A 57671-nucleotide genomic window follows, 5' to 3' on the forward strand; every position below is an offset into this window, starting at 1 on the left:
AAAATATTATTATTAATATACTATGGAACAAAATAAAGGTTTAAAAGACGCAATTACAATGAAAGCCAATACATTAACATTTTTAAAATCTTTAAGTGCTGATGTAAATGACCAGATGTTATATAAAAACTTCATTTCAAACTTTACAATTGTTAGTATCGACCAAAATAATCATGTCAAAATACAAACTTGATTACAAAAACCAAGCCTTGAAATTGTTGTTAAAATGCTTGATGCCAATATTTTAAAAGCACTTGAAGAAACATTCGAAAAGCGTTGTAGTTATGAATTTATACATGTGGTAAATCCAAAATTAAAAACCACAAAATCTTCTTCAACTAAAACAAACTCAAAAGTTATACAACAAGAAGTTAAACTTGGTGTTGATATAAATAAAGAATTAACTTTTGATAACTATGTAGAAAGCAATTTTAATAAGGATGCAATTAAATTAGCAAATTATTTAATTAAAGGTGGAATAGAATACAATCCAATATTTATTTATGCTAAAAGCGGGTTAGGGAAAACACACTTGCTACATGCTATTGGTAACAAATTACAAGAACAAGGCAAAAGTGTAAAATACATAAATCCGAGTATATATGCAAGAGATATTTCTTTTTATTTACAAGAAAATGACCAAGCAAAATTAAAGAGAATAAAAGATGAGTTTGATAATGCAGACTATTTAATGTTTGATGATTTTCAAAGTTATGGGGTTGGCAATAAAAAAGCAACAATTCAAACTATTTATAATATTTTAGATTTTAGATTAAATAATGATAAAATCACTATATTTTGTTCAGATAAGCCTATAAATAACTTAAATGCAATGTTTGATGAGCGTTTAGTTTCAAGACTTTTTATGGGACTTCAACTTGAAATTAAACAACCACAACAAGAAGATTTATTAAGAGTTCTTGATTATATGCTTGACATAAATCAAATGCAACCAGAGGCATGAGAAAAAGAAGCAAAGAATTTTATAACAAGAAATTACTCGACTTCAATAAGAACACTTATTGGTGCTATTACTAGATTAAAATTCTATCGTGCTGAAATGAGTAGAACTAACTCAAAATATACTGTTGCTGTTGTAAATTCAATACTAAAAGACATGCAACAAACAAAAGAAAATATTACACCTGATTCCATTATCGAATATGTCGCAAAATATTACAAAATACCAAAAAAAGAAATCCTTGGTAAAGGAAGACAAAAAGATGTTGTTTTAGCAAGACATATTGCTATTTATGTAATAAGAAACCAACTCGAAATTCCACTTGAACAGATTGGCCAAATTTTTGGTAATAGAGACCATTCGACAATAATTAATGCTATTAAAAAAATTGAAACAGAAAGCGATATGCCTGATAAAACAATAAAAAGAACTATATCAATGATTAGTGATGATATCTACAAATTAAAATAGTTATTCACTGCTTATTAACATTTAAAAAAATAAAAAAGTTAAAAAATATAATAAAAAAAGTTAAAAATTTGCTTTTTTATAAGTTTTCCACAAAATAACAAAACATATTATTAATATATTTAAAAGGAGTTTTTATGAAATTTCACATTAAAAAACAGTTGTTAGATGAAACACTAGAAATAGTAACAAAATATTCTGATCCTATAAATTCACTTTATGGTTTTAGGTGTATATTAATTAAAGTAGAAAATGAAAAAATTACGTTTTCAGCTTCAAATGGTGTTATAAATATTATTAAATCATTAGATGTAGATGATGTTAATATAAAAATAGAAGAAACAGGAATGTTTTTAATACAAGCAAATATTTTTAAGAATGTTATTAAAAAATTAAGTGGGATGATAACTCTTAACCAAGAATTTTCTACAAGATTAGAAATATCACAAAGAAATTCAAATTATAAATTAACAACAAATCCTATAAGTTCATTTCCTGAAATAGAAGAAAATATAAATTTGAAAAAAATTGAAATAGACACTAACGAATTTAGAAAAGCTATAAAATCAACGATATTTGCAGTTAGCCAAGATTCTTCGCTTGTTTATAAATGTATTAATTTTAAATTTAAAGATAATAAATTAAATTTGACAGCAACAGATGCAGCAAGACTTTCTTATTATTCAATGAATTTAAATAATTATCAATACTCAAATGAAGAATTTTCAGTTAATAGTAAAGATGTAAAAGATTTAATACCAGCAGATGCACCTAAAAAAATTACTTTTTTCTTTAATAGAATAAAAATGGGAATTGAATATAAAAATACAGTAATTACTTCAAGAATTGTTGATTTACCTTACCCTGATATTGAAAGTTTATTTACTTCAATGGATATTGAAAATAAATTGTTTATTAAAAAAGAAGAAATTAATGATTTAATAAATAAAGTTTGGCTTGGTACCTCAGATAAACAAAACAGACTTGAATTTACAATAAATAAAAGTGAAATATCTGTATTAAATAAATTAGATGAAATTAGTATATCAGTTGCAAAAACACAAAACTTTAAATTTGAAGGAAAAGCATTCGAATTTGATATTAATTATCATTTTTTAAAAGATGCTCTAAGTGTTTTTGAAGGAGATGTTTTAATTTTATTTGATAAAAATATACAAAAAATTCTTATTGCTTCTGATTCAAATAAAGAATCAAAACAATTAGTTACCCCAATGAGAAGATAATATGAATAATGAAATTTTTTTAAAAGATGAATATATAACAATAGGCCAATTATTAAAAAAAATAGGTTTAATAGATACAGGGGGACAAGCAAAAGCATACTTAATATCTACAAAAATATTAATAAATGATAAAAAACCAAAAGGAAGAAGTGCAAAAGTAAAAATTGGCGACATTGTATGAGTTAATAATAAAGTGTTTGTTATTAAGAAATTAGAGAATCAATATGAAAAATAAATTTGTTCATTTAATACCTTTTGATTTAGGGATTGTGTTTGAAGATGATATTTTATTTGATAAAAAATATCACAAAAATTAAAAAGTGTTTTTGTAGAAAAGATAAGTAATGAATATAAAGAAAAAACAAATTTAATATTAGAAAAAGAAAATATTATTGTTAAAGAAATATATAAAGACAAAATTTTTCTAGCAATTAATAAAAACGGTGTTGGTTGCTTTATAGTTAATGATTTTGAAAAAGAATTTTTAACACAAGAACAAAGAACAAAAGTAGAAAATTTGGATTCTTTTGTTTTTTGACAAAAGAAAACATCTCAATATAATTTTTTAAAAAACCAAAATTTTAAAAGCGAATTAAAAGATGCAATTATTCAAGCAAGAAACAAAATTTTAAAAATTGTTTCAGAAATAAAAGGATTTAAAGAAAGAAAAGTCAAAAGAGAAACCAATTCAACAAATTATAAACATAATGGTTTTTCTTATGTTATGACATTGGTTCTTTCTGATAAATCAATTCAGCATTTTGATGGCAATATTGATTCAAGTTTGGAAAAGTGAATAAAAATCGAAGATTTTGAAGGAATAAAAGGTTCTAAAAGCGATATTATTTGTTCATGATCAGTTGTTTCAATTACCAATTCATATAATTTTGAATCTCTGGTTGAAGAAATGAATAATAACGAAAATTTAAAATCGCTGATAGAATGTGAATTATGAATACAAAATAGATGATTTTTAATTGATGCAACACTAGAAAATGTAAAAAATAAACTTAATAAAATTAAACAAAATTTTTATAATGAAACACTTCTAAAAATAATTGATACTGAATTGCAAACTGATTTTTCTGCAAATATGGGAACTTTTAAAAACAAAATAATTGTTGCGTTAAAGAAAACAAGCGGTATTTTGAATCATTCAAAATCTATTATTGAAAAAAGCAAAAAAAGATTTTCAATTTTTCTTAAAACAATAACAACTTTTCTTAGTGTTGGTTTTTCAATATTAAAAATTATTGAGGTTTGAAGACAAAACAAAAACACTGTCGTAGATATTGCAACACTTATACTTATTTTAGGAGTTACTGTTATTGTTATTTTCTATATTGTTTTTGAAGCAATAAAGAATAGGAGAAAATAATGAAAAATAAAATTCTTTTAATTATTGATGTACAAAAAGGTTTTTGTCGATACAACAACACACAAAAAAATCACAAAAAATTGTAAAATTATCAAACAACAATTATTTTGATATAAAGGTTGCTTCACAATTTATTAATAATGAAAATTCCCCGTATGAAGAAATTTTAAAATGAACAAAATTAAGAAATAAAGATGAAATTGATTTGGTGTCAGGTTTAAAATTTGATGCTATTATCAGAAAAAATACCTACACATTTTGAACTTCTGAATTAAAGGAAAAATTAAAGAAATTAAATAATGGTGAATTACCAAAAGAAATTTATCTTTGTGGTATTGACACAGATTGTTGCGTTTTAAAAACAGCAGTTGATATTTTTGAAAATAACATTAGACCGATTGTCATCAAAGACTTTTGTGCTTCAAATGGTGGAATAAAACAACACAATGCGGGATTAAAAGTTTTAGAAAGACTTATAGGTAAAAATAACATAATTAATTTTGCAGACATATTAAGGAGCGAAAACTAAAAAGTGGCAAGGCCACTTTTAATTTTGGGATTTAATATTGTCCTAAATATCATTCGAAAGTTTTATATTCGTCATCATCACCGGATAATGTTGGATAATTATAAGATGAAAATGCAACCTTAGTTGTTTTTCGACCAATAATTCTAAATTTTGTTGATAAAGTTTTCTTATTTTCATTTTTTGTTATTTTAAGATGCCAACTTAATTTTTGATAATTTGAGAATTTTTCGCCTACAACATGGTTTTCAATTAATTCATTAAATTTCTCTAGTGTGTCAGCTTTATTATCTTGTGATAAGAAATCAAAAGCAAATGTATAATTCAATTCTTCTTGTAAGTCCATTGTGTTTGAACCAAACTTCTTAAGTCCTTGTCCAATAAAACAAAGGAATTTACCACCGGTAATACCAGGGGCTTGATACGATTTCATACTTGTTAGTGTTTTTTTATCAAGTTGATTGAATAAAATTTTATTTTTTGCAAGATAAACAATTAATTTCATTTTGCTATCAAGTGTCATATTTTCTGAACCCGCTTTTAGATTTTTATTAAAACCATCTAAATCAATTTCTTTTGTTTTAGTTGTTGAATCAAGTGAAGCAGTTAATTCTATTTTCAATTTGCCTGTTGCAATATCAGGTGTTAATTTTGAAACATTAACATTAATAGTCGAATTATGTTTTTGTAGTGCTTCAAATCCACTAAGCATTATTTCTTTTTCTGTAATATATGAAGATAAGAAGTATTTTTTGTCAAGTTCAATATTTTGTTTCTTCAACATAACTTTTGTTGCAGAGAAAATTGAATCAAATGTTATGGTTTCTTTTTTAAATCCATCAATAGTTTGAACTATGTTTAAAATTTCGCTTCCTTTTGTAAATTTTATGTTAAATGTAACTGTACCATTGTAGTTGTCAAAACTTTGTATAGATTTTTCTACTGTAATACCTTTGGTTGAAAAATCAAAGTCAGTATGTGTCGTTTTGTCCTTTATTTTTAATTGTTCAGCATCCTTAAATTCTTTTGCCTCTTTACTCTTGAATGTATCATCAACAGAAAATTCCATATTTTGGATTTCTTGTGCGAGGTCACTTAATTTAAAACCTGTAATTTGGATTGTGACCGGTTCACTAATTAGATCTCTAATCTTTTTATTTCTTAATTGAACTGAAAAGGTAATTTTATCTGTGCCTTTCAGCATATCTTTAATAACAACTTCATATTCAGGTCCAAAATTAGGTTTTGTAATACCATCCATTGTTGCACTTGAAGTTACTATATTATTTTTATTTGTGTAATCAAACTCATCTTTTTTAGAAATTAACAACTCTTTTAGTTCTGCTTGAGTTTTAATTTTTGCCAATTTAATCTTTGTTTCTTCATAATGGTATATAGGTTTACCAGCGATTATATAACCTAACGTAAAACTTAAAAAATAATTATCTTGATCTTTTGTAAAAATAATCTTATTTTTTGATGAAGCTTCTTTTGTTGAAAAAGTTTGAGCTGTAATTTTATGGTTAAATAGTGTTAAACCTTGTTTTTCTTTTTTAATTGTTCCTAGTGCCGTTCCAAAGTTAGGCTTTGATGAAAAGACTAATTCACTGTTATTTTCAAGTGAGTTTAAAATATTAATTACTTCAAGATTTTCAATAACTTTTGTATCATTAAGAACTTTTAGAGATTGAACGATAGTTTTGTGTGTTTTTTGAACATTAAGAGAAAATGTTTTACTATATGTTTTATTTTGAAACTCGAATTCAACTTTAATATTTCTTTTACCTACTTGAACTTCATCAAGATTATTTGGTTCACTATTAACAAATTTATATTTTATATTTGTGAACAGTGAACTATTTTTTAAACCAGTAAGTTTAACTTTGTTTATATCAATATCATAAGCGTTAATCTTATCAATATCACCCTCATAAGTTAATTTAGCATTTGCTAATTCATCGTCGAGATTAACATCATTTGTAGTTTTATAAACAACTTCTGTACTTGCTTCTTTATTAAGTTTATTATTATAAATGTTTTTGTGTTCAATACGGTATTTGAGTTTTAGTTTGTTTGTATTTGTTATTTCTTCAACAGACACAAAAACAACTTTAATAAAGTAAGGTAGTGAAACAACTTTAATGGTATTATATTCACCCATAGCATTATCTAATAAATCTGTTTTGAATTCTTCTTTGGTAAATTCGCCATTTTGAATAATGCTTATTTTTTGTAAAATATTTTCTAATTCATTATCACTTATTCTAAAGTTTTCAAGTGTAAATTTTTTAGTTGAACTCAATTCATTTGTATATTTATTTTTGAGTTTTATACTAAATTTATATTCGTTAATTGTCCTGCTGATTTCTTCGAATTCAACTGTTTCATAGATTTTTTTGTCAAAATTGCTAAAAGCAACTAACGAGCTATTAACATCTTTTGAATATAACTCATGTTGTTTCTTTACACTTGCACTTAGTTTATTTAATTCTTCGTCAATATTAGAAAATTTTTTAGTTTTTACATTTACTGTCTTGTGTTCTGATTTGTTTGTATCCTTAGATTTATCAACAACAAAAAATGTAACATCGACACTAATATGATCACTATTTTCAACAATTGAAACAAGTTTAAATTCAACTTTTGGATCTAAGTTTGCAATTTGTAATCCTTCAATTTTTTGTTCTACAACCTCAAATGCATATAGATTAGGTTTTGCTGATATCTTTACAATATCTCTTAAATTATTAAACTGTTCATTTGGAGATATAAGTATTACATCTGACAAGTTATTTTGATTGTTCACATCTTTAACCTGATAAGAAATAGTAATTTTATTTTGTGCAGCAATTGAAATATCATTAAAAACCAATTGAACTCTTGAATCTAGATTGGTTATATTAAAAGCATTCTCTTTTTGTGAAAGTATTTGTTCCTTTGTTAGGTTGGCTTTTAATTCGAATTTTATTTGCTTTGCTAATGTATTAAGTTCATCTTTGCTTAATTCATGCTTTTGTGGTTTTACTTCTGTACCACATGAAGAAGCGACAACAGGTAGGCTTGTTAGTCCGCCAATAAATGGAGCAAAAATTAATGCCTTTTTTCTATTCTTTTTCATTTATCTCTTCCTTTTTATATCTTTTAGATATAACTAAATTATATTAAATCTAATGATTTGATATTAAGATTCTTTTTTAGTAACAAAAAGCAAAAAGTGGCAAACGCCACTTTTATATTAGTATGAACCAAGTTCTCAAGTAAATACTTCGCTTGTTTCTTCTGTTGTTGGAGTATATGTTTTCAATTCATCTTCTGTTTTTTTTGTATTTCTACTTATGATAATAAATTTAACATTTATTTTCTTTTCTTGTGAGTTTCCTAAAGCGGTAAGGTGTCATGTTCTAGGTGAGAAAGCTGAAAATGTTGAACCCACTACATAAGTTTTGACTAACGAGTCAAATTTTTCTGTTTCATCTGTTTCTGCATCATTTTTAATAAAATCAAAAATATAGCTATATTTGAAATCATCTTCAAATGTAAATGGACTAGGACTATATTTTTTTAAACCATATTGAATGTAACTTTTTGGTATTGAACTAGTTAAAGGTCTAATGCTTTTTATGATTTTAATCATAGAGTCTTCTAATTTTGCAAAAAGAAGATTATTTTTTGCTAGATAAACAAGAAGTTTCATTTTGGCAGCAAATTCCATATTTTGAGTACTTGTTTTTAGACTCTTGCTAAAACCATTGATTGTATATTCTTTCGTTTCAGTTTTTGAATCTAAAGTAAATGTCACAGTAATCTTAATAGTTCCATTTGATACATCGCTAGTTAGAGATGTAACTTCTGCTTTAATTGTTGAATTATATTTTTGGAATTTTTCAAAACCGGAAATTGAAATTTCGCTTTTTGTTATGTATGATGCTAAGAAGTAAGAAGCATCCAATTTAACATTATTTTTTACTAATTCAACTTTTGTGTTTTCTTTAATTTTTTCTAATGTAATTTCTTCGACTTTAAAACCTGAAACAATGTGACCAATATTGACAATTTCATCATTTTTTGTAAATTTTAAATTAAATGTAACAGTACCAGCATAATTATCAAAACTTGTTATTGTTTTTTCAACTGTTATACCTTTTGAAGTTAAGTTAATTTCTGAATTTGTGGTTTTGTCCTTAATCTTCAAGTTTGATACATCTGTAAAGTCTTTTGCTTCACTAGATTTAAATGAATCTTCAATTGTGAAGTTCATTTTTTCTATTTCGCCCATAAGCTGACTAGCTTTAAAACCAGTAATTTCAATTTTAATCGCATTACTAATTAAGTTATTAATCTTTTTACTTTTTAGTTGAGCATTAAATGTTAATTTGTCATTGCCTCTTGTTAATTCAGTGATAACAACTTCATAACCATCTCCAAAGTCAGGTTTGATTATTCCATCAACTGTTGCATCTGTAACATATGTTGTTGCTTTGTTTTTGTAATCAAATTCAGCTTTCTTTTGTTCAAGCAATGTTTTTAAGTCTTCTTTTTTTACTAATTTAGGTAATGTTACTGTTGTTGTTTCATAATGATATGTTGCAACATTGCTAAGAACATATCCTAACGTAAATGTTAAATAATAATTGTTTGTATCTTTTTTAAAAATAACCTTATTTTTAGATAATAAATCCTTTTTTGAAAAGGCTAATGCAATTAGTTTGTGATTAAATAATACTTTGCCACTTGTTGTTTTTATAGTACCAAATTGTTTTCTAAAACCTTTTGCATCATAAATAAGTTCTGTATTATCTGTAAGTTTTTCTAGCTCATCGATAACATCTGCATTTTCAAAAATGCTTATACTATTAAGATTTTTTAGAGATGAATTTATATTTTTGTGTGATTTTTGAACTTTTAGTTCTAAAACTCTTGTGTGTTGTTTTCCTTTAAAATTAAATGTAACTTCTATTTTTCTAGTTCCGTTTTGAACTTCATCACGGTCATCAGGTTTTGTTTTGACAAAACTTAAATTAATGTTGCTTAATTCATTCTCATTCTTTAGACCTGTTAATTTAATTTTATTTATTTCAACATCATATGCATTTACTTTTTCAATACCGCCTTCATATGTGAGTGTAGCATTTTCAAAAATTCCTTCAATATCAATAGTGCCTTGGCTCACATATGTAACTTTTATCGTTTTCGTTTTAGTTGAATGATTATTTGGAATATTTTTCTTAGAAATTTTGTATTCAACCACCAATTTATTTGGTTCTTGTGAATCTCTTGTTGAAATAAAGTCTACTTTTGTATTATCTGAAAGACCACTAATTGTTACTGTTTTATATATACCATTTGGGTTATTCAATAAATCTGATTCAAATTCTTCTTTAGTGTGTGAGCTGTTTTGTTGAATTGAAACACTTTCCAAAATTTGATTTAGTTCTTCAGTAGATAATGCTAATTCATTAAATGTGAATTCTTTCTTTTCACTCTTTTCTTTTGTATATTTGTTTTGTAGTTTAAATTCAAATTTATAGTTATCTTTTTCCTTTGTTTTTTCTTCAAAATCAACTATTTCAAAGACTTTGTTGTCAAAATTACTAAAAGTGATTTTATCCTTACTCATTTCACTTCAAGGTGTATTACTAATGTCTGTAACATTTGCACTTACATTTGTTAATTCTTCAACAATGCTTGGAAATTCTTTAGCTTTTATTTTTATTGTTCTAGGTTCCGATTCATTTGTAGTTTTTGACTTGTCAACAATAGAAAATGTAACATTAACACTAATATAATCACTATTTTCAACAACTGAAATAAGTTTAAATTCAACTTTTGGATCAATATTTTTAATTTCTAAACCATCGGTTTTTTTCTCTACAAGCTCAAATGCATATAAATTAGGTTTTGCTTTTATTTCTATTACATCTCTTAAATGGTTTAATTGATTAAATGTTGTAAGGTCTATTAATTTCAATTCATCATTTATTATCACATCTGATAAGTTATTTTGATTAGTTTTGTCCTTAACTTGATAAGAAATAATAATTTTATTTTGTGCATCAATTGAAATATCTTTAAAAACCAATTGAACTCTTGAATCTAGGTTAGTTATATTAAAAGCATTTTCTTTTTGTGAAAGTATTTGTTCCTTTGTTAGGTCGGCTATTAATTCGAATTTAATTTGTTTGGCCAATGTATTAAGTTCATCTTTGCTTAATTCATGCTTTTGCGGTTTTACTTCTGTACCACACGAAGAAGCAATAAGCGGTAAATTTACTATTGCACCTGCTAATGGCAATAAAGCTAATGCCTTCTTTCTATTCTTTTTCATTTATCTCTTCCTTTTATATCTTTTAGATATAACTAAATTATATAAAAATGCAAAATAAAAATAAACCCAATGGTTTATTTGTGATATCTAGTTTTTGTATTTGTTTTTTCCAACTTGAACTTCAACATTTGTTTCAATTTCAATTTTTCTTGTCTTAATATTGCTTGCATTTAAGATGTGTCTTGCTATTTCTGCATCTTCTGTATCGTGATATTTGTCATCTTCATAAACAACTTCGCTAATACCTGACTGTGCAATTGTCTTAGCACAACTTGAACAAGGGTAAAGTGAAGTAAAAATTGTACAACCATCAAGATTATTATTTGTATTTAATATTGCATTCATTTCAGCATGAACAACATAAGCATATTTTGTTTCTTTTGGGCTTTCACCTTCGCGGTCTCATGGAAATTCATCATCAATACCTTTTGGCATTCCATTATAACCAAGTGCAATAATTCTTTTGTGTTCATTTACAATGCAAGCGCCAACTTTTGTTGAAGGATCTTTAGATCTCAATGCAGACACTTTAGCTAATGCCATAAAGTATCCATCTCAATATAACGATTTATTTTTCATGTGTTTAATTATACTTTTAATGGCGAAAAAATAAAATTTAGTGGCAAAAGTGAAAAAAATTAAAAATTTTTAAAACATATCAAAAAACCAAAACAACTATAAAACAGTTGTTTTGGTAAAAAATTTACAATTAACAGGATTGTTGATGCATTAAGAAAGATAAAAGCAGTACTTATCGATAGTTTAAACACGAGAGAAGAAACTTTTTTAAGAGTTAGAAATCCAGAATATTACACAAATTTAAGTAAAACATTAGGATATCAAAATATCCCTAAACGGGGTAAAGTTGATGAATTAGGTCCATTTTACTAGAATCAAAATAATATACTTACCATAAAAACCTATTTTATAGGCATTTATAAAAAATCAAATTTCAAACTGTCAAAATCAAGAGCACATTCATCAGTTTTTTGAATCAAAACAGGATTTGATAGAAATGAATTTCTCGCCTTTTTTTCGAAATTTGTTGATTTATCTAATTTTCAAATTTGGTTTCTTAATTTTTTAATTTCTTCATTGCTTAATTCTTTTTTTAAAAATATCATTGGTATAAATTAGCAACCTTTTCAGTAAAATATTTTTTCAATGAATGAATAATTATTTTGGAATACTAATTGCAAATTATGGGAAATTGATACTATATTTGTTTGCATCTGTTAAATATACTAACCTAATATAGCGAATGATTAAATCTTACTTGAGTATTGCGTTTGCTTATATTATCAACAAAAAAATCAAAAGATAAAAAAATTAATTTAGTATCAATTTTTATAAAAAGTAAACCTTTGTCAATAACTTAAATAAAAAAAATAGTAAACCGCTGTTTACTATAGTAAATCTTTAATTTGTTCCATTTTATTTAGGAAGAGTTCTTTGGTTTCCTTAGGGCATTCAACAGCAACATTAGCAAAAGCTTCTGGTCCTGTATGAATAGCAACAACTGGAGCTAGTCAACCAACAAAAGGTTCTTGCTTATACTGAATTCTAAATTCTTCAATATATTTTTCTTGTTCTTCTTGTGAAGCACCGGTGTGAACATAAGCAGAAATTAGTTCATTGTCTTTATTTTCAAGTTTAAAATCTTTTGCCTTAGAAGCAATATTTTTGATTGTACTTTTAGCAAAAACACGCCCCACGCCCTCTTTTTTTAATTCTCCCCTATCAACAGAAATCAATGGCACAATTTTAAATAGTTTTGCAATTGCAGCAGCTGCAGGGTGTAATCTACCACCTTTTACTAAATAATCATTGTATTTAGGTATAAGTGTAATTGATTTATGAAAACTACCGTCTTCAATAAACTTAATATATTCTTCAAATTTTGATGGATCTTTAGCCATTTGTTGTTCAAATCAAATTAAATCCAAAACAATAAGTTGAACAATTTCAATTGATTTAATGGCTCTTAATTTTGGAAATTCTTCTTCCATTGTTTTAGAAGTCTGATATGTACTTGACAAATGATGTGAAATAGGATAAAAAATTATTTTGTCATATTCCTTAGATAATTTTTCAAAAAGTTCACTTGTTTTAGCTAAATTAATAACTGATGTTTTAACTTTAGCTTTTTTTGTATAGTAATTAAACAAATTAGATGTGTTGATATCAACACCATCTTCAAATTCTTTATCATCCACGTTTATGTGAAGTGGAGTATAAAATCATCCAAGAGCTTCGGCTTGTTTTTTAGTCAAAGCACAAGATGAGTCAACAACTATTGCATATTTCATGCTTTCTATTATATAATAAAATAACTTTACATAGGGCAAAATTTGAAAGAAGAAGGACCTAAAAAAGAAAACACCCATAAAAATAGGTGTTTTGGTAAATTCGAGTTTTAGAATATTGAAATTCTAAAACTAGCAAACTTTTTACTTATTTTACTTTTGCTATTGCTTCTTTTATAGTAGAAACCTCTTTAGACAAATTATTTTTGGCTGTTTCCATACTTTCTTTTGTTGCATCACTATTATTTAATTCAGTTGTAGCATTAGCGATTGCTTTTTCTAATTTTTCAGTTGGAATATTGCTGTGTTTACTTTTTACTGTTTCTTTTAGTGAATTAGCTTCTATTATCATGGCGGTAAGTTCTTGTTTAAGTTTACCAAGTTCTTTATTTTTTATTTCGATAAGTTTCTTAAATTTTACTGATAATAAATAGTATGTGTTTTCATAAAAAACATCAAGAGTTTTATTTTTGTCAGCATTTTTGAATATTTCATAAATTTGATTTTTGACATCGGTATAGGAACCACCGATCAACGGCTTCATTCTTTCTTCTACTATTGCCTTAATTGATTCATACTTAGTATGTATTTTTTGGCTAATTTGTGTAATTTGTTGCTCAAACAATGTAGTTTTTTCACTAATTTGTTTATTTATTGTGTTAGTATCTTTTATTAAATTATCAGTATCTTTGATAATTGTTTCAATAGCAGATTTATCAACATTTAAATCTAAATTGTCATCAACAGGCTTTTCAGATAAAAGTTTAAAAAATTTAAGAATATTTTTTTTGGATTCTTCATATTTTGCAATTGAATTTTTTCCTTCATTCTTTAATTTTTCATAAGTATTTTCTAAATTATTTATTGCTTCTTTAATTTCTGTTTCAAATTGTGTCAATTCATTTAAGGAAGCATTTTGCTTATTTAAAAATGTTTCAATTTTTAAAACAATTTGGTCGGCTGTTTTGTTTAATTCTTCGTAATCTTTTTCAGCATATTTTGTCTTATTTGTTTTTAAAGTTTTTAACAATTCTTTTATTTTATTATTAACATTATCAATTTTTTGTTTTTCTGTTTGTGGTTCATTTTTTGATTTTTTATCACATTGAGCTGCAATAAAAGGAAGTGTTCCAGAAATTGCTAATGGAATTAATAGTTTGTTTAATTTCATTAATTTTTTAGACATTTTTATCTCTTTCTATTTTATTCTAATAAATAAAGTATATATTATTTTAATTGATGAGAAGACAAAAAAAGAAGAGTAAGAACGACAACACGTTTTTTCTCTTCAAGCTTTTATTTTTTAATTTTAATGTGGCAATAACCGTTTGGATTTTTCTTTAAGTAATCTTGATGATAGTCTTCAGCAAGAGTGAAATTTTGAAGTTTTAAATTTTCAGTAACAATTTTCTTATTATAGTTTTTAGCTAATTCAGTTAATGTGTTGGCAATAATTTCATGTTCACTATCATCTATGTAATAAACACCATTACGGTATTGCGTGCCATAATCCTCGCCTTGATGATTATAAGCGGTTGGATCTACAACTGAGAACATTTGTTTAATAAGTTCTACAATAGACGTTTCATTTTCATCATATATAACTTTTACTGTTTCAACTGCCCCTGTTTCACCTGTGCACACTTGCTTGTAGTTTGGATTTTCAATTCTTGAGTTAGCATAACCAACAAAAGTTTTTTGAACACCCTTTAGACTATCAAAGAAGGCTTGTGTTCCTCAAAAACAACCGCCTGCAAAATATATTTCCTTCATATTTTCTCCTTTTCCTATTTGTTTAATATTTTATTAATAATTAAAAATAATGAACAGAAAAATCAAAAATCCTAAATTGTGGTAACACAAATTTAACTAATTTGAATTTTACTAATATGGCTGTTTTATAACTGTATTAGTAAAAAATTCTACTAAAAAGTGTCAAACTAAACAGAAGCCAAAAAAGTTTTAAATCAAGCATTCTGGTTAATTAGTAAATTCAAGCCAAAGAAACAAACCAGTTATTGCTTGTTTTCACAAGTTTCATATGTTCATTGCAACTTTCGGTGTTTAAAATTAAAAAAATGAACAATATGCCTATAAAATAGAAGTATTTGTAAAATTTTGTCAGTAATTTTAATAACATTTTTCGATTTTGTGTAGGGCCCAATCCAATATTCATTACAACACCGAGATTGCAAAAATTAATTGGCCCTAATTCCAAATAAACAGTATCATAAGTTTTCTAATCAAAGATTACGGTTTAGATATGGAATTTTAGAATTTCTTTGTTTATTTAACTTAATGAACCATCATAAAAAAGCATTTTAGTTTTTTTGTTTCTTAAGTGACAAAAGAAATTAAGAGGTATGGTTTAGTTTGATTTTGTATTCACTTAATTTTTGTTCAACCTCTTCCAATAAAGCATTAATTATATATAGGTAGTCATCAAAAGTTTCCATGAATTTTTTGAGTTGTTCATATTTCATTTTATTTCTACCTTGAACATTAAATTCAATTTGTTTATATTCTTCATTACTATGTGCTTTTCCAATAGTTTCAAATTCATTAAGTAATCTATTTATTTCCTCTTTTGTAAATTTCTTTTGTGCATTATAGAGGTCGGCATCAACTTTTTTAGTTATTCTTAATAATTCATCTCTTGATGAAATGTTATAACCCTTAATAGTTGCTTCGTCTTTGAAATTATTATATTCATCTGACGTATTATACATTTTCATCAGTTCTTCTTTGTTGGCTACATTTTCAATTCTTTTTTCAAACTTCTTGATGGCATCAAAAGTTTTCTTTCATTCATCAAGGTATTCATCATAATCATCTTTTAATTGCTTAAATTCTGCTTCAATCATAAGATGTAAATCTTCAAATTTTTCCTTAGATTCTTCTAATTTATTAATTAAGGCATCAACAGTTAAAGTGCCAAAGTTCTCGCTTTCATATTCAGTTTTCTTGCTAGAAAACTGATTTTTCAATTCTTTTGCTTTATTTTCAAAAAACTTTTTGTTTTCTTTTTCTTTTAATATTTTTTCACATTCGTCAATTGATTTAGTTATAGACTGAACAAAGTCGCTAATTTTCTTTTCTTTTGTTTTTGTTAGTTCTAAAGATGACTTAAGTTTGTCTAATGCTTTCTTATAGTCATCTTCTGTTTTATTGGCTTGACCTTGAATTCCTTTTATTTCATCAATTACTTTTTTAAGTGTATCTTTTAATGATTTATAAAACTTATCTTCTTTGATTTTTGAATATTCGGCTTCAACATGTTCTATTGCTTTACCTAATTCTTCTTTGGCAATTACGACCTTTATACTTGAAATTTCTTTATGAATATCACTCTTGGCGGTTGCTATACTTTCTTCTGTTGCATTAACATTGTTTATTTCAGTTTTAGCTTTATTAATCGCTGTCTCTAGGTTTGTAGTTGAGACATTAGGAAATTTAGTATTTACCTGTTTTTTTAATAAAGTGGCTTCTGTTACCAAATTGATTAGTTCAATTTTTGTTGGATCGAAATGTTTCTTTTCCTCTTCAAGTAATTCTTTGAATTTTACAGATAATGAATAATAAATATTTTCATAAAAAGAAGGCAGTGATGCATTCTTACTTTCATTATTGAATATTTCTTCAATTTGCTTCTTAATATCAGTGTAAGCATTATCAACCAAAAGGCCCATTTTGTTTTGAACTTTCATCTTAAACTCGTTATATTCAGCATGTACTTTTTCGTTAATTTGTGCAATTTGTTGTTCTAATAATGAGACTTTTTCACTGATTTGTTGGTTTAAAAAGTTATTATCCTTTATTAATTTATCAGCATCATTAGTAATAGATTCGACTTTTGTTTTGTCGGTACTAAAATCCAAGATACCTTCAATTGGTTTGCTGGTTAAAAGATTAAAAAATGAAATTAGTAAATTCTTAGTCTTTTCATATTTAGCAATTATTTCTTCTCTTTCATTTTTTAGTTTGTTGTAAATGTTTTCTAATCTAGCAATTTCTTGTTTTACTTCTTTTTCCAATTGTGCTAATTCGTTCAAATTAACATTCTGCTTATTTAATGTGGCATTAATTTTTGAAACAATTTGTTCAACATTTTTGCTTAATTCTTCATAAGTTTTACTAACATATTTAGTTTTGTTAGTTTGAAGAATTTTTAATAATTCCTTTATTTTAGTTTTTGCACTTTCAATTTTTTGTGCCTTGGTCTGTGGTTCATTTTTTGATTTTTTATCACATTGAGCAGCAACAAAAGGAAGTGCTCCTGAAACCACTAATGTAGGTATTAATAATTTGTTAAATTTTCTTAATTTCATAGACATTTTTACCCCTTCTTATAATAAAGTATATATTATTTTAAAAATACTTGTATATTGACTAATTTTATAAAATACAAAAACAAAATCTTGATATGAAAAAAGAGAAAAAAATATTAAAATTGTCATCAAGTAAAAGGGCTATTATAACACATCCACAAAAAGTACAAAAAACCAAAACACCTATAAAAAAGGTGTTTTGGTAAATTTGAATTTTTGAATTGTCAAAGCAGATTATATAGTTTTATTAAGTTTTTCTTTATATTCTCTCAACTTTTGTTCAACCTCTTTTAATAAAGCTTCTAAGATGTAAAGATCTTCATCAAAATTTTTCATCAATTCTTTTAGTTCACTATAGTTCATATTGTTTCTACTTTGAACTTTAAAAATTATTTTCATGTAATCTTCATCATTGTGTTTTTTACCTTCAGTTTCAAACTCAATTAGTAATCTAGATATTTCTTCTTTTGTAAATTTCTTTTTAGCGTTATAAAAATCATTGTTAACTTTTGTGCTTATTCTTTGTAATTCTTCTTTAGAAGAAATGTTATATCCTCTAATATTTGCCTCATTTTTGAATTGATTATATTCATTTGAATTGTTATACATTTGCATTAATTCATCCTTGTTAGCAATGTTTGAAATTCTTTCTTCAAACTTTTTAATTGAATTATTAATTTTTTCTCACTCATCAAGATACTCATCATATTCATCTTTTATTTGTTTAAGTTCAGAATCAATTGATAGATAAAGATTTTCAATTGAATCTTGATAGTCTTCCAGTTTGTTGATTACGGCATCAAAAGGCATATTATTAAATGTTTCGTTTTCATATTCGGTTTTTTTGTTAGATAATTGATTTTTTAATTCTGCTACCTTATTTTCAAAAAGTTTCTTGTTTTCTTTTTCGCTCAGCGATTTTTGGCTTTCGTTTAACGATTTAGTTATAGACTGAACAAAGCCAGCAATTTTCTTCTCATTTGTTTTTGTCGCTTCAAAACTTGATTTAAGTTTGGTTAATGCTTGCTTATATTCTGCTTCACTCTTATTTGTTTGGCTTTGAATTGCTTTTGCTTTTTCAATTACCTCTTTAAGTGAACTTTTTAATGATTTATAAAACTTTTCATCACTAATCTTAGAATATTCAGATTCAACATTCTTAATTTCATTACCTAGTTCTTCTTTTGCAATAGCGACTTTTACAATAGAGATCTCCTTGAGAAGATTATTTTTAACAGTTTCTATACTTTCTTTTGATGCTTCATTGTTATTCAATTCTACTGTAGCATTACTAATAGCAGTTTCAAGGTTTGTTGTTGATATATTAGCAAATTTATTATTTACCATTTCCTTTAATGTTACAGCTTGTAATATTAATGTGCCAAGTTCAGTTTTTAATTGTTTGAATTGGTTCTTTTTTATTTCAAGAAGTTCCTTAAATTTTACTGATAATAAATAATAAGTATTTTCATAGAAAGAAACAAGCATATTATTGTTTTCAGCATTTTTTAATATTTCTGTAATTTGATTCTTAATAGTAGTATAAGAACTATCAGTTAGCTGTTTCAATTTATCTTCAACTATTGTTTTGATCAAATTATAACTAGTTCGAAGTTTATTGTTAATTTGCAATATTTGTTGCTCTAACAAAGTATTCTTTTCACTAATTTGCCGGTTTAATGTGTTAAGGTCTTTTATCAATTTATCAGTGTCGTTGATAATTGACTCCACTGCAGATTTTTCAACACTTCAATCTAGATTATCTTCAACAGGCTTCTCAGTTAAAAGTTTAAAAAATGAAATTAGCAAATTTCTTGATTCATGAAATTTTGTAATTAAACCATCTCTCTCACTTTTAAGTTTATTAAAAGTATTTTCTAATTCTGCAATTTCTTGTTTAGTTTTTGTTTCGAATTGTGTTAGTTCATCCAAGGTAACATTTTGTTTATTTAATGTGGCATTAATTTTTGAAACAATTTGTTCAACATTTTTACTTAATTTTTCATAAGTTTTACCGACATATTTAGTTTTGTTAGTTTGAAGAATTTTTAATAATTCTTTTATTTTAGTTTTTGCACTTTCAATTTTTTGTGCCTCGGTTTGTGGTTCATTTTTTGATTTTTTATTACATTGAGCAGCAACAAAAGGAAGTGCACCAGAAATCACTAATGTAGGCATTAATAATTTGTTAAATTTTCTTAATTTTTTAGACATTTTTTGATCCTCTTCTTCATATAATTAAAGTATATATTATTTTATAAATACTAGAATATTGACTAATTTTAACGAGTTATGATGTCGAGCCTAAACAAAGGGTCAAATTTAGAAATCAATATTATAAAATAAACATAAAAGGCTGTTTTATAGTGATTTAGGTTAATTGATATAAATTAAGATGTAGAACGGTTTAGTTAAGTGTATATTTTCCTTTTGTAAAACTTAAACATATGAAATTTTGCAAACTTATGTATAATAATTTATATTTATTGTGCCAATTTCGCTTAGTGGTAAAGCAGCTGACTCGTAATCAGTAGCCACGAGTTCGATTCTCGTAATTGGCACCATATGAAAATAAAGGTTTTGGCTATTTTAAAAACCAAAACCTTTTTCAATTTTTAATAAGTATTTGTCTAAAAAGACTATAAAACAGACGAAAAATAAATAGATATTAATTATTTGTTAAAGTAACTTTGAGCATCAAAATTAGTTGAATCGTTCTCAGTGATTGATAAATATCTATTTGAGTTGACAAATGTATGTTTACCAAAATTATCAGTCACAACAAATTCTCAATAGTAGCAACCCGGCTCAATGTTGGCAGGTTTTATTTGGTGGCTTATTGAAGAATTATTTGCAGTGTTAAAACTTTGTTCATTAATTAATGTTTTTTGATTTTTATAGATTCTATACAACTTTGCTTTTACTGATTTTATTGATGATGTATCTCCTGAAAAACTTGTAATTGTTTGTAAATTAATAGGTTGATTAAAATTACTGCTCGTTAAATTGACATTAACATTATATCAGCCTTGGTTTGTGTCATTAATAATTGAGTCATTTCAATGTCATTTAGAATCAACATTTATCTGTGCAATATTTGAAAATAGATGTTTGTTTTTAGCAAGAGCAAAGTAGCCTTTGATTCAAACATAACCGCTTTTTTGAAGTAGTTCTCTTCTTAAGAAAAGATCATTTGCAGTTACATTTTTAAGCACAATTTTACTTTCGTCATTTAAGTTATTTGGTTTAGTTTCGCTAAAATACACATCATAATTCATATGCATATTATTATCTTTTTCTTTTAAGTGAATATAGTTACCAACTTTATAATTTAGTTTTAAACCAAAATCCCCTAAATGCTGCTTGTTGATATTAATGCTACTTGGCAGGTCAATTTGTTTATAAATTTCGACTTTGTCATATTTTGTATAAGCAATTTCAAGTAGTTTATTGTAAGCTTGGTCAATTTTGTCAGCATATGAAGTGTAAAGGTTAGTATCAAACAAATTAAAGCCTGATTCTAATGTTTTAGCTTCTATTTCTTTTCTTAAATTGTTAAATTCATCACGAGCGTTTAGTGGTAAATAAATATCTCAATCTTTTGAATCTGAATACATAAATGAACCAAAAAGCATTCTTGTTAGTTGTAGCTTATTAAGTAATGTTTCATTGTTTTTGGCTTCTTCAATGTTAGTTAGTTGAGTGTCGTTAATGATCACCTTAGTGATATCGGAGTTTGTTTTAAGCGGGTTGTCTGAACCACGTGCATCATCTAATGATTGATTGTACCTGTAGAAGACAACATTTTTATCACTTACATAAAAATCAATTGTTGAAACAGATGGGTTTAATGGTTCAAGTTCACTAGTTATATCTTTTGTGATCACATTTTGAGAACTATTTTTACTTAAATCATAAACTTTTAAATAATGCTTTTTTGTTGAGTTATCACCAAAGTAATGATAAAGGAAATTATTTTCTTGGAAAGTTAAAGAATAAAGATAATTATCTTTTAATTCAATAATTTTAGCAACTTCATCATTAGAATCAATGATGTTATCACCATCTTTAACTAGTTTAATTTTTTTATCATAAAGTGAGAATTTAAATAAGCCTGTTTTTCTCTTGTTATTTTGCTTAAAACTTGAAATTGTGTATCAACTATCCTTGTGATAGAAAAATCTTGTTAGTCCACCGCTTGAAGATTTCTCTACAAGTTCAATTCCATTATCGGTTAACATCTTATTGCTTCTATCTTCAAGAGTTGAAAAAATACTATCTTTGTAGAATGAATTATCTCCCCCATATTCAGGATCGCTTAATTTAAATCATGGCAACATATGATTAAGAACAAAATTTGAGGCTCTTATAGTGTCAGGATAAATATTATGGTCCATTAATAAACTGTTTGTACCTCATCTTGGCATTCTTGTATATTCATATTTACCTGATGCCAAACTACCACTTACTGCTTCTTCCACTTCGGTAGGATCACTAAAATATCATTTTGGCTTATCAGGATGCTTCTTAGTTCTTAAATTAACAGCTAAAATTTGATGAACACCATTATGAATTGGATAAGGGAAAGCTTGTACGCCAGCAAAGTTTAATAATAGTGCTGTTAAAGATCCATAATGATGACAAACACCTAATTTAGTCTCAATGGATTTAAAAATTCCAGTAGGCATTGAGGCCATAACATATGTGAGATAATCAGTAACATAACGTTCCGCTGCATATAGTTTATCAACATCGCTCATATGTCTTTTAATTTGTGCTAAACCATTTTTAATGAAGTTATATAACTTGATCTTTTCACTTTGATTTGATATTAATTTTGGATAGTGTCATGGACCATCCATTTTATCCATTGAATAAAGCTTGATAAATTTTCTGTTTTTATATTTTTCTTTATTTTTAATTATCCCGTCAGTTCAGTTTATTTCACTAGGAAAATCAAATGTATCTAAGTCAACATTTGTGTAAATGTAATCTATTCAAGAATCACGATATCAATTAAGCAAAGCTTCGGTCATATTGTTAGCATTAAAATATTGACTTCTCAAATTGTATGAGAGGTTACTATAATCTGAATTTAATTTTGTAACCAGATCTTGTAATTCTTTAATTTCTGCTTCATCATTGCCAATTTGTGATGTTCTAGTGTATGAAGAGTTAGTTAAACCACTAGTGTAATTTTTGTGTCCATAAAAAACAGATCTTATGTTGCTGTTTTCATCTCTGTATTTATCAAAATTAGAATAGTTATGAACATGAACTTCACGGTTTTGTGAATCTTTGTATTCATCGCTATAATCGGGAACATTTGTGTCTTTTTGTTTAATGTAGTCTGTATATGATTTAAGAGTTTCTTCTTTTGATTTGAGTGTTATTGTTTCACTGTGCTCATCTGAAACAACATTATTGTCTAAATTTTGAAATGTATAATGAACCTTAATCTTATCATCGCTAACTTTTTCAACCTTGGTGATTTTGTGAGTTGTTGAACTGTTTAGATTCTTAAAAGAGAAAAAATGGTTAGATTCATAATTTGCAATAATCTTGTCGGCATATTCATTCTCTACTAATAATATAGGCTTAGAAGCATTTGCTAATTCGTTTAACATCTTTTTAGTAGCATCTATGTCTTGTGGATTTAAATTTACAACAAGAGTAAAATGAAAATCCTTGGTTACTTTTTTATTTGAATCTAATAAAGAAGTAAGAGAGAAAGTTGCAGTTAATAATGTTCCGCTTTTTGTTAGTTTATCAAGAGAAACTTTAAATTTACTTTCATCATATGAGCTTATACTGAAAGCAGTAAGTTGTTTGCTGTTAATTTCTTCATATGTAGAATTGGCATTAACCAGCGAGACTCTTAAAGACGAGATTGCATCATTAGGAGTTAGTTCATTTTTAAATCCGTTAATAGTTTGTTCTCTTCTTGAACCTAATTTATTGTCACTGTTTCTTTTAATAGTGTAATAAATTTTAATACTTGTTGAGTCTGGATATGTGATGTTTAGATCATAAATTGAGTATTTTGTCTCATTTAAATTATAGATTTTAAAATCATTGAGACTTTTTATTGAATTATTCTTTTTAGTGTTTTTGTTTATAACATCAAATGAAACATTTTGAGTGCTATCATCAATTTCCTTGGCATGATTAGTTTTTGTTTTTGATTTAAAATTATTAAATCTTTTTGTTTGAGTTTTACTTAAATTACCAAAAATATCCCTTACTTTAAATGTTAAAGTTAAACTATTATTTATTGTATTCTTTTCAATTTTGTATTCTGTTAAATTATAGAAAGTCTTATCAAAATTAGTAAAAGAAAAATCATCTATTGAATTTATATCTTCAATAGTTTTACTATTTTCATCCGGAATACTTACCTCAATATTTGATGCATATTCATTAATATTTTTGATGTTATTTTGTTTGCTTTGACAATTACAAGAAACCAAAGGTAGTGCCAAACTAAGGCTCAATGGGACTATTGCAAATTTCAATTTTTTAATTATTTTTGTATCCTTAAAAAATTTATTTTTTAAATTATATATCTTTGACAAAAATTCAATTTCTTAACAAAAAAATAATGGTTTTATTTTATTTTGTCCACCCTGTTTTTATCTTTTATTTTGTCCATTTTTAGGTTTCAATTATTATTTTAAAAAAGGAGAATTTAAATTATGGAAAATCTTGTAATTAAAACCAGATTTCAAGCAGTTGATACAGGTAAAACAACTGATTATGAAGATAAAAAAATTTTAGATTTAAAAAATTCAACAATATTGAAATAGACCAAATGCCGAAATATCAAAAATATTAGGAAAATTGGGTTGTAGAACATCAACAAAAACAATTAAAAGATATAGAAATCAAATATTGATTGCATCTACAAATAACCAAGATGCAATCAGTATATCACATGGTAATAAAAATAAACTTAGGGGTGTGAAAGTAAGTGATTCAGTTATTATTGATTTAACTAATAGATATTATGAATTAGTGGAACATATTGAGAAAATATCAAAAGGTGATCTTAGTGTAGCCTTGTTGCATTTTTACAATAATGAGCCTTACTAATGATGAAAAAAATTGTTGCCTTTCACTACCTTTTATAAAAGAATGCTTAGACTTGGTTATTGCAGTTCATATGCAACGAGAAAAGTAAAAAATGAGCTAAGAGAAGAAGAATGTTTTTAGAAAACGGTCAAGATATTTCTAAAATCGAGGCACAGTTTATTAAAATTTATGAAAAAATTCTAAATAAAAATCCATTAAAAGGTGTTTACCAAAATAAAAGTTCTGACTATGATTTTGGGCAAATTATTGAAATTGATGCAACACCACTTCATCTTTTTGGAGAAAGTAAGAAGTACCATATTTATAATGCTGTTGATGCGGCAACAAAAAGTTTGTTAGCAATCTGAATTGACATTGAGGAAACAACAATTGGATATCAAAATCTTCTAACACAATTATTTAAAAGGTATGGCATTCCACAAGTAATAATAACGGATAGAAGAAGAACTTTTTGAGGTTCAGATAGTACAAGAACAGCTATGGAAGAAGCACTAAATGCAAGAGGAATTGAACTTATAACAAGCAGCAATCCAAAGGCAAAACCAAATGTTGAAAGATCATTTTGAACATTGCAAAGATGAATAGGAACATTCTTTCATACAAACGGAATCAACTGTTTTGAAGACTTTTTGGGAAAAATTGAACTTTTAATTGATGAATACAACAAACAATTTAAAAAGGCCGAAGCAGTAAGTAAAAAATCAAATGTTTTTAGAAAGCCAAATACTGAAATTTTTGAAGAAGAGATGAATCTTGTAATTAAAAGAAAAATAGTTAATCATACTGTGAGATATGACAACAAATATCTTGCTCCATTTGATAATAATGGCGCTAGGGTTTCTATGTTTGAAAGTGGAGAGGCAAAGCTTATGGTAACTCCTGAAAATAAATTATTCTTTGTTGAGGGGAAAAGAAAATATGAAGCCAGAGTACCGAAAGGAAACGAATTGAGTGCAATCGATGTATATGCAATATCAAAAATCTTGATCCACAACATCAAGGTGTAAGAGCCTACAATTAAAACCATGCTTCATAATAGAACATGAACATCCAGTACATTTGAAAAACTTGAAAATATATTTAAGAATTCTGCAAACCCAAACAATAAAGACATTGAATTTATTAAAAAACTATTAAGTGAAAATCTTGAAAAGTTAAATGATATTACAAAAGAAATGAAGGAATTTATTGACGCTAATTACAAATCATTTAAGTAAGTTTTTCTTGTTTCTTCTTTTTAAAAAGAAGAAAGCCTGTCTTAGCAAGACAAAAAGAAGTTTTGCTTCTTAAGACCGACAGGTCTTAATAAGAGCCAACGGCTCAATACTTATTAAATAAGTTATTTTTTATTTCAATCAACAATTTATTTGTTGATTGAAGAATATTTAAAAGAAATTAACAAATGATGTCAATCCCCAAAAGTTATGAAAAAACTTTAGGATTGAAGACAAAATGAATTAATTAAAAGCAACTTCTTAATGATGTTGTATGTTTTAATATGCAAAATTTTAAAAAATGTAATTTAACATTTAAAAATGCGGTAAACCTTAATGTTGTACACACAAAAACAAAAAAATAACACATTTTTTGCTGTTTTAGTTAAAAAAATAGCCAAACTTTTATGTGTTTTGGCTATAATTTTTACAACCTTAAAAATTGGACAAAATAGAAGAAAATTATCAAAAATTCAATTTCTTAACAAAAAAAAAAAAAAAAACGAGACCTTTTTACCAAAAAGCCTGTTTTAAAGGGGAAAAATTAAATTTTAAGCAAAAAAAGTGTAAAAATATTTCATTAATTTTTACAAAAGTGTAACAATTTTTGACCTTTTATGATCAAAGTGCAAACAAAAACCAGAAGCAGAAAATTACAAATTGCTTCCGTTTTTAAATTATTTAATTGCTACTTGTTCAGCATCTGAACAAAGTATATTTAAAGCAGGATTTGATTTTACTCTTACAAAATACACACTGTCTGGGTGTTCAACATTAATGTGATTATTTGTTACTGAATGTCATTGTTCATTTGGTCTTCAGGTTTTTATTATTTCTCCATTGTTATTTATTTCATGAAGATAACCAATACAATATTCCATCATATTGTTTACACCAACAATTTGTTTCTTGTTTATTACCTTTAAATTTCTAGGTTGTTTATATTGTCTGAAATTTACTAGGCTTCTAATTTCTGATGAGAAAGAACCGTTTGTACTTCTTTCAGCAACTCAAAAATCAGTTTCAATTTTTAGTGTTAGTATTCCGTCAGCCGGCATCTTGTACCAATTGAATCCATTGTTTAATGAATAATATGTATTGTTGGTAAAACCACTAAATTTAACTTTTTTATTTCCTTCTATTGAGTACTTAATATCAGGTGAATTAAGATGATTTTGAATTAGTGCTAATTTGTTAGATTGATTATTAAAATTAAATTGGTAACTTGGGTGTGTTATGTTTAAATCAATTTTTGCATTTTTTTCTGTAACAAGATTCAACACATCTCTTAATTTAATGGTATATGTTTTATTATCAGTTGTTTTGATTTCATCAATGTTTGCAAAATTCATTGTAATTCCAAAGGTGTCTGTGAAATTAAGAGAGAAGTTTTCTTTTACAAGATTAGCAACAGAATTGTTAAATGTAACTTGTATTTCTTTTTGATTGATAAATTTTGCATCAGTAATGTTTATAGTAGTTGGATTGTTAATATTAAGATCGCTAAATTTGCTTGCTACCTCTTCTTTTGATAGTTTAAGAATTATGCAATGATATTTATTGTTTGTGTGATAATAAGCCTTTCCATTATTGAATCATTCATGATCAAAACCAATATAATTTTTTAGTCTAGAAAGCATTGAAAAATATAAAGTATCTTTAAAAATGAGTCTAAAATGATATTTACCATCTTTAATATATGGTTTCATTAATTGGTTTTTAAGTATTGCATGAATGTCTGAAGTGTCTGCAGGATCAAAATTTAATTTATCGCCATTTACAAATGTTCCTTCTTTTTCATAGACAAGATACCTTAAATCCTTTGCACCACCTTTATCAAGAATATTTTTTCTAATTTCTCTTTGCTTTACCATATCGCTTGGTCTTGCTAAGAAATAATTTGTTTCATATTTATTTCTATGTCATGGTTGTTCAGTTTGATTTCATGTTGTGTCAATTAAGTATCATTTACCATCAATTAAAGCATAATTTCATGCATGAGCAGTTGTATTATTTTGTTTTGATAATTCAGGTGTATCCTTGATTATATTTCCATCAGCATATACAACATCATCAAAACCTGAATTTATTGTTAGACTTTGAAAAAATCTTGCAAAACCCTCACAAACGGCTCTCCTGTATCCAGCCGCCGCATGGAGTTGCTTGTATTTAGTCATACTATCCAAATCGTATGTTATGTAATCTACTATATAGTTGTTTATTGCAAGCATTCTTTCAATCTTATCTTCAATATTTGAGAAATAAGAAGCGATTTTTCTAATATTTGCATATGTCTTAATGCTCTTTTCTTCTCAATCCGCCGATTGATCACCATGAACTTTTATAGCAGCTGAATAGTAATTGTTCGTTTGCTTATTTTTTAATCAAACTAGGTAGTCATATACAGAATCAGTTCAATTTGTATTATTTTTCAAACCTTTAATTAAACCATTATTTTCAATATCGAATTCTCTATTTGCATTTTGTTTAAATTCATCAAGGGTTTCTATATTTTGACCATTTTTAATAAAAACATCAAAATCATTTAGTGAAAGGTTTGTGTCACCAAATTTTAATTGGAATGAATCATCTTTTTTAATTTTCACAAAGTCTGTATTAAGTGAAACAGTTGAATTTATAAAACCACCATTTAAATCTAATTTAGCAAGTTTATTTTTTATTTCTTGGCTTGTAGCATTTTGATCTATGTAATTAGGTAATTTACTATTTTCTATTGTAGCAGTATTATTAATTTTTCAATCAATATTAGGTACAGTAAAAATAGGTTTAGCCGGTGTTAACCTACTTGCAGGAGTGCTAACAACATTTGGATTAGAAGGCTGATTTGGAGTTGTATTAGGTTTTGGTTTGTCAATCTTCTTAGCAGGAGTTAGTGTCATTGCAGGGCTAATTTTTCCTACAGGAGTAGATGGCTGATTTGGAGTTGTATTAGGTTTTGGTTTGTCAATCTTCTTAGCAGGCTTTAGTTTTATTGCCTCAGTTTCAGTTGAAACACCTGGTTGGTTTGGCACATTCTTAATACCTGAACCACATGATGAACTAATGAATATTGGTAGTACAACACTTGGTAATAAGGCAACTAATATTTTTTTCTTTTTCATAATATCATTCTCATTTTCCATTCTATATATTAATTATAATTACTTTATCGTTAAAAAAGAAATTTTTTAAAGATTATTGGTCAGTCAAAAATTTACCAAAAAAACTATAAAACAGTTGTTTTGGTAAATTTGATTGTTAATAATTTTTATTTTTATGTTGTAACATGAACTGAATCTGAACAAGCAAGACCAAGTGCTTGGTTTGATTTTACCCTTACAAAGTAAACTGATCCAGGGTGTTCAATATTAATATGATTATTTTTTACTTGATGTCATTCATCGCTTGGATATCATTTCTTTGTCGTTGTACCATCAACTGTTTCATCAACAGAATAACCAATGCAGTATTCCATCATATTGTTTACACCAACAATTTGCTTACTGTTAACAACGCTAATTTTTCAAGGTTGTTTATATTGTCTAAGATAAACTTCATCGCTTACTTTTGATGAAAAAGCACCGTTAGTACCTTTTTCAAAAAATAATATTTTTGGTTCTATTTTAAAATCAATTATTCCATTTTCAGGCATTTTGAATCAATTTAGACCATTATTTATTGAATAGTAAGTATTGCTTGTAAAACCTGAAAACTTAATTTCTTTATTCTTAATAAATTCATAAGTAATTTTGGGTTCACTTGCTCAAACTTGAATTGGCTTAAGTATATTATTAGCATTATTAAAGTTAAATTGATAACTTGGATGAGATATGCCTAAATCAACTAAAGCACTTTGCTCTGTAACTAAATTTACAATATTTTTCAATTTTAAAGCATATGTCTTATTATCATTGCTCTTCACTATTTCATCAACATCAGCAAAGTTCATTGTAACATTAAAGGAATCTTTAACATTCAATTTAAAGTTTTCTTTTGTCAAATTTTCAACAGGTGATGATAATGTAACATTGATTTCTTTATTACTAATGAATTTTGCTTCTGTAACATTAACGCTTGTAGGATTATTAATATTTAGGTCCGCAAATTTTGAAGCAACTTCATCCTTAGTCAATTTAACCCTTAGGCAAACATAACCATTTTCTTCATCATAAGTAACTTTATTATGAGAGCCATATAATCTACTAAGGCCAAGATATTTTCTTAGTTTATTGCTAATGTTGTTATATAAAACTTTCTTAAATATTAAAGTAAAAACATAATTATCGTTTTCAATAGTAGGATTAAGAACCTGTTTTCTTAAAAATTTCTCAATATCAGAAGTGTCATCAGGTTCTATGCCAAGATCACTACTACTTAAAAATTTGCCTTCTTTTTCATAAGCAAAACTTCTAAGATCTTTTTTTGCTGAGTTGTCAAGAAACTCTTGTTTTATTACTCTAATTAGTTTCATATCAGTAGGTCTAGCTAAAAAGTAATTAGTTCTATATTTATTTCTATGTCATGGAAATTTATTTTGGTTTCAAGTAGGGTCTATTAAATATCAACCATCTTTCAATTTAACATAGTTTCAAGCATGATAGACAATTTGACCTGACTTAATGATTTCTTTGGCTTTTTCACCTAAAATATCTCCAGTAGCATATAAAACATTTTCAAAACCAGCAAAAGTAGCTAATTGATGAAATAATCTAGCATAACCATCACAGACTGCTTTTCTTAGTGCTGCTGCACCAAAAAGTTGAAATGTTTTTTCATAGGTATTTAAATCATAGGTTAAAAAGTCGCTTACATAATTGTTAATAGCATATAACTTTTCAACTTCATCTTCAATGTTTGAAAAATAAGAAGCAATCTTTTTAATGTTTTGATATGATAGATTACCTAATCTTTCTCTTTCGGCAGTTTTATCACTTTCCATTTTTATACCAATTGAAAAGTAACTATTGCTTTTCTTATGTTTTAGTCAAATTAAATGATCATATATACTATCGCTTTTATTATCAATGCTTCTTAATCCTATTATTTGACCAGTATTATCAATATCAAAAAATTTATTACTATTTTGTTGAAATTCAGCAAGAGTTTTTATTTCTTGTCCATCGCGTATAAGGATGTCAAAGTCGCCTAATAAAATATTACTATTACCAAATTTAAGTTGGAATTTATCATCTTTTTTAAGAACTAAAAAATCTGTATTTAATCTTTCATCAGTATTAATAAAACCACCATTAATATCCAAGTTAATTAACTTGCTTTTTATAGTTTCATTAGATGCACTAGAGTCAATAAAGTTTGGTAGTTGACTATTTTGTAATGTCGCGTTATTACTAATTTTTTGATCTATATTTGGTTTTGGAACACTTACCTTTTTAGCAGGGGTCAGCCTGCTTGCAGGAGTGTGTTGAATAGCAGGAGTTAATTTTGTTTTTTTAACTTCAATTGGGCTAGTTGGCTGCTTAGGTGTTGGGTCTTTCTGTTTTTTCTTTTCAGTTGGAGAATTATTTGGTTGACTAGGAGTTGGAGTTGATTGATCTATTTTTTTAGCAGGCCTTAGTTTTATTAGTGGTGTTTCAGCCAAAATATTTGGTTGATCAGGATCATTATAAACTTTATTACCACATGAAGCACTAATTAATATAGGCAAAGCGACACATGGCAACAGAGTAATTAATATCTTTTTCTTTTTCATAATATCATTTCTTGGATTTATTTGGTGTCGAGTTCCTTTATATCTGAACTATAAAGTTTATATTCATTGCTTGACTTGTATCGAATTTTATATTTTTGACCTGGATATTCAACTTTAATATAACCATTAGTTACAGGATGTCATTCGTGCGTACCTTCAATGTTATATTCCATTATGTTGCTTACATTAGTTATATATTTTTTATCAGCCGATAGTTGTGGTTCTAAAAATGAACTAAACCTTGTAATAGCAAAACGTTGAATACTAAAAACCTTGCCACTTGTAGGATCTATACTTTGAACAAGTAAGTATTCATTAAGTGGACCAACATCAAAACTTGTACCAGGGACATAATTATTTCATTTTACGCTCTTATTTATTTTTCAATCAATAAATGCGTATTTTATTATGTTAGTAGTATTTTCAAATTTAACACGGCGACCACTTTCAATAATATATTGAGCAGGAGTGTGGTTTTTATAACTACTTGAGAAATCTATTTCATTCTTATTGTTTACAAAAGTGAAAGTGTAACCTAGACGATTAATTTCAAAATTAATTTTTGCGTTTTGAATATGGCTTAGGTTAATTGTGTTTTTTAGACTTAAGGTAACCTTTTTGCCTTCACCAGAAGTTTCAAATTTATCTACATCGCCATAGCGTAATTCAACACCTGTTGCATCTTTGAAAGTTAGTTTGAAACATTCCTTAATAAAGCCATCAACTTTTTTATCAAAGGTAAATTCAACTTTGTTTTCATTAATTAATTTAGCACTAAGAATTTTAATTTCTTCATTCTTGTCAAAATCTAAATCAGTGAATTTTTGCTTAAGCAAGTTTATTGATCTCATTGTATGTCTATAAAAATAACCATGTTCAGCAGCACCTTCACGCAACCTAAGTCCATTACCAAGCTCCTGGTCGATACTTTGCATCAATGAAACAGGATATACTAAGCCAATTGAATATTTATTATCCTTGCTTCTACACCCAGATATAATTTGCATCTTCATTACTTTATGTAAGTCATTAAATTCATTAACCATTAAACCATCTTTTTCAAAAGGATAGTGTCTATATTCCTTAGCTTCATCTGCTGTGTCTTGAACACCAAAACGCGATTTACTCATCAATTGACCTTTAAGCAAGAAAGTTGTCATTTCATTTTTGCCTCTATAAACTTTCTTGTTTTCATCATCATTTCATGTTGTATCTAAATAATATCAATGACCATCAATTTTTACTTTGTTTCAAGCGTGTCTGTCTGATTTAGGTTTTAATCAATCTTCTTGTAATTCAATATCTTCAAAGCCTGAATAACTTGCAATTCTTTGAACCATTCTTGAGTAGCCTTCGCAAGTGGCAATTAATTCATTAATACCAAAGTAATCTTGATTTTTTCGACCAACTCTCTTCATGTTATATTTTAAGGCGTTCATTACAAAGTTATTAATTGCCAGAATTCTTTCAACTCTGTCTTCGATGCTTGTGAAGTAATTAGCAATACGTTTAAATGCTTCGTCACCTTTTTCAACCATTTCATCAGTTTCAGCATCTTCTGTGTTTAATACATTTACACTAAGAGAAAAGTAATTGTTTGTAGATTTTTCCTTTATTCAAATACCATCAATATAATCTTCTGAATTATTGAAAGAACAATTTTCATTACATTTTATTAAACCTGTTTTTGAAACTGTTAGCAATTTTGAAGCCAAAGCATTATACTCATCTAATGTATAAACATTTCCATCATGTTTTACAAAAACCTCGGTATCACTTTCATTAAGATTTTGGTTACCTAATTTAATTTGAAATTCCTTACCTTTTCTTAAAGAAATTTTTTCTGCGTTTAATCTTTTGTTTGTATCAACAAAACCGTAATTGTGTTTAAAGTATAATAACTTGTCCTTTAATTGTGCAGTGGTCAAATTTGGGTCAATTCAGTTTGGTAATTTTTCCTTATTCAAAGGATTTATAGTAATATTTGGCTTACTAATTGGTGGATTGGGATTATATGGTTTAGATGGTATAAGGGAAACTCACGGTTTACCTTGGTCAGGTGCAGGTTGATCTTTTTTAACAGGTGTCGCAGGTTTTAGCGTATGAGGTTTTGGATACACTTTTGCTGGTGTTAGTGGAGTTGATGGCACTGATGTATTTGGATTATTTGGGTCATTAGGTAAATTTTTAACCTGAGTACCACAAGATGAACTAACAAAGGTTGGCAGTGCTAAACCAAATGAAAATCCAATAAGTAATCTCTTCTTCTTCATAATATCATTCCCTGAAATCATTATGATTTCTAAAAGTTCATTTCTTTTATATCTGAACTAAATATTTTGTTTATGTTATCAGCTCTAAATCTAAATTTATATTTTGCATTAAGTTCTGTCACATCAATATAACTTTTTGTTACTGGTTGTCAATAACCTGAATTACCAACGCTATATTCCATTAAATTATTAACATTTACAATGTATTTTTTATCATTTGTTAATTGTGGTTCTAAAAATGAGCCAAATCTTTTTATATCAAAACTTTGAATACCTAAAACCTTATTTGTTGATGGTTCAATAATTTGTATGTGGAAGCACTCGTAAAGTGGACCTACATCAAAAGCCGAATTAGGAGTATAGTCGGTTCAGTCTAACCCTTTAATTATTTCATTATTTGATAAAGCATACTTTACCTTAAACTTACCAAAGTTATCAAGTTTTACATAGCGACCATCAATAATAGAATAATTTACTTCAGGTGCAATTGTATTTTCATTTTCAATAGAAAGTTCATTTTGATTGTTTTCAAATTCAAAATTGTTTCCTAAACAGGCAATTTCTAAGTTAACTTTTGCATTTTGAATATGACTTAAATTAATAATGTTTTTGAAAGATAAAATAATTTTCTTATTATCATTTAATTTCTCAATTTTTTCAATATCTGCATAATTAATCAAAACACCTGTTTCGTCTTTATAAGTTAGTTTGAAGCAATCTGAATCTATGTCCTTAACTTCTTTATCAAAAGTTAATTCAAGTTTATTTTTTGTGAATTTAGCATTTGATACCTTAACATTTTGAGAACTCTCAAAATCTAAATCTTTTAGTGCATCAAAATGTTTTAAATTTTGAACTGACCTGCTTGTTTTTCTAAAAATATTTCCAAAAAAACTTGTATATTCATTTGGAAGTCTTCCGATTTTATCGTTTACTGAATCTCTCAATGATTGTGGGTACACCAGTGAAATTGTATATTTTCCATTGTTGTCTGGTTTGCTTGTGATAACCTGTCTTTTGATTGAATTTCACATTTTATCTATCGAATCAAAGTATGCATTCTCTTTTTGAAATGGATATAGTTTATATTCTTTTGCTTCATCAGGAGTATCTACAATACCTTCTCTTGATTCGCTCATTTCCTGTCCTTTGATAAGGAAGTAATACATATCATATTTCCCTTTATATGCCCCTCTATAATCTGAATCATCTCATGTTGTATCTAAGTAATATCAATGATTATCTATTTTTACTTTGTTTCATGCATGCTTTTCAGTATGGTAGGCAACAGGTCTGCCACCATTAGTTTTAAGTCAATCTCCAGACCATAAAACATCCTTCATACCTGAATAACCAGCAATTCTAGCTACCATTCTTGAATAACCATCTCAAGCAGCTCTGCTATTATTTATTCCAAAGTAATCTTGTTCTTTGTAATAGTTATTTGCTCTTCAAGGATCATAAGTTATATAATCCATCAAAAAATTGTTAATTCTTAACAATCTCTCAACTTTGTCCTCGATTGAAGTAAAGTACATTGAAATTCTTTTGAATTTAGCTTCTCCATTTTCAATAACTTCATCATATTCACGTTCTTTGTTGCAATGCACATCTACATGAAGAGAAAAATAATTGTTTGATGATTTTTCTCTTACTATTAAGCCATCACTATAATCACGGTTAGTATCTGGTATGTTTGGTTTACAAGTTACTAATCCTCTCTCACTAATTGTTAAATATGCTTCATTTGAATCTAGTGCATTATATTCATCTAGTGTATAGACTTGACCACCATGTTTTATAAAAATATCGTGTTCATTCTTATTTAATTCTTGGTTTGCTAACTTAACTTGAAAACTCTTGCCACTTCTTAGTGAAATTTTATCTGAATTAAGTCTCTTATTTGAATCAACAAAGCCATAATTATGTTTTAAATAAGTTAACTTATCTTTTAATTGTTGAGTAGGCAAGTTTGGATCTATTCAATTAGGAAGCAGCTCTTTTTTGTAAGGTTCAAAATTTTGGCCTGAATTATTAGGAGTTGGATTAATAGGGGTTGAAGGCAATATTTCGGTTAATTTGATGCCACCTGTTTTTGGTGGATCTTGTTGATTCTTTTTAGTTGGATTCGCAGGGGTAGGTGTTACTAAAGGATCATTCTGTTTTGTTGATGTATCAGTAGGATTTACAGGTTGATTTGGATTTGATTGGTTTTGTCTTTTTGTTGTAGGTGTTAGGTCTCCTGTTGGATTATTTGGCTGATTAGGATTATTATAAACTTTAGTACCACAAGAAGCACTAATAAGTACAGGGAAACCTGTACCTATTGATAGAGTAAGCAATATTTTTTTCTTTTTCATATTATCGTTTCCTAGTTATCTTTTATTTCTTCGACCCTGAAGCAAAGATTTTATTGTTTATATCTGCTTTAAATCTAACCTTATATTTTTTGTTAGGGTCTTTAACCTCAATATAATTTTTTGTAACAGAGTGTCAAACCTCTTCATTGTCAATTTTATATTCCATTAGGTTATTAACATTTACAATAAATTTTTTGTCATTTGTAAATGTTGGAGTAGAAAACAAATTATATCTTTTTAGTGGAATTTTTTGAATGCTTATTGTTCTTTTGGTCGTATTGTCAACTTTTTGAATTAATATATTATCCCCAACTAAACCAACATCAATTATTAGATCACTATTAACCTTATGTCATTTTTTACCATTGTCTAATGAATAAATTGAATCGGCGGTTATATTTTTAAATTGTGCTTTTGTGCCTTGTAGAATTGAATATTCAATTGGCACATTTGCCAATGAATTTTTATGGTAACTTAAGTAATTTTGAGAATTCTTAAAATCAAAATTGTAACCTAAAACACTGATTGATAAATTTATATTAGCATTATTAATGTGGTCTAAGTTAATTTGATTTTTAAATGTTAATTTAACTTTTTTGCCACCTTCAGAAATTTCAAATTTTTCAATATCTGCATAAGGTATTTCAACACCAAGAGTATCGAGAAATGTTAATTTAAATGAGTTTTGACTAAGGTTTTTAACTTCTTGGCTAAAAGTTACTTCAAGAGAATTGTTGTTAACAAAACTTACACTTTTAACTTCAACATTTTGAATATTTGTAAAATTTAAATCACTAAAAATTGTTGCTAATAATGAAGTGCTTGTTGTTATTCTTGCATAAATATGTCCAAATAATTTCATATTTCTTATGTTACTGTTTCCAATTAAACCAAGAACTTGTTGATGTAAATTTTCTGGATAAACAAGTGAAAAATTATAATAATTATTTTTATTTGATGATGATAAAATCTGGTTCCTTATTGATTTTTTAACTTCATCAATATTATTTGCATAAGTTCCTTCTTTGATAAAAGGATAAAACTTATAATCTTTTGGATTTAGACCAGAATCAATAATTCCATCTCTTGATTTTTGCATATCAGCACTATTAAGCAAAAAGTAGTTCATATCATTTTTCCCACGATATGCTTTAACACCTGCTGAGTCGCTTCAAGTTGCATCTAAATAATATCAATGTCCATCAATTTTTACCTTATTTCAAGCATGAGTTGCACCATAAATGCTTCCTAAATTTTCGCCTCTTCTAATATTTCCGTAGTTATAAAAGATATCTTCTAAACCAGAATAGTTTGCAATTCTATTAATTAATTTTGTATAAGCGGCACAAACACCTTTTTTCTCAATTATTGCAAAGTAGTCTTGTTCAATTTTGCCTACACGTGTATTTTTAAAATCATAATCAATAAGATCTAAAACATAATTTTTAATAGCAAGCAGTCTGTCAACTTTATTATCAATGTTTGCAAAATAAGTAGCTATTCTTTTAAAATGTTCTTCGCCTTTTTCAATGAATGCTTCAAGATAAGCTTGATCCACTTTTTTAACAGTTACCTTTAGAGAAAAATAACTATTAGTTGATTTCTCCCTGATTCACAAATAATCGTCATAATCATTCATTCAACTACTTGGTGAATTTTCAATGCAAGTGATAAAACCTGTGTTTGAAATATTTAATTTTCGTGATGCAAGGTTATTGTATTCATCTAATGTATGAATATGCCCGTTGTGTTTAATAAATAGATCAATTTCATTAGGTTTCAAATTTTGATTATCTAATGTAATTTGAAAAGCCTTACCTTTGCTTAATGAAATTGACTCAGCATTAAGATTTTTGACTGAATTTACAAAACCATAATTGTGTTTGAGGTTTCAAATCTTTTCTTTCAATTCTTTAAGTTCTAATTTAGGATCAATTCAGTTTGGTATGAATTTTTCGTTAATGGTCTCTATAACATTATTACTTGAAGAAGTTGGATTAGTGGTTTTTGCTGGTGTTAATTCTATTCAAGGCTTAGATTCTTTTTTAGGTTCGGTTTTATTTATTTGATTGCTGTGATTGAGGGAATTAGTAGGTTTATTATCGGTTTTGTTGCATGATTGACTAATGAAAATAGGCAAAAATGAACACATTGATAAATACAACAAATGTCGTCTCTTTTTCAAAATATACCGCCTTATAAATTACTATTGATATTAATTATTATAATAAATATTAATATTATATATATGAAGCCTAAAAACGAATGACAAAGGTTAGTAAAATAAAATTTAAAAAAATCCTTCAATTTAAGAAACTAAAAGAAAGATTTTTATATTTGTTTGATGCACAAAATCATATAGATAAAATTCTTTTGTGCTTGTGCTATATATTTTTTTAAAGTAAAGAAAAGTTTTTCCTTTTAAATTTAGGAAGAAAAAAACAATTTATTTTATTTTTCTAAAAAACCTATAAAACAGGACTATTGGACAATTAAACACATTTATTCAAACTTATTTTATTCCTTAACTTAATGTATTTTTTTCTCTCTTTGTTCATATATTTTTCAGGAATTTTTGAATAATATTCTTTAATCATTTTTAAATCATTTGAATGAATTAGAGCAATATTATTTATAACAATTTGACCTTTTTCATCATAATAAAACATATTTTTATCGAAAATTGTATGTATATTTGGACATAAATTTAGTAAATTATTTTCATCGTTAATCATTTTTAATGAGCCAAATTTTCTCGCTTTAACTAAAATATCATTACGAATTAATGTTGAATAATTCTTTAGTTTCTTAAGTTCACTCTCTAATTCAATTTTAATTTTGCTTACTGGATAGATATGTGCATTTTCACTATTTTGATATTTTTCAAAAACATTAATGTTAATAGTTGAAACTTTGCTTCTTTCCTTATTGATTAGCTCTCTAATCCAATAGTTAACTTTTGCTGAATGACTATTTTTATTATAGATATCTTGTATCCAATTCCTAAAGTTTTTATCATTGCTTTTATCGGTGTTTTCGTTTTGTTTTAGAAAGTTGAAATATTCAAATAACCCGTTTTTATTGTCTGTCTTAATTTTCTTAATTCAGTTAATTATTGGCTTTGCATGCTCATTTTTAAAGTTTAATATATCAAATTTATTTTGCCTTTGATTTTTAAATGTAATAGCATCCAAAAACATAATTAAATTCAAACTATAGTATTCGCTTTCTTTAAGTGATTCATCAGAATCTCAAATAAGTTCAGCTGAACTAGGGTGCAAAAAAGAACCACCAACATTGTTTCCTTTAAGTATTGAAACAATGTTTTTAAGAGTGCTGTTGTAGTTCTTCTCGAATCATTCATTTACAATTTTGCACTCATTTTGATTTAGTTTGTAAGTCATATTTCTTACTTGATTGCCTATAAAATAGTCCTTTCGGTTAATTTGTTTTAGATTAAGTTTCAACTTTTCATTTATAAAATTAAATAAATTTTCTCTTAATTTAAAGTTTGAATTTTTATTTTTAAATCAAGATTCAGTGGTACACAAATCAATTCAAAGTTCACTAAATTTGACTTGAAAATAAAGCACACAATCACTAGAATCATCAATAAGTAAATCAATATTACCCTTGAACTTTGCACTATTACTTTTTTCATCATAGTAGTTTTTGGATTTGAAGTCAAAACTATATTTTGTGCAGTTTTCAATTGCAAAATTATCTCAGGTCATTTTTAATTATCTCCTTAAAAATAGCCTCAAGAACTTCAACTGATATTGAATTTCCGCAAGTAAAAATCATTTTATTCTCATTTATTAGGTTAGTTTCTTTAACCTTAACTGCATCTTCTTTATCAAATCCCATATACTGATATGCTGTGATTGAATTAATCGATTGAATTTTGTTTTCATTTTCAAAATAAAATTTAAGTCTACTATTAGCACCTGAAGCAGTTAATGTTGGACCAAGTCCTACTGGTAAGTATAAATATGCTTCGGAGTTGAAATTAGTATAGCCTAGCAATCTTGACTTTGTTATATTTTTAGAACTTCTGGTAAAAGGTGTCCTATTATATTTTAGAAGATTATCAAGTGTTGGTGCAGACTTGTCAAAGGTAATTAAGTCACCTAGATTTTTATTGTTCTTTATTGGTTTTGGAAACTTAAATAAACTCTTTCCTAAAGTTGAAATTGCAAAAACCCTTTCTCTATTTTGATAACTACCAAAATCAATTGAATTAACAACTTTTCACTCTGTTTTATATCCAATTGAATCAAGAACACTGATTCAATTATTAAAATCATTTATGAATTTTCGTGTTGATAAAGCCTTAACATTTTCAAGAACTAAAACTTTTGGTAGTCTATCAATATTGCTTTTAAGTATTCTTTCAATTTCAAATAATAGTCCACTTCTTGTGCCTTTACCTAAACCACGTTGTTTACCTTGTTGTGAAAGATCTTGACAGGGAAATGAATATGTTAGAATATCAATATTTTTAGGTAGCACTGTTAGTTTTGTAACATCTGTTTGATTTTTGATTTGCTTCTTTGAAGCAGAAATCAACCCCCCCATTAGAATGCAAAATTTTGTCACTATAAACCTTTTTAAAGTATTCATGATCGACAAAAGAATATAAATAAGGAAATATTCTTGATAGTTTATCCTCATTCATTTTGTTAAAGTAATTTTGCTTAACAACATTTTTGCTATCTGAACTAAAGGTGAATTTAGAAAGCAGTGATGCCTTTTTATTGTGGCTAAAATTAATTTCAGGTTCTAACTTTCCATAGTGAATGATTTGATATGAAATGATTGCATCAATGTAGAAATCACAAGAACCCATTGAAACAGTTTCAAAATTTAGTTCCTTTTCCAGATTTTTCAGTGCTTTGTATTGTGAACCAATGCCTGAAAAGATTTCAAATAATCTAATTTTTTTCATAAAAAGATTTTAACGCGTTTTATATATGAAAAATAAGCAAAACATTTTAAATTTATAGAGCTAGACTTGACTTATTTGAATTAAGTGCATTTTTTAATTTTTAAAATATAATAATTAGCAGAAAGAGAAAAAATGAGTAAATTTATCGGTCTAAGAAAAGAATCAAAATATGAATCTGAATTTGATGCCAAAAAAGTTGAAAAATATGCAAATTATTTAATTGAATGAATGAGAAAAAAAGTTAATTTGGCTGGTGCAAAAGGTATTGTGTTAGGTATCAGTGGAGGTATTGATTCAGCGGTTGTAGTAGCGTTAGCTAAGAGAGCCTTTAATGAAAATGTTCTAGGTGTTATTATGCCGGTTGACAGTATGCAAAGTGATGCAGAAGATATTAAAAAATTAGAAAAATCAGTTGGTTTAAAATTCATTACAGTTGATTTGAAAAATATATATGAGGCTATAAAACAGGCAATTAAGAAAATTAATAACCCTTTAGCATTAAGTAATATTAAGCCAAGATTACGAATGAGTACACTATATGCACTAGCGCAAGAAAATAATTATTTAGTTGCTGGAACAGGTAACAAATGTGAAATGCATATCGGTTATTTTACAAAGTATGGGGACGGTGGAAGCGATATTTTACCACTTTGCAAACTGCTTAAAAGTGAAGTTAAAGAATTGGCTAAATATTTAAACGTACCTGATTCAATTATTAATAAGAAACCATCAGCAGGTCTTTGAGAAGGCCAAAGTGATGAAGCTGAATTAGGTTTTAGTTATAAGGATTTAGATTCATATTTACTTGATCCAAGTGCATTAATTGATCAACAAGTTAAAGATAAAATTGAAATAATGCATAAAAATAGTGAACATAAAAGAAATGTTTCACAACAGCCTGAAGAAATTGATACAATATTAAACATAAAATAATAAGGAGAATTATTTATGGCAGGACATTCACACTGAGCAGGAATTAAACATAAAAAAGGTGCTAACGATGCAGCAAGAGGAAAAATATTTCAAAAAATGTTTAAAGAAATCTACGTTGCTGCAACAAATGCAGGTGGAGCAGACCCAGAAACAAACCCATCACTTAAGTTAGCTATTGCCAAAGCAAAAAGTAAAAATATGCCAAAAGCAAACATTGAGAGAGCATTAGCTAAAGCCAAAGGCGAGGCAAAAAATGGAGCAACCTTTAGCGAGGTTTTATTCAATGCAACAATTGGTGGCGGTGCTTCATTCTTAGTTGTGACATTAACTGATAATATGAATAGAACAACAAGTTCTATGAAAGCACACTTTAACAAACAAAACGCCACACTCGGCAAAACAGGTCAAGTTCCTTTTGCTTTTGATCACAAAGGCGTTTTAGAAATATCAAAAGATTTAGCAAGCGAAGATGATTTAACAATGATTGCACTTGATAATGGTGCTGAAGACTTTGAAGCAACAGAAGTATCATTTATTATTACCACTGCACCTGAAAACTTTTCAAAATGTAAAAGTGCAATAGAAACTAATTTAGGAATTAGTGACTTTATGCAATGTGAGGTAACTTATATTCCAAATTCTACTGTTTCATTTGACAAAGAAAAAAGTGAAAGAATTCAAGAATTTATTAATAAACTTGAAGACGATGATGATGTCCAAGAGGTTTATCACAATATTGAATTAGAAGACTAGAATCATCTTTTAATTTAAGTAGAAAGCTAGTATGAAGAAATTTATTAAAGCTCTTGAAAATGGAGCGTTTTCAATTGGCACAAGAGAAATAGCAGCAAAATTTTATTTAATTTTAATTGCATTTGCAATTATATTTTTAGTGCCAATACTAGTATCCTTAATTGTTCCATTATTTAAGAAAAAACTTAGTAAAAATGGAAGCACATTACTTTATGCGTTTGTAACTGGTTTCTTTTTAACAATGGCTCTTTTTGGTTTTTTAAAAGAAGCTTTAGAAATAAGTTCTACATATGCGCCTAGTTCACTTAGTGCTAATGCAACATTGAGTCAAATTAGATGAGCAACTTATGGCTGAAATATTTTATTAATTGTTTCAGGCTTAATTGGTGGATTAATTTTTGCTTTTAGTATTAAATATTTAGTCAAAAGCGTAAGTAAAAAACACCTTGCCAAAAGCAAAGCAAGTGTTTTTGTTCACTCGCATGAGCATGTACAAGGCGATAATGAACAACATAGCCATATGGACAATTTGAATACATCAACTAAAGCTGACAATAGGTTAAAAATTGTTGCCTTACTTTTGTTACTTACACATAGAATACCAGAAGGGTTTTTAATAGGATATTCATTAAATAATTTATATGTTGATAAAGAGATTGGGACATTAGGATTTGCTTTCTTTATTTCATTTATAATGCATTTAATACCAGAAGAAATTGTATTTTATTACAGACAAAGAGAAATGGGCGTTAGTCGCTGAAAAGCAATTAGTACCTCAATAGGTTGTTTATTCTTGTTCTTGCCAATGATGCTACTAGGTATATTTCTTGGTAAATATATTCAAAACATTTGACAACTAAGGGCATTCTTACAAGCAACAATTGCCGGAATATTCTTCTTTACAGCCACAATGGAATTTCTGCCTGAATTTTATAGCACTCACTATGATGCTAAAATGTTTAAAAAAGTTATGATTACATTCATGGCCGGCCTAGTAGTATGTGCTTTAATATTAGCAATACACCAACACGGTAAATTTAACTAATTTAATTATTTAACTCTTGACTTTGACACTTTGGCCATTAAAACACATTGAAAATAAGGCTCATATACATAGTATATGAATTTTTTATTTTTTCTTGTAATTCTAGTAAAACATAGTATAATATAATTATGTTTGTTAAAGTTATTAGAGTTAGAAATAAAGAATATGTTAATATTGTGAAAAGTTATTGAGATAAAGAAAGCAAATCTTGTAAACATAAGGTTGTCCAAAATTTGGGATTATTATCCAAATTAGAAGAAAACGATCCTAATTTTTTAGAAAACCTGAGAAATGAATTTAAAAAGTATTCAAAAGATAAGGAAGAAAAGAAGTACTTTTAGGCAGAATGCTTGGGACATTTAAAGATGTTTTATCTGACGATAGCATTGACGGTGAATATGATATTAGAGATGAAAACAAGATACACAATAAATATCAGAATGAATTAGAAGTTTTAAATTATGGCAATTTAATACTAAACAATGTTTACCGAAAGTTAGACCTAGATAAATATTTTGAGAAATCAAAGAATATGAAGAGAATCAAATACGATTTGAACAATATTGTCCAAAATTTAGTCGCAATGAGATTTTTAAAACCTTGTTCAAAAAGTAAAACATTTAATATTTTTGATGAGTATACAATAAAGAATGATGACACCCTTAAATCAATCCACAGAAGCCTTGAAATTTTGTGTGATGAAAGGCTAGATATCATTGAACATATCAACAAAAAATTAGCCAAACTATTTGATAGAAACCTAAAAGAAACATTTTACGATGTTACAACTGTTTACTTTGAAAGTATAGAAAAAACGATTTGTTAGATTACGGGTTTTCTAAGGATGCAAAAATTAATAATGTACAGGTTGTTCTTGGGATGATGATTGATGCTTATGGAATTCCAATTGCCTACAAATTGTTTGCCGGAAATACAAGTGATTTTAAAACTTTTGTCCCTTTTATAAAGGAAGTTAAGGAAAAATTAGGTATTGAAAATATTACTGTTATTGCAGACAGAGGATTAAACTCTGGTCCTAATCTTTTAGAACTTAAAAAGATGGTTTTGAGTTCATAATGTCTCACAAAATTAAAGGAAATAAGAACCTTGTTCCTGGCATTATAGACCTTGCTACATATGAGCAAGCAACTGATGGTTTTTATGTAAAAAGCACCATTAACTAAAAAAATTAAGGATGAATTAGGACTTGATAATTCATTAGATGGAAATTTAATTTTAAGTTTTTCAGAAAAAGAAGAAAAAAGATCAAAGTGATAGAGAAAGACTGATTAAAAAGCCAAAAGTTGTGTTGAAAAAATGGCTCAAAAGCCATGAGTGAATTAAAAAAGTGGCAAAAAATATGTCAACTATTCTGTTGGAGAAATTTCATTAAATGAAGAAAAATTATAGATGATGCAAGATGAGATGGATTTTACGGAATATATACAAGCAACAAAAATTTAAGCATTGAAACAGTAATAAGAACATATTCAAATTTATGAAAGATTGAAGAATCATTTAGGATTTTAAAAACAACTTTTGAAACTAGACCAGTTTATTTGTCAAAAGAAAAAACAATTGAAGGACATTTTATGATTTGTTATTTAGCATTAGTTATTGAAAGATTCATAGAATTTTCATTAAGTTCATTGGCTAATAACAGTTTAACAACCGACAGAATTGTTGATGCATTGAGAAAGGTAAAAATAGTACTTATTGAGAGTTTAGACAAGAAAGAAAAATACTTTTTAAGAGTTAGAGAACCAGAAGATTACACAAATTTAAGAGAATCATTAGGTTATCAAATAATTCCTAAATGGGGAAAAGTCGATGAATTAGGCCCTGTTTTACTAGAATCTAAATAATAGACTTTCCATAAAAACCTATTTTATAGACTTTTTTAAAAAATGAATTTCTAAAGTGTCAAAGTCAAGAAAAAGTTATGATTACATTCATGGCCGGCCTAGTAGTATGTGCTCTAATATTAGCAATACACCAACACGGTAAATTTAACTAATTTAATTATTTAACTTTTAAGACTTTTTTCCCAAAAACCTGTCAAACAGGTTTTTAGAAAAATTACAAATTTTAAAAAATACCTGTGCTTATTTAAGTAAACACAGGTATTTTTTATAAGGTTTTTTCAAATTCTTTTGTTTGTTTGATTTCCTCAAGAATATCTTGCAATTTTTTATCAGGATTATTTGATGCAGTAGCAACAACCAATGATTCAACAAATGGACCATTTACCAAATGAACATTATTTCGACCACACATTTCAATAGCCATTTGAGTGTTCATTAGTGAAGAACCTAACTCACAAAAAACAAGAACATTTTCACTTGGTTCAATTGAATTAATAGCTTCCATAATAATTGTTGAATCTGTGCCATATTCACTTGAGTCTTTTAAACCAGAAGCATTAATAATCTTAAAGTCTGAATACTTCATTATGCTTGCTAATTTTATAGTCTCTTCAGCTAATGCTTTATTATGACTAACAACTACAAAATGAATCACTTAGATCTCCTTAAAAATTGTTTCTAAAATAATTAACATTGTCAGCGAACCAGGGTCATGAGTACCTTTGCTTCTTTCTCCTAGATAACTTGCTCGACCTTTTGTTGCAATTAAATCTTTTGATTTTTCAAAATTTTCACGTGCAATTTTTAAAGAAGATTCAAAAGCTACTTTGAATTCAGTGCCATTGCTAATTAGTTTGTGAAATTCTGCGACAAAAGGACTTAAAATATCAACGAAAGTTTTTTCTCCAACATGTGCCTTACCTCGTTGTTCAATTCCTATTGAGGCTTCCAAAAGCATTTTGTCCAATGTTTGCTCTTTTGCTGCTTTCATAAATGCAGTAGCAAGAAGAGGACCAGATGAACCCCCAACTTTTGACATAAGTGTCATAGCACAAGAATTTAAAACTTCAGCAACACTTTTCGATTCAAATTTTGGAAGATCTTGTTGAATTTGCGAGAAACCACGCTTAATATTAATTCCATGGTCTCCATCGCCAATTAAACGATCTAATTCAGTTAATTCATCAGCTCTTTCAATTAAGTTTTTAGAAATTTCATTTAATACGTGTAATACTTTTTTTGTTTCCATAATTAAAACATACTGTTTTCTACTTTAAAGTCTAAATATTTCTTAGTTGTTTTACTTAATTTCAAAATACTAATTGAAAAACCTGGCATTTCAAGAGATGTCATATAGTTTCCTACATATGATTTATGGATTTTAACACCCTTAGCTTCAAGTTGCATATTAACATCTCTATTAATTATGTTTAATTCCATTAAAGTTGTGCCACCTAAACCATTTACAAGAACTGCGACTTCTTCACCATTTAGATTAACTTCTTTAAGCAGTCTTTCCAACATGTCGCTTACATGTTCGCTTGCTTTCTTAAGTTTTTCTTTTGCAGTTCCTGGTTCACCGTGGATACCAAGGCCCATTTCAATTTCATCCTCAGCAAGTTCAAAACTCTTCTTGCCACTTGCCGGAATTGTTGCTCCACCTAATGACATACCAATTGTTTTAACATTATCAATAACTTCTTGTGCAATTTTCTTTACAGTTGATAGATTTTTTCCATCTTCTGCAGCACTACCAGCAATTTTGTGTACAAAAACTGTACCAGCAACTCCACGACGGCCAACAGTATATAAACTATTTTCAACTGCAATATCATCAGCAACAATAACTTCTTCAACTTTTGTGCCATTAGCTTCTGCCATTTCAGCTGCCATTTCGAAGTTCATTACATCCCCTGTATAGTTTTTGATTACAAGTAATGTTCCTTCTTTTGTAGAAACTGTTTCAATAGCCTTAAGAATTTGGTCAGGTGTTGGAGAAGTAAAAACTTCCCCTGAAACAGCTGCATCTAAAAGACCATAACCAACAAAGCCAGCATGGGCTGGTTCATGCCCTGCACCACCACCCGATATCAATGTTACTTTGTTTGTTTTCTTTGCTCTAGCAATAACATTGAAGTCAGGAACTTTTTTAAGATCCTTTCTAGCATAAACAAGACCTTCTAACATTTCAGGTACTACATTTTCAACTTGATTAATTAGTTTTTTCATATTTATCTCCTATACATTTTGTTAATATTTTACTCTTTTTAATAGGCACATTTTTTAATTGGTAATTATGTAATGGTTTTATTTTATTTTGTCCACCCTGTTTTTATCTTTTATTTTGTCCATTTTTAGGTTTCAATTATTATTTTAAAAAGGAGAATTTAAATTATGGAAAATCTTGTAATTAAAACCAGATTTCAAGCAGTTGATACAGGTAAAACAACTGATTATGAAGATAAAAAAATTTTAGATTTAAAAAATTCAACAATATTGAAATAGACCAAATGCAGAAATATCAAAAATATTAGGAAAATTGGGTTGTAGAACATCAACAAAAACAATTAAAAGATATAGAAATCAAATATTGATTGCATCTACAAATAACCAAGATGCAATCAGTATATCACATGGTAATAAAAATAAACTTAGGGGTGTGAAAGTAAGTGATTCAGTTATTATTGATTTAACTAATAGATATTATGAATTAGTGGAACATATTGAGAAGATATCAAAAGGTGATCTTAGTGTAGCCTTGTTGCATTTTTACAATAATGAGTCTTACTAATGATGAAAAAAATTGTTGCCTTTCACTACCTTTTATAAAAGAATGCTTAGACTTGGTTATTGTAGTTCATATGCAACGAGAAAAGTAAAAAATGGGCTAAGAGAAGAAGAATGTTTTTAGAAAACGGTCAAGATATTTCTAAAATCGAGGCACAGTTTATTAAAATTTATGAAAAAATTCTAAATAAAAATCCATTAAAAGGCGTTTACCAAAATAAAAGTTCTGACTATGATTTTGGGCAAATTATTGAAATTGATGCAACACCACTTCATCTTTTTGGAGAAAGTAAGAAGTACCATATTTATAATGCTGTTGATACGGCAACAAAATGTTTGTTAGCAATCTGAATTGACATTGAGGAAACAACAATTGGATATCAAAATCTTCTAACACAATTATTTAAAAGGTATGGCATTCCACAAGTAATAATAACGGATAGAAGAAGAACTTTTGAGGTTCAGATAGTACAAGAACAAATATGGAAGAAGCACTAAATGCAAGAGGAATTGAACTTATAACAAGCAAGAATCCAAAGGCAAAACCAAATGTTGAAAGATCATTTTGAACATTGCAAAGATGAATAGGAACATTCTTTCATACAAACGGAATCAACTGTTTTGAAGACTTTTGGGAAAAATTGAACTTTTAATTGATGAATACAACAAACAATTTAAAAAGGCCGAAGCAGTAAGTAAAAATCAAATGTTTTTAGAAAGCCAAATACTGAAATTTTTGAAGAAGAGATGAATCTTGTAATTAAAAGAAAAATAGTTAATCATACTGTGAGATATGACAACAAATATCTTGCTCCATTTGATAATAATGGCGCTAGGGTTTCTATGTTTGAAAGTGGAGAGGCAAAGTCTTATGGTAACTCCTGAAAATAAATTATTCTTTGTTGAGGGGAAAAGAAAATATGAAGCCAGAGTACCGAAAGGAAACGAATTGAGTGCAATCGATGTATATGCAATATCAAAAATCTTGATCCACAACATCAAGGTGTAAGAGCCTACAATTAAAACCATGCTTCATAATAGAACATGAACATCCAGTACATTTGAAAAACTTGAAAATATATTTAAGAATTCTGCAAACCCAAACAATAAAGACATTGAATTTATTAAAAACTATTAAGTGAAAATCTTGAAAAGTTAAATGATATTACAAAAGAAATGAAGGAATTTATTGACGCTAATTACAAATCATTTAAGTAAGTTTTTCTTGTTTCTTCTTTTTTAAAAGAAGAAAGCCTGTCTTGCAAGACAAAAAGAAGTTTTGCTTCTTAAGACCGACAGGTCTTAATAAGAGCCAACGGCTCAATACTTATTAAATAAGTTATTTTTTATTTCAATCAACAATTTATTTGTTGATTGAAGAATATTTAAAAAGAAATTAACAAATGATGTCAATCCCCAAAAGTTATGAAAAAACTTTAGGATTGAAGACAAAATGAATTAATTAAAAGCAACTTCTTAATGATGTTGTATGTTTTAATATGCAAAATTTTAAAAAATGTAATTTAACATTTAAAAATGCGGTAAACCTTAATGTTGTACACACAAAAACAAAAAATAACACATTTTTTTGCTGTTTTAGTTAAAAAATAGCCAAACTTTTATGTGTTTTGGCTATAATTTTTACAACCTTAAAAATTGGACAAAATAGAAGAAAATTATCAAGGCACATTTTTTAATTGGTAATTATGCATAAAAAATCATATAAATTTTGCATTCAAAAAATGCCACCAAAAAATAATTTATAATTTTATTGTTAATTAAAATTGTAAAGGAATGAAATAATATGAACGGAATTATTTTTGATTGACATTATTTGCTTGGTGAATTTATTGGAACATTTGTTCTAGTCTTACTTGGCAATGGAGTTTGTGCTGTAAATAATTACAAAAAAATGTATGGTAAATCTGGTGGTTGACTAATGATTGCTGTTGGTTGAGCACTAGCGGTGCTTTTTGGAGCATTAATTGCTGATGCTTGCGGTGCTCCTGGACACTTAAATCCTGTGGTAACAATTACTGCTTTACTTGCAATAGGCATGTTTGCACACTTGCATGCTGTTCTCTACTTTTTGATGATTGCAATGCAATTTGCTGGAGCAATATTTGCACAAGTTGTTCTTAACTTTTTAAACTGACATCATATTAAAGAAAATGACTTTAGTGCACTTAAAGGTTCAAGTTGTACAGGACCAACACACAGAAATGCATGAGTAAGAAATTTCTCATACGAATTCATCGGAACACTATTACTTCTTATTGTAATCTTTGTTGTTAATGTAAACAATAAATTACCATACATTTCAATATCAATTGTTGCTATAGGTCTTTCATTAGGTGCTGTAACAGGTTATGCAATTAACCCTGCTCGTGATTTAGGTCCAAGACTTGTTTATTATGCAATGACCAAATTACCAGCATTTAGAAGTAGCTTAATTGATGAAGAAACTAAAAAAATTAAAGCAGAATATTCAGCAGACCTTAAATATGGTTTCTTAATCCCTACATTAGCACCTATGACAGCAGCTATTGTTGTAGGTTCAGGTCTACTAATTAAAACCTTAATGTCAACAATGTAATATAAATATTTAGGCTAAACAAAGCATGATTTTTGATGCTTTGTTTTTTGTTTCTTTATGATGGTTAATTAGATCTGTTAGAGTTTTAAAAAGTAGTCATTTAATCCACAAAAAAGTCTATAAAACAGGACTATTCATTTATTTTGGAAATTGAAAAATTGGTTAGTCAACAGTAAAATTCAAACAAAAAAATGAACCTTTTTAAGTTCATTTTTCGGGATTTAATTATTTATTAAGACTTTCTCATTTTCAGTTTTTAACTTCTGGAATATCAGTTCCAACTTCACGGATGTACTTGTTGTGGAATTGAATAGTTTGTTCCATTTTATCCATAAATGGTTTTGCTTCTGAACAGTAAACAGCTTTTGCTGCATCACTAGCCATGTGGAATCTATCCATGTGGCTTAATTGTCTAATGTCAAACGATGTTGTAATGTCTCCATTTTCTCTATAACCATGAGCAATTAAATTGTGGTTGTGACGGTCAAAGAATATATCTCTTAAAATACCTTCGTAACCATGGAAAGCAAATAAAACAGGTTTGTCTTTTGTAAAGATTGCGTCAAATTCTTCATCACTTAAACCACGTGGATCAATATTTGGATGTCTTAATTTTAGTAAATCAACAACATTAACAAATCTGATCTTTAGTTCTGGATATTCTTTGTTAAGTATTGAGATAGCAGCTAATGCTTCAAGGTTTGGTTCTGTACCACTTGCTACTACAACTAAGTCAGGAGTTTCATCTCTTGAACATGTTGAAGCCCAATCAATAATGTCTAAACCTTTTTCTACTAATCTTTCAGCTTCTTCAACTGTATAGAATTGGTATCTAGGTTGTTTAGATGAAACAATTAAGTTAATAACATTTCTTTCACTGAATGCTTTATCCATAACAGCTAATAATGTGTTTGTATCAGCTGGTAAGTATTCTCTAATTAATTCAGGTCTTTTGTCTGCAAGGTGACCAATTAACCCTGGATCTTGGTGCGTGTAACCATTATGATCTTGTTGGAAAGCAGTTGAAGTTGCAATAACATTTAACGATGGGTAGTCATTTCTTCATACAATTTCTTTTGCTTTTCTTAATCACTTCATATGTTGTGTAATCATTGAATCAACAACTCTTAAGAATGATTCATATGAAGCAAACACACCATGACGGCCTGTTAATACATAACCTTCTAGAAAACCTTCTGCTTGGTGTTCTGAAAGTTGTGAGTCAATGATTCTACCTGCAGGGCTAAGAGCTTCATCTAACTTAGAATCGATTTTTTCCATTCATTGACGGTTTGTAACTTTAAATAAGTTATATAAACGATTTGATTTAGTTTCATCAGGTCCAAAAATTCTAAAGTTATCTGGATTTCTTTTAACAAGGTCAGCAAAATATGTACCTAATTCAACCATATCTTGTGCAACAACTGAACCTGGTTTGTCAAATTGAAGAGCAAATTTTCTTCAGTCTCCAAGTTTCATAACTTTAGGGTTAATTCCACCATTGGTAATTGGATTAACTCCCATTCTCTTTTTACCTTTTGGTGCAAGTGCAGCAATTTCCTTAACTAGTTTACCTTTGTTGTCAAACAATTCTTCAGGTTTATATGATCTCAATCATTTTTCAAGTTCTGCCACATGTTCCATATCTTCAGATGTAATTGGAAGTGGAACTTGGTGAGCACGGAAACTACCTTCAATAGCTTCTTTGTTTCACGATTTAGGACCTGTTCAACCCTTAGGTGTTCTTAAAACAATCATAGGTCAGATTGGTCTTTTAGCTTTTTCTGCTTCTTTTTTACGAGCTTTTGTTTGGATTGATTGAATTTTTTCGATTACTTCATCTAAGGTTTTAGCCATTAATTCATGCATTATTTCTGGCTTGTCACCTTCAACAAAATAAGGTTCTCATCCCATACCTTTAAAGTATTGTTGCAATTCTTCATTACTTTTACGGCTTAAAATTGTAGGGTTTGAAATCTTACCACCGTTTAAGTGAAGAATTGGTAATACAGCACCATCATTTACTGGGTTAATAAATGAGTTTGAAAATCAACTTCCGGCAAGAGGTCCTGTTTCAGCTTCACCATCACCAACAACTGTTGCAGCAATAACTTGTGGGTTATCAAGAATTGCACCTGTTGCATGTGAAATGGCATAACCTAATTCACCACCTTCATGGATTGAACCGGGTGTTTCAGGAGCAGCGTGTGATGCTGTTCCACCAGGGAACGAGAAGTATTTAAATAAGTGTTGCATTCCTGCTTCATCTTGTGTTACATGAGGAAATAATTCAGTGTAACTGCCATCTAAATATGAGTTAGATGTCATAACTTGACCGCCATGTCCTGGTCCTTCAATATAGAACATGTTTAAGTCATATTTGTTAATAACTCTATTTAAATGAGCATAAATAAAGTTTTGGCCTGAAATAGTACCTCAGTGACCAATTGGATAAACTTTAACATCCTCAGAAGTTAAAGGATGTCTTAAAAGAGGATTGTTTCTTAAGTAAATTTGACCAACAGAAAGATAGTTTGCAGCTCTTCATCAAGCATGAACTTTTTCAAGGTATTCTTTACTATCAAATTCTTTTTTGTTCATTTGATCTCCTTATTATTTTTTGCATTTGTTAGTCTTTCTAAAGTTTGGTTTAGTAACCAGAGGAATAGATTGACAAATTTGTATTCTCCCGCTTTTGTTACTTACAAATTGCTAAAAAATTATATCTTAATTTAAGACTAATATTGATAATTAACATAAGTAACATATTAAAAATAAAAATCCTAACTGTGTTAGGATAAGTGGTATGTTAGAAACTGCTTTCATATTCCTTGGTGTCAATGTCAAAGTCATCTTTAACTTCGTATTCTTGTGTTTCACTTTGTGAATTATCTTGTTGAGAATCTTCTTCTTGAAGAAGACCAAAGTAAAACACACTCGAAGTATCAACCGAACTTGAACGAGATGAGAAGTTTGTTGCGATTTGATAAAAGTGTCTAAAATCTTTTGAATTGAAAAATTCAAGGTCTTTTTCACTAATTTTTGTAAGTGGTTCAAGCATATAAAGTTTGTCGCTAACAGCAGTATTTGCAGGTTTACGAGTAACTGAAATTTGGTTTGGGTTCATAAACAGGATGTACAAGTCTTCACGGCTTAAAGTTTTAGCTAAATTTGTATTAGGCTTAATTGAATTTAAACTTACGAACAAGTCGCTACCATCATTATTTTTAACATATTCGTTGTTTGAATTTAAGTTTGAAGGTTGAATTAATCAAACTGATTCACTTTCATTATATGTTGTTTGTGGGATTGAATTCTTCATTATATTTAATGAATTAAAGTTCATTCTTCTTGCAATTGAATTAAAGAAACTATTACGATATAGAATTCAATTAGGATATGTTTTTGAAGTTAAAAATCTTTGGTTGATTTCATGCATTTTTTCAAATCTTGCTGAATAAACAATTGTAGTATTACTCATTGAAACCTTTTTAGAAAGATTAGCAAAAAGAATTATATTTTCATTATTAATTCCATTGTATCCAAGTGTGTCAAGGTCAATAATGTGATCAATGGTGTATTTTGAAATTTCTCTTCTTAATTCTTGGTATTCATTTGTTGATACAAAATTTTTTGTAAGCACAATAACAAAATATTTAGCTCACTTCTTACCTTGCATTAGGTACAATGGTGCAAGGCTTTGTAAAAATTTGTTTTCTTTTGTAAAACCGGATGAGACATTCTTGTGTTTGGTAAATCACTAATTAATAAGTCAATTGGCTCATTAGTTCTTTTTGCTAAAAAGTCTGCTTTTTGAAAACTTACACCAAAAGTAATCTTAAGTTTAATCATTTTTGACAATGCACGAGCAATTGCTATTGTGTCTTCATCTGTATCATAAAAAGTAATACTTAATTTGTCTTTGTCTCCGTATTTTTCAATAATAAGAGGTAAAAATATTCCAACTCCACATAAAGGATCAACAATAGTTAATTCTTTACTTCTGATGTTTGGAAGTCTTTTAAAAATTGAATTTAATAAGCTATCATCAGCATAAAAAGGCTTTTGACCAAGTCGTAAAAAGTTAGCATATTGAGCTAGTTGGTACATTGATTTAACATCCATAAATTTAGGATTTTTTTCAATGTATTTAATCAAGTTTTTAATCTCAGTAAGTTGTTCTTTTTTAATAATATCTTTAATATTTTTTTCTGTTAATGAGCCAAACATAATGCCCCCTATTTGTAAATGAATAATTATTTAATATTTCTTATAAATTTAAATTTTAGTTATATATTAAAATTATAATATATTAACATAAATTTAATTTGCTTTTAATTGCAAAAAATATTTAGTATTTAATTTTTTACCGAAAAACCTATAAAACAGCCTTTTCAGTCAAAAAAAGCAAGCGAAATTAAAAAATAATAGTTGAAAAACAAATTTTTTCTATTAAAATTAAGTATGCAAAAAATGTTTTTATACTATAATTACATTGCTTATGCAAAATGGAGGGGTAGCGAAGCGGCCAAACGCGGGTGGCTGTAACCCACTTCCTCACGGTTCGGGGGTTCGAATCCCTCCCCCTCCACCATTTTGCCCCATAGCCAAGCGGTAAGGCAACGGGTTTTGGTTCCGTCACGCGTTAGTTCGAATCTAACTGGGGCAACCATATATCGTCGAAAGGCGATTTTTATTTTTACTAAATCTTCTTAATTTTATTAACCGGTCTGGTTTCTGTATAACCCTAAATCGAAAATAGAAAAAGTGAAGTGCTGTAATCAACAACTCTTCACTTTTTCTATTTTCAGTTTATTAAATTTATTAATTTAGTTTGAATTTAGCAATATAAATTGATGTATCGGTAACGTCATAGTTATTTGGACCGACAAATTTAATTAGTTTAAACGCTATGATTAATTCATTATTTTCATAATTAAATGTAAGTTCTTCATTACTACCAATTCCATAACCATCTTTTAGATATGTTGGATTTTGTGGATTAGCAATAAGTCAAAGTTCATTAAGTTTTTTTAATAGTTCACCCTTGATATTAATTTCTGCGTCACTTAAAGCATTTCAATTTATTTTGTCTCTAAATAAAACAATTTTTTTGGCTGAATATGAATATGCAAAAACACCCTTGCCCGAAGAAACAATTTCCTTAATTTTTTCTTTGTTAGTTATTTCTAGAAAATTTTGATATTTTTCATCGCCAGACTTAATTACAAGAGGTTTAGAAGGTGTTGTGCTTCCTATATTTTGATAGTTTTCAACAGTATTTAAAAGATTCTCAGCCTGTTTAATAATTTCATCAACTTCTGCTTCAACTTTAACTTTCTTTAAGTTAGCACTCATATCATTAATTAATTTTTTTATCCTGTCTAATGTTTGTGCATTATTTATTTTTTTAAATTTAGTTTCAATATTCTCAATTATTTTTTCTGCTTTTGTGATTTTTGTATCAAGGTTATTTTTATTATTATGTTCAACTATTGGATTATTTTTTGGTTTATTATCTTGTCCACTTTTGCAACCTGCACTAATAGTAATTGGTGCAAAACTTAATGTTGTAGTAGCAAGTAAGCCAAATTTTAATGTTTTATTATTCGTATTTATCTCCTACTTTAAGTATATTTATTTTATACTATTTGTTTTAAAAAAACAACTCTATATTGAGTTGCTGTAAATTTCATACAATTTGAAGGCAGTGTGTACTTAATCTTTTATAAAACAGCGAGTATTATTATATAAACAATTAAGCTACTGTCTAGGTTGCGAATGAATATTAAGATTCGTAACTGTGTAATTTACTGTTGTTATTTCATTATTTGAAAGCATCAAAGAATTTTTCAAAATTTATATTTCCATACATATTAAAATATCTTTTTTCAAGTTTTGAGTTTATTTCTTCATTGGTGCTTGCGCCAGCAAAAGAAATTTCTTTAATACAATTTGCATTTTTTTTAACTGAACAAACTAGTAATGTTAATGTCTCAGTTATATTCGCATTATTTGTACTTTGAATTTCATCATTAATATATGACTTATAAGCATTGATAATTTTTTGTGTTTTTTCTGGGTTGTAATCTGAATCATTATCTCCTTTTATCTCTAAAATTATCTGATGATTTTTATATTTTATTAGTATATCAGGGAATGAACTTTTAATTTCATTTTCATCGTTATAATACTCATAATTAACACCGTGAAGAGTCGGATTTTTTGTTCAAATTTTAACAATTTGTTTGTATTTTTCATGATCTTTTTCATATAAGCTTCAAAAATAACTCGCTAATAAGTTTAGGACAATTTCTTCATTTTTACTATCCAAATAATGCTTGTTTTTTTCTTGATTAAGTTGTGAAGTATTTATATATGCATATCTCAGCTTATCTTCATCAATTAAAATAAAATTATTTGTGTTCCATTGATATTCATTATCAGGCAGATGTTTTGTTGAAAAACCATATAAAATAAATTCTTTTTCTTTTTTGTTTTCTCTTATTTTCGAAATAGATTCCTTATGAATTTCTTTTATTTTATTAATGTAAATTTT

The 57671-nt window shown here is 27.5% G+C and carries 48 protein-coding genes and 3 tRNA genes (1 of these 51 running past the window's edge); 25 read left to right on the plus strand and 26 right to left on the minus strand.

Annotated features, from left to right (window positions below; translation table 4 throughout):
- Positions 1 to 22 precede the first annotated feature (22 nt).
- The 5 genes from dnaA (at position 23) to NPA07_RS00025 (ending at position 4580) form a co-directional block, all read left to right on the plus strand.
- Complete coding sequence (gene dnaA / locus NPA07_RS00005; protein ID WP_126118205.1) at positions 23 to 1432, plus strand: chromosomal replication initiator protein DnaA; 1410 nt, start codon at positions 23 to 25, stop codon at positions 1430 to 1432.
- A 134-nt stretch (positions 1433 to 1566) separates the two neighbouring features.
- Positions 1567 to 2673 carry a DNA polymerase III subunit beta gene (dnaN, locus tag NPA07_RS00010; RefSeq protein ID WP_126118204.1) on the plus strand — a complete coding sequence of 369 codons (1107 nt, stop codon included), beginning with the start codon at positions 1567 to 1569 and terminating at the stop codon, positions 2671 to 2673.
- A 1-nt stretch (position 2674) separates the two neighbouring features.
- Positions 2675 to 2908: an RNA-binding S4 domain-containing protein gene (locus tag NPA07_RS00015; protein ID WP_126118203.1), complete on the plus strand. Its 234-nt coding sequence runs from the start codon at positions 2675 to 2677 to the stop codon at positions 2906 to 2908.
- Positions 2909 to 3190: 282 nt separating this feature from the next.
- A complete protein-coding gene (locus NPA07_RS00020; RefSeq protein ID WP_126118202.1) occupies positions 3191 to 4051 on the plus strand; it encodes a hypothetical protein in 861 nt (286 codons plus the stop codon).
- Between the two features lie 43 nt (positions 4052 to 4094).
- Positions 4095 to 4580, plus strand: a complete 486-nt coding sequence (locus tag NPA07_RS00025; RefSeq protein WP_126118201.1) for an isochorismatase family protein — start codon at positions 4095 to 4097, stop codon at positions 4578 to 4580.
- A gap of 31 nt (positions 4581 to 4611) precedes the next feature.
- On the opposite strand, the gene NPA07_RS00030 is transcribed toward NPA07_RS00025, so the two are convergent.
- The 9 genes from NPA07_RS00030 to NPA07_RS00070 form a co-directional block, all read right to left on the minus strand.
- Positions 4612 to 7695 (minus strand): lipoprotein 17-related variable surface protein, encoded by a 3084-nt coding sequence (locus NPA07_RS00030; protein WP_126118200.1) that lies wholly within the window; start codon positions 7693 to 7695, stop codon positions 4612 to 4614.
- A 117-nt stretch (positions 7696 to 7812) separates the two neighbouring features.
- Positions 7813 to 10902, minus strand: coding sequence for a lipoprotein 17-related variable surface protein (locus NPA07_RS00035; protein ID WP_126118199.1), 3090 nt, complete (start codon positions 10900 to 10902; stop codon positions 7813 to 7815).
- Positions 10903 to 10989: 87 nt separating this feature from the next.
- Entirely contained in the window at positions 10990 to 11481 is a 492-nt protein-coding gene (locus NPA07_RS00040; RefSeq protein ID WP_126118198.1) for a deoxycytidylate deaminase, read from the minus strand.
- Between the two features lie 356 nt (positions 11482 to 11837).
- Positions 11838 to 12026 carry a hypothetical protein gene (locus NPA07_RS00045; RefSeq protein WP_126118197.1) on the minus strand — a complete coding sequence of 63 codons (189 nt, stop codon included), beginning with the start codon at positions 12024 to 12026 and terminating at the stop codon, positions 11838 to 11840.
- Between the two features lie 282 nt (positions 12027 to 12308).
- Positions 12309 to 13211: a DegV family protein gene (locus tag NPA07_RS00050; RefSeq protein WP_126118196.1), complete on the minus strand. Its 903-nt coding sequence runs from the start codon at positions 13209 to 13211 to the stop codon at positions 12309 to 12311.
- A gap of 145 nt (positions 13212 to 13356) precedes the next feature.
- The gene (locus NPA07_RS00055; RefSeq protein WP_126118195.1) at positions 13357 to 14394 is read right to left on the minus strand and encodes a V-type ATP synthase subunit I domain-containing protein; all 1038 of its coding nucleotides are present in this window, start codon (positions 14392 to 14394) and stop codon (positions 13357 to 13359) included.
- A 110-nt stretch (positions 14395 to 14504) separates the two neighbouring features.
- Positions 14505 to 14981, minus strand: coding sequence for a peptide-methionine (S)-S-oxide reductase MsrA (msrA, locus tag NPA07_RS00060; protein ID WP_126118194.1), 477 nt, complete (start codon positions 14979 to 14981; stop codon positions 14505 to 14507).
- Positions 14982 to 15562: 581 nt separating this feature from the next.
- Positions 15563 to 17536 (minus strand): hypothetical protein, encoded by a 1974-nt coding sequence (locus tag NPA07_RS00065; protein ID WP_126118193.1) that lies wholly within the window; start codon positions 17534 to 17536, stop codon positions 15563 to 15565.
- 234 nt (positions 17537 to 17770) lie between these two features.
- Positions 17771 to 19750, minus strand: a complete 1980-nt coding sequence (locus tag NPA07_RS00070) for a hypothetical protein (RefSeq protein WP_126118192.1) — start codon at positions 19748 to 19750, stop codon at positions 17771 to 17773.
- Between the two features lie 276 nt (positions 19751 to 20026).
- Between NPA07_RS00070 and NPA07_RS00075 the strand changes: the two genes are divergently transcribed.
- Positions 20027 to 20100 (plus strand) — tRNA-Thr (locus NPA07_RS00075).
- Positions 20101 to 20208: 108 nt separating this feature from the next.
- On the opposite strand, the gene NPA07_RS00080 is transcribed toward NPA07_RS00075, so the two are convergent.
- Positions 20209 to 24030 (minus strand): hypothetical protein, encoded by a 3822-nt coding sequence (locus NPA07_RS00080; RefSeq protein ID WP_126118191.1) that lies wholly within the window; start codon positions 24028 to 24030, stop codon positions 20209 to 20211.
- A gap of 346 nt (positions 24031 to 24376) precedes the next feature.
- On the opposite strand from NPA07_RS00080, the gene NPA07_RS00085 reads away from it, so the two are divergent.
- Genes NPA07_RS00085 through NPA07_RS00095 form a run of 3 tightly spaced genes read left to right on the plus strand, consistent with a single transcriptional unit; the run spans position 24377 to position 25845 of the window.
- Positions 24377 to 24628 carry a hypothetical protein gene (locus NPA07_RS00085; protein WP_256553133.1) on the plus strand — a complete coding sequence of 84 codons (252 nt, stop codon included), beginning with the start codon at positions 24377 to 24379 and terminating at the stop codon, positions 24626 to 24628.
- A gap of 59 nt (positions 24629 to 24687) precedes the next feature.
- Complete coding sequence (locus NPA07_RS00090) at positions 24688 to 25635, plus strand: DDE-type integrase/transposase/recombinase (protein ID WP_256553206.1); 948 nt, start codon at positions 24688 to 24690, stop codon at positions 25633 to 25635.
- A gap of 18 nt (positions 25636 to 25653) precedes the next feature.
- Positions 25654 to 25845 carry a hypothetical protein gene (locus NPA07_RS00095; protein ID WP_256553072.1) on the plus strand — a complete coding sequence of 64 codons (192 nt, stop codon included), beginning with the start codon at positions 25654 to 25656 and terminating at the stop codon, positions 25843 to 25845.
- Positions 25846 to 26519: 674 nt separating this feature from the next.
- Here NPA07_RS00095 and NPA07_RS00100 read toward each other — a convergent pair.
- From NPA07_RS00100 to dcm_N, 8 genes are all read right to left on the minus strand, one after another.
- Positions 26520 to 28964 carry a transglutaminase domain-containing protein gene (locus NPA07_RS00100; RefSeq protein ID WP_256553207.1) on the minus strand — a complete coding sequence of 815 codons (2445 nt, stop codon included), beginning with the start codon at positions 28962 to 28964 and terminating at the stop codon, positions 26520 to 26522.
- Positions 28965 to 29116: 152 nt separating this feature from the next.
- Positions 29117 to 31552 (minus strand): transglutaminase domain-containing protein, encoded by a 2436-nt coding sequence (locus NPA07_RS00105; RefSeq protein ID WP_126118188.1) that lies wholly within the window; start codon positions 31550 to 31552, stop codon positions 29117 to 29119.
- Positions 31553 to 31569: 17 nt separating this feature from the next.
- Positions 31570 to 33825 carry a hypothetical protein gene (locus NPA07_RS00110; RefSeq protein WP_126118187.1) on the minus strand — a complete coding sequence of 752 codons (2256 nt, stop codon included), beginning with the start codon at positions 33823 to 33825 and terminating at the stop codon, positions 31570 to 31572.
- A 29-nt stretch (positions 33826 to 33854) separates the two neighbouring features.
- On the minus strand, positions 33855 to 36185 hold the full coding sequence (locus tag NPA07_RS00115; RefSeq protein ID WP_126118186.1) for a hypothetical protein: 2331 nt from the start codon (positions 36183 to 36185) through the stop codon (positions 33855 to 33857).
- Between the two features lie 22 nt (positions 36186 to 36207).
- A complete protein-coding gene (locus tag NPA07_RS00120; protein WP_126118185.1) occupies positions 36208 to 38370 on the minus strand; it encodes a transglutaminase domain-containing protein in 2163 nt (720 codons plus the stop codon).
- A 307-nt stretch (positions 38371 to 38677) separates the two neighbouring features.
- Complete coding sequence (locus NPA07_RS00125; RefSeq protein ID WP_126118184.1) at positions 38678 to 39919, minus strand: MAG4270 family putative restriction endonuclease; 1242 nt, start codon at positions 39917 to 39919, stop codon at positions 38678 to 38680.
- Positions 39906 to 40763: a DNA (cytosine-5-)-methyltransferase gene (gene dcm / locus NPA07_RS00130; protein ID WP_126118183.1), complete on the minus strand. Its 858-nt coding sequence runs from the start codon at positions 40761 to 40763 to the stop codon at positions 39906 to 39908. The genes NPA07_RS00125 and dcm overlap by 14 nt, the downstream gene beginning before the upstream one ends.
- Entirely contained in the window at positions 40687 to 41133 is a 447-nt protein-coding gene (gene dcm_N, locus NPA07_RS00135; RefSeq protein ID WP_126118182.1) for a DNA (cytosine-5-)-methyltransferase N-terminal subunit, read from the minus strand. Before dcm_N ends, dcm begins: the two co-directional genes overlap by 77 nt.
- Positions 41134 to 41265: 132 nt before the next feature.
- Between dcm_N and NPA07_RS00140 the strand changes: the two genes are divergently transcribed.
- From NPA07_RS00140 to NPA07_RS00170, 7 genes are all read left to right on the plus strand, one after another.
- A complete protein-coding gene (locus NPA07_RS00140; protein WP_126118181.1) occupies positions 41266 to 42066 on the plus strand; it encodes an NAD+ synthase in 801 nt (266 codons plus the stop codon).
- 15 nt (positions 42067 to 42081) lie between these two features.
- A complete protein-coding gene (locus NPA07_RS00145; RefSeq protein ID WP_126118180.1) occupies positions 42082 to 42819 on the plus strand; it encodes a YebC/PmpR family DNA-binding transcriptional regulator in 738 nt (245 codons plus the stop codon).
- A 31-nt stretch (positions 42820 to 42850) separates the two neighbouring features.
- Entirely contained in the window at positions 42851 to 43864 is a 1014-nt protein-coding gene (locus NPA07_RS00150) for a ZIP family metal transporter (RefSeq protein WP_126118179.1), read from the plus strand.
- Between the two features lie 128 nt (positions 43865 to 43992).
- A complete protein-coding gene (locus NPA07_RS00155) occupies positions 43993 to 44205 on the plus strand; it encodes a hypothetical protein (protein WP_256553208.1) in 213 nt (70 codons plus the stop codon).
- Positions 44206 to 44210: 5 nt separating this feature from the next.
- The gene (locus tag NPA07_RS00160; RefSeq protein WP_256553209.1) at positions 44211 to 44690 is read left to right on the plus strand and encodes a hypothetical protein; all 480 of its coding nucleotides are present in this window, start codon (positions 44211 to 44213) and stop codon (positions 44688 to 44690) included.
- Complete coding sequence (locus tag NPA07_RS00165) at positions 44684 to 44941, plus strand: transposase (protein WP_256553085.1); 258 nt, start codon at positions 44684 to 44686, stop codon at positions 44939 to 44941. The genes NPA07_RS00160 and NPA07_RS00165 overlap by 7 nt, the downstream gene beginning before the upstream one ends.
- A gap of 254 nt (positions 44942 to 45195) precedes the next feature.
- Complete coding sequence (locus NPA07_RS00170; RefSeq protein WP_256553210.1) at positions 45196 to 45729, plus strand: IS1634 family transposase; 534 nt, start codon at positions 45196 to 45198, stop codon at positions 45727 to 45729.
- 265 nt (positions 45730 to 45994) lie between these two features.
- Here NPA07_RS00170 and dhaM read toward each other — a convergent pair whose 3' ends face one another.
- From dhaM to dhaK, 3 genes are read right to left on the minus strand one after another with little or no spacing between them, the layout of a single operon-like run.
- Positions 45995 to 46384 carry a dihydroxyacetone kinase phosphoryl donor subunit DhaM gene (gene dhaM, locus NPA07_RS00175; RefSeq protein ID WP_126118177.1) on the minus strand — a complete coding sequence of 130 codons (390 nt, stop codon included), beginning with the start codon at positions 46382 to 46384 and terminating at the stop codon, positions 45995 to 45997.
- Positions 46385 to 46978 (minus strand): dihydroxyacetone kinase subunit DhaL, encoded by a 594-nt coding sequence (gene dhaL, locus NPA07_RS00180; RefSeq protein ID WP_126118176.1) that lies wholly within the window; start codon positions 46976 to 46978, stop codon positions 46385 to 46387.
- A 2-nt stretch (positions 46979 to 46980) separates the two neighbouring features.
- Positions 46981 to 47958 carry a dihydroxyacetone kinase subunit DhaK gene (dhaK, locus tag NPA07_RS00185; protein WP_126118175.1) on the minus strand — a complete coding sequence of 326 codons (978 nt, stop codon included), beginning with the start codon at positions 47956 to 47958 and terminating at the stop codon, positions 46981 to 46983.
- A gap of 310 nt (positions 47959 to 48268) precedes the next feature.
- Between dhaK and NPA07_RS00190 the strand changes: the two genes are divergently transcribed.
- The 7 genes from NPA07_RS00190 to NPA07_RS00220 all read left to right on the plus strand — a co-directional run bounded on the left by NPA07_RS00190 (position 48269) and on the right by NPA07_RS00220 (position 51112).
- The gene (locus tag NPA07_RS00190; RefSeq protein ID WP_256553178.1) at positions 48269 to 48520 is read left to right on the plus strand and encodes a hypothetical protein; all 252 of its coding nucleotides are present in this window, start codon (positions 48269 to 48271) and stop codon (positions 48518 to 48520) included.
- 110 nt (positions 48521 to 48630) lie between these two features.
- Positions 48631 to 49014 carry a DDE-type integrase/transposase/recombinase gene (locus tag NPA07_RS00195; RefSeq protein ID WP_256553211.1) on the plus strand — a complete coding sequence of 128 codons (384 nt, stop codon included), beginning with the start codon at positions 48631 to 48633 and terminating at the stop codon, positions 49012 to 49014.
- Entirely contained in the window at positions 48999 to 49169 is a 171-nt protein-coding gene (locus NPA07_RS00200; protein WP_256553212.1) for a hypothetical protein, read from the plus strand. The genes NPA07_RS00195 and NPA07_RS00200 overlap by 16 nt, the downstream gene beginning before the upstream one ends.
- Positions 49148 to 49276, plus strand: a complete 129-nt coding sequence (locus NPA07_RS00205; protein WP_256553167.1) for a hypothetical protein — start codon at positions 49148 to 49150, stop codon at positions 49274 to 49276. The genes NPA07_RS00200 and NPA07_RS00205 overlap by 22 nt, the downstream gene beginning before the upstream one ends.
- Entirely contained in the window at positions 49264 to 49407 is a 144-nt protein-coding gene (locus tag NPA07_RS00210; RefSeq protein WP_256553115.1) for a hypothetical protein, read from the plus strand. Before NPA07_RS00205 ends, NPA07_RS00210 begins: the two co-directional genes overlap by 13 nt.
- Positions 49388 to 49525 (plus strand): hypothetical protein, encoded by a 138-nt coding sequence (locus NPA07_RS00215; protein WP_256553130.1) that lies wholly within the window; start codon positions 49388 to 49390, stop codon positions 49523 to 49525. The genes NPA07_RS00210 and NPA07_RS00215 overlap by 20 nt, the downstream gene beginning before the upstream one ends.
- 795 nt (positions 49526 to 50320) lie before the next feature.
- The gene (locus tag NPA07_RS00220; protein ID WP_126118172.1) at positions 50321 to 51112 is read left to right on the plus strand and encodes an MIP/aquaporin family protein; all 792 of its coding nucleotides are present in this window, start codon (positions 50321 to 50323) and stop codon (positions 51110 to 51112) included.
- 225 nt (positions 51113 to 51337) lie between these two features.
- On the opposite strand, the gene NPA07_RS00225 is transcribed toward NPA07_RS00220, so the two are convergent.
- The 3 genes from NPA07_RS00225 to NPA07_RS00235 form a co-directional block, all read right to left on the minus strand.
- On the minus strand, positions 51338 to 53713 hold the full coding sequence (locus NPA07_RS00225; RefSeq protein ID WP_126118171.1) for a phosphoketolase family protein: 2376 nt from the start codon (positions 53711 to 53713) through the stop codon (positions 51338 to 51340).
- A gap of 208 nt (positions 53714 to 53921) precedes the next feature.
- Positions 53922 to 54791: a hypothetical protein gene (locus tag NPA07_RS00230; RefSeq protein WP_235659540.1), complete on the minus strand. Its 870-nt coding sequence runs from the start codon at positions 54789 to 54791 to the stop codon at positions 53922 to 53924.
- A complete protein-coding gene (locus NPA07_RS00235) occupies positions 54791 to 55342 on the minus strand; it encodes a class I SAM-dependent methyltransferase (RefSeq protein WP_235659539.1) in 552 nt (183 codons plus the stop codon). Before NPA07_RS00235 ends, NPA07_RS00230 begins: the two co-directional genes overlap by 1 nt.
- Positions 55343 to 55622: 280 nt before the next feature.
- Between NPA07_RS00235 and NPA07_RS00240 the strand changes: the two genes are divergently transcribed.
- Together NPA07_RS00240 and NPA07_RS00245 are read left to right on the plus strand one after the other, a co-directional pair.
- Positions 55623 to 55706: transfer RNA gene (locus NPA07_RS00240), tRNA-Tyr, on the plus strand.
- Positions 55707 to 55709: 3 nt separating this feature from the next.
- A tRNA-Gln gene (locus tag NPA07_RS00245) sits at positions 55710 to 55784 on the plus strand.
- 152 nt (positions 55785 to 55936) lie between these two features.
- Here the strand turns inward: NPA07_RS00245 and NPA07_RS00250 are convergent.
- A complete protein-coding gene (locus NPA07_RS00250) occupies positions 55937 to 56470 on the minus strand; it encodes a hypothetical protein (protein WP_126118170.1) in 534 nt (177 codons plus the stop codon).
- A 469-nt stretch (positions 56471 to 56939) separates the two neighbouring features.
- A protein-coding gene (locus NPA07_RS00255) for a hypothetical protein (RefSeq protein WP_256553213.1) crosses the window boundary here: on the minus strand, positions 56940 to 57671 show its 3' portion. The gene runs 72 nt beyond the window's last position; only the last 732 of its 804 coding nucleotides appear in the window; the start codon falls outside the window, past its right edge — the gene reads right to left on this strand; it ends in the stop codon at positions 56940 to 56942.

It is taken from the genome of Mycoplasmopsis caviae, assembly GCF_024498215.1.
Taxonomy (GTDB): domain Bacteria; phylum Bacillota_I; class Bacilli_A; order Mycoplasmatales; family Metamycoplasmataceae; genus Mycoplasmopsis; species Mycoplasmopsis caviae.